The 55,743-nt window shown below is 64.2% G+C and carries 54 protein-coding genes and 1 pseudogene (2 of these 55 cut by a window edge); 15 read left to right on the forward strand and 40 right to left on the reverse strand.

The genetic code is table 11. The features are described 5' to 3' along the window. The 7 genes from DESUT3_RS20410 to DESUT3_RS20435 all read right to left on the reverse strand — a co-directional run. Positions 1-1,197, reverse strand: the 5' portion of a protein-coding gene (locus tag DESUT3_RS20410) for a methyl-accepting chemotaxis protein (protein WP_225911574.1). The gene continues 579 nt to the left of window position 1, outside the view; only the first 1,197 of its 1,776 coding nucleotides appear in the window; the start codon lies at positions 1,195-1,197; the stop codon falls past the left edge of the window. A gap of 76 nt (positions 1,198-1,273) precedes the next feature. Then, on the reverse strand, positions 1,274-1,840 hold the full coding sequence (locus DESUT3_RS21050) for a chemotaxis protein CheW (protein ID WP_225911575.1): 567 nt from the start codon (positions 1,838-1,840) through the stop codon (positions 1,274-1,276). Continuing rightward, on the reverse strand, positions 1,837-3,759 hold the full coding sequence (locus DESUT3_RS20415) for a CheR family methyltransferase (protein WP_221250341.1): 1,923 nt from the start codon (positions 3,757-3,759) through the stop codon (positions 1,837-1,839). Before DESUT3_RS20415 ends, DESUT3_RS21050 begins: the two co-directional genes overlap by 4 nt. A gap of 44 nt (positions 3,760-3,803) precedes the next feature. After that, complete coding sequence (locus tag DESUT3_RS20420; RefSeq protein ID WP_221250342.1) at positions 3,804-5,480, reverse strand: glutamine--tRNA ligase/YqeY domain fusion protein; 1,677 nt, start codon at positions 5,478-5,480, stop codon at positions 3,804-3,806. A gap of 67 nt (positions 5,481-5,547) precedes the next feature. Next, complete coding sequence (gene ispF, locus DESUT3_RS20425; RefSeq protein WP_221252610.1) at positions 5,548-6,045, reverse strand: 2-C-methyl-D-erythritol 2,4-cyclodiphosphate synthase; 498 nt, start codon at positions 6,043-6,045, stop codon at positions 5,548-5,550. Continuing rightward, positions 6,045-6,746: a 2-C-methyl-D-erythritol 4-phosphate cytidylyltransferase gene (gene ispD, locus DESUT3_RS20430; RefSeq protein WP_221250343.1), complete on the reverse strand. Its 702-nt coding sequence runs from the start codon at positions 6,744-6,746 to the stop codon at positions 6,045-6,047. The genes ispF and ispD overlap by 1 nt, the downstream gene beginning before the upstream one ends. A gap of 85 nt (positions 6,747-6,831) precedes the next feature. Continuing rightward, entirely contained in the window at positions 6,832-7,299 is a 468-nt protein-coding gene (locus DESUT3_RS20435) for a CarD family transcriptional regulator (protein WP_404827001.1), read from the reverse strand. A gap of 176 nt (positions 7,300-7,475) precedes the next feature. Here DESUT3_RS20435 and DESUT3_RS20440 point away from each other — a divergent pair, with 176 nt between their 5' ends. Continuing rightward, on the forward strand, positions 7,476-8,366 hold the full coding sequence (locus tag DESUT3_RS20440) for a tetratricopeptide repeat protein (RefSeq protein ID WP_221250345.1): 891 nt from the start codon (positions 7,476-7,478) through the stop codon (positions 8,364-8,366). 43 nt (positions 8,367-8,409) lie between these two features. Next, positions 8,410-9,324: a putative 2-dehydropantoate 2-reductase gene (locus DESUT3_RS20445; protein WP_221250346.1), complete on the forward strand. Its 915-nt coding sequence runs from the start codon at positions 8,410-8,412 to the stop codon at positions 9,322-9,324. A gap of 16 nt (positions 9,325-9,340) precedes the next feature. Here the strand turns inward: DESUT3_RS20445 and DESUT3_RS20450 are convergent, their stop codons facing one another. The 19 genes from DESUT3_RS20450 to DESUT3_RS20540 all read right to left on the reverse strand — a co-directional run bounded on the left by DESUT3_RS20450 (position 9,341) and on the right by DESUT3_RS20540 (position 26,419). Then, complete coding sequence (locus DESUT3_RS20450) at positions 9,341-10,129, reverse strand: carboxypeptidase-like regulatory domain-containing protein (RefSeq protein ID WP_221250347.1); 789 nt, start codon at positions 10,127-10,129, stop codon at positions 9,341-9,343. A 112-nt stretch (positions 10,130-10,241) separates the two neighbouring features. Beyond that, positions 10,242-12,128 (reverse strand): penicillin-binding protein activator, encoded by a 1,887-nt coding sequence (locus tag DESUT3_RS20455; protein ID WP_221250348.1) that lies wholly within the window; start codon positions 12,126-12,128, stop codon positions 10,242-10,244. An 85-nt stretch (positions 12,129-12,213) separates the two neighbouring features. Beyond that, positions 12,214-13,326, reverse strand: coding sequence for a molecular chaperone DnaJ (gene dnaJ, locus DESUT3_RS20460; protein WP_221250349.1), 1,113 nt, complete (start codon positions 13,324-13,326; stop codon positions 12,214-12,216). Between the two features lie 130 nt (positions 13,327-13,456). Continuing rightward, complete coding sequence (gene dnaK, locus DESUT3_RS20465; protein ID WP_221250350.1) at positions 13,457-15,367, reverse strand: molecular chaperone DnaK; 1,911 nt, start codon at positions 15,365-15,367, stop codon at positions 13,457-13,459. A gap of 60 nt (positions 15,368-15,427) precedes the next feature. Further along, positions 15,428-16,033 (reverse strand): nucleotide exchange factor GrpE, encoded by a 606-nt coding sequence (grpE, locus tag DESUT3_RS20470; protein WP_221250351.1) that lies wholly within the window; start codon positions 16,031-16,033, stop codon positions 15,428-15,430. A 12-nt stretch (positions 16,034-16,045) separates the two neighbouring features. Beyond that, positions 16,046-17,086 carry a heat-inducible transcriptional repressor HrcA gene (gene hrcA, locus DESUT3_RS20475; RefSeq protein ID WP_221250352.1) on the reverse strand — a complete coding sequence of 347 codons (1,041 nt, stop codon included), beginning with the start codon at positions 17,084-17,086 and terminating at the stop codon, positions 16,046-16,048. Positions 17,087-17,237: 151 nt separating this feature from the next. Beyond that, positions 17,238-18,368: a radical SAM family heme chaperone HemW gene (gene hemW / locus DESUT3_RS20480; protein ID WP_221250353.1), complete on the reverse strand. Its 1,131-nt coding sequence runs from the start codon at positions 18,366-18,368 to the stop codon at positions 17,238-17,240. Between the two features lie 17 nt (positions 18,369-18,385). Continuing rightward, complete coding sequence (locus DESUT3_RS20485; protein WP_221250354.1) at positions 18,386-18,850, reverse strand: universal stress protein; 465 nt, start codon at positions 18,848-18,850, stop codon at positions 18,386-18,388. A gap of 37 nt (positions 18,851-18,887) precedes the next feature. Beyond that, on the reverse strand, positions 18,888-20,654 hold the full coding sequence (locus DESUT3_RS20490) for a Na(+)/H(+) antiporter subunit D (protein ID WP_221250355.1): 1,767 nt from the start codon (positions 20,652-20,654) through the stop codon (positions 18,888-18,890). Then, on the reverse strand, positions 20,647-20,913 hold the full coding sequence (locus DESUT3_RS20495) for a hypothetical protein (protein WP_221250356.1): 267 nt from the start codon (positions 20,911-20,913) through the stop codon (positions 20,647-20,649). The genes DESUT3_RS20490 and DESUT3_RS20495 overlap by 8 nt, the downstream gene beginning before the upstream one ends. A gap of 16 nt (positions 20,914-20,929) precedes the next feature. Then, the gene (locus DESUT3_RS20500; protein ID WP_225911576.1) at positions 20,930-22,396 is read right to left on the reverse strand and encodes a monovalent cation/H+ antiporter subunit D family protein; all 1,467 of its coding nucleotides are present in this window, start codon (positions 22,394-22,396) and stop codon (positions 20,930-20,932) included. A 61-nt stretch (positions 22,397-22,457) separates the two neighbouring features. Continuing rightward, positions 22,458-23,936 (reverse strand): complex I subunit 5 family protein, encoded by a 1,479-nt coding sequence (locus DESUT3_RS20505; RefSeq protein WP_221250357.1) that lies wholly within the window; start codon positions 23,934-23,936, stop codon positions 22,458-22,460. Continuing rightward, positions 23,933-24,322, reverse strand: coding sequence for a cation:proton antiporter subunit C (locus DESUT3_RS20510; RefSeq protein WP_221250358.1), 390 nt, complete (start codon positions 24,320-24,322; stop codon positions 23,933-23,935). Before DESUT3_RS20510 ends, DESUT3_RS20505 begins: the two co-directional genes overlap by 4 nt. Position 24,323: 1 nt before the next feature. Then, positions 24,324-24,803, reverse strand: a complete 480-nt coding sequence (locus DESUT3_RS20515) for a Na(+)/H(+) antiporter subunit B (protein WP_221250359.1) — start codon at positions 24,801-24,803, stop codon at positions 24,324-24,326. After that, the gene (mbhE, locus tag DESUT3_RS20520) at positions 24,800-25,072 is read right to left on the reverse strand and encodes a hydrogen gas-evolving membrane-bound hydrogenase subunit E (protein WP_221250360.1); all 273 of its coding nucleotides are present in this window, start codon (positions 25,070-25,072) and stop codon (positions 24,800-24,802) included. The genes DESUT3_RS20515 and mbhE overlap by 4 nt, the downstream gene beginning before the upstream one ends. Next, complete coding sequence (locus tag DESUT3_RS20525) at positions 25,069-25,314, reverse strand: Na(+)/H(+) antiporter subunit B (RefSeq protein WP_221250361.1); 246 nt, start codon at positions 25,312-25,314, stop codon at positions 25,069-25,071. The genes mbhE and DESUT3_RS20525 overlap by 4 nt, the downstream gene beginning before the upstream one ends. Next, positions 25,311-25,634, reverse strand: a complete 324-nt coding sequence (mnhG, locus tag DESUT3_RS20530) for a monovalent cation/H(+) antiporter subunit G (RefSeq protein ID WP_221250362.1) — start codon at positions 25,632-25,634, stop codon at positions 25,311-25,313. The genes DESUT3_RS20525 and mnhG overlap by 4 nt, the downstream gene beginning before the upstream one ends. Before the next feature lie 3 nt (positions 25,635-25,637). Further along, the gene (locus DESUT3_RS20535; protein ID WP_221250363.1) at positions 25,638-25,937 is read right to left on the reverse strand and encodes a monovalent cation/H+ antiporter complex subunit F; all 300 of its coding nucleotides are present in this window, start codon (positions 25,935-25,937) and stop codon (positions 25,638-25,640) included. Next, positions 25,934-26,419, reverse strand: a complete 486-nt coding sequence (locus tag DESUT3_RS20540) for a Na+/H+ antiporter subunit E (protein ID WP_221250364.1) — start codon at positions 26,417-26,419, stop codon at positions 25,934-25,936. The genes DESUT3_RS20535 and DESUT3_RS20540 overlap by 4 nt, the downstream gene beginning before the upstream one ends. A 309-nt stretch (positions 26,420-26,728) precedes the next feature. On the opposite strand from DESUT3_RS20540, the gene DESUT3_RS20545 reads away from it, so the two are divergent. After that, a complete protein-coding gene (locus DESUT3_RS20545; protein ID WP_221250365.1) occupies positions 26,729-27,520 on the forward strand; it encodes a carbon-nitrogen family hydrolase in 792 nt (263 codons plus the stop codon). A gap of 82 nt (positions 27,521-27,602) precedes the next feature. Then, positions 27,603-27,860 (forward strand): hypothetical protein, encoded by a 258-nt coding sequence (locus DESUT3_RS20550; protein WP_221250366.1) that lies wholly within the window; start codon positions 27,603-27,605, stop codon positions 27,858-27,860. A gap of 72 nt (positions 27,861-27,932) precedes the next feature. Here the strand turns inward: DESUT3_RS20550 and DESUT3_RS20555 are convergent, their stop codons facing one another. Together DESUT3_RS20555 and DESUT3_RS20560 are read right to left on the reverse strand one after the other, a co-directional pair. Continuing rightward, entirely contained in the window at positions 27,933-28,367 is a 435-nt protein-coding gene (locus DESUT3_RS20555) for a hypothetical protein (RefSeq protein WP_221250367.1), read from the reverse strand. A gap of 21 nt (positions 28,368-28,388) precedes the next feature. Further along, entirely contained in the window at positions 28,389-29,354 is a 966-nt protein-coding gene (locus tag DESUT3_RS20560; protein ID WP_221250368.1) for a cation diffusion facilitator family transporter, read from the reverse strand. A gap of 156 nt (positions 29,355-29,510) precedes the next feature. Between DESUT3_RS20560 and trxB the strand changes: the two genes are divergently transcribed. The 3 genes and pseudogenes from trxB to DESUT3_RS21055 all read left to right on the forward strand — a co-directional run. Next, positions 29,511-30,440, forward strand: a complete 930-nt coding sequence (gene trxB / locus DESUT3_RS20565; RefSeq protein WP_221250369.1) for a thioredoxin-disulfide reductase — start codon at positions 29,511-29,513, stop codon at positions 30,438-30,440. Between the two features lie 128 nt (positions 30,441-30,568). Beyond that, complete coding sequence (locus DESUT3_RS20570) at positions 30,569-32,098, forward strand: YifB family Mg chelatase-like AAA ATPase (RefSeq protein ID WP_221250370.1); 1,530 nt, start codon at positions 30,569-30,571, stop codon at positions 32,096-32,098. Positions 32,099-32,192: 94 nt separating this feature from the next. After that, a pseudogene (locus tag DESUT3_RS21055) lies at positions 32,193-32,459 on the forward strand (transposase); the annotation flags it as partial. Between the two features lie 180 nt (positions 32,460-32,639). On the opposite strand, the gene DESUT3_RS20580 reads toward DESUT3_RS21055, so the two are convergent. The 3 genes from DESUT3_RS20580 to DESUT3_RS20590 form a co-directional block, all read right to left on the reverse strand. After that, entirely contained in the window at positions 32,640-33,629 is a 990-nt protein-coding gene (locus tag DESUT3_RS20580) for a transposase (RefSeq protein ID WP_221250372.1), read from the reverse strand. Positions 33,630-33,776: 147 nt separating this feature from the next. Beyond that, the gene (locus DESUT3_RS20585) at positions 33,777-34,457 is read right to left on the reverse strand and encodes a hypothetical protein (RefSeq protein WP_221250373.1); all 681 of its coding nucleotides are present in this window, start codon (positions 34,455-34,457) and stop codon (positions 33,777-33,779) included. Between the two features lie 94 nt (positions 34,458-34,551). Then, positions 34,552-35,133, reverse strand: coding sequence for an HPP family protein (locus tag DESUT3_RS20590; RefSeq protein ID WP_404827060.1), 582 nt, complete (start codon positions 35,131-35,133; stop codon positions 34,552-34,554). Between the two features lie 350 nt (positions 35,134-35,483). Between DESUT3_RS20590 and DESUT3_RS20595 the strand changes: the two genes are divergently transcribed. Then, a complete protein-coding gene (locus tag DESUT3_RS20595; RefSeq protein WP_221250374.1) occupies positions 35,484-36,836 on the forward strand; it encodes a sigma-54 interaction domain-containing protein in 1,353 nt (450 codons plus the stop codon). A gap of 226 nt (positions 36,837-37,062) precedes the next feature. Further along, the gene (locus tag DESUT3_RS20600; protein ID WP_221250375.1) at positions 37,063-38,535 is read left to right on the forward strand and encodes an ammonia-forming cytochrome c nitrite reductase subunit c552; all 1,473 of its coding nucleotides are present in this window, start codon (positions 37,063-37,065) and stop codon (positions 38,533-38,535) included. Positions 38,536-39,068: 533 nt separating this feature from the next. On the opposite strand, the gene DESUT3_RS20605 is transcribed toward DESUT3_RS20600, so the two are convergent. Further along, positions 39,069-39,353, reverse strand: a complete 285-nt coding sequence (locus DESUT3_RS20605; RefSeq protein ID WP_221250376.1) for a hypothetical protein — start codon at positions 39,351-39,353, stop codon at positions 39,069-39,071. 760 nt (positions 39,354-40,113) lie between these two features. Here DESUT3_RS20605 and DESUT3_RS20610 point away from each other — a divergent pair. Genes DESUT3_RS20610 through DESUT3_RS20625 form a run of 4 tightly spaced genes read left to right on the forward strand, consistent with a single transcriptional unit; the run spans position 40,114 to position 43,118 of the window. Continuing rightward, positions 40,114-40,632 (forward strand): GspH/FimT family pseudopilin, encoded by a 519-nt coding sequence (locus DESUT3_RS20610; protein ID WP_221250377.1) that lies wholly within the window; start codon positions 40,114-40,116, stop codon positions 40,630-40,632. An 11-nt stretch (positions 40,633-40,643) separates the two neighbouring features. Next, a complete protein-coding gene (locus DESUT3_RS20615; protein ID WP_221250378.1) occupies positions 40,644-41,366 on the forward strand; it encodes a prepilin-type N-terminal cleavage/methylation domain-containing protein in 723 nt (240 codons plus the stop codon). After that, positions 41,363-41,740, forward strand: a complete 378-nt coding sequence (locus tag DESUT3_RS20620) for a type IV pilus modification PilV family protein (protein WP_221250379.1) — start codon at positions 41,363-41,365, stop codon at positions 41,738-41,740. The genes DESUT3_RS20615 and DESUT3_RS20620 overlap by 4 nt, the downstream gene beginning before the upstream one ends. Positions 41,741-41,783: 43 nt before the next feature. Continuing rightward, complete coding sequence (locus DESUT3_RS20625) at positions 41,784-43,118, forward strand: pilus assembly PilX family protein (RefSeq protein WP_221250380.1); 1,335 nt, start codon at positions 41,784-41,786, stop codon at positions 43,116-43,118. Between the two features lie 404 nt (positions 43,119-43,522). On the opposite strand, the gene DESUT3_RS20630 is transcribed toward DESUT3_RS20625, so the two are convergent. After that, positions 43,523-44,050 carry a transposase gene (locus DESUT3_RS20630; RefSeq protein ID WP_221250381.1) on the reverse strand — a complete coding sequence of 176 codons (528 nt, stop codon included), beginning with the start codon at positions 44,048-44,050 and terminating at the stop codon, positions 43,523-43,525. Positions 44,051-44,136: 86 nt separating this feature from the next. Between DESUT3_RS20630 and DESUT3_RS20635 the strand changes: the two genes are divergently transcribed. Next, positions 44,137-44,334, forward strand: coding sequence for a hypothetical protein (locus tag DESUT3_RS20635; protein WP_221250382.1), 198 nt, complete (start codon positions 44,137-44,139; stop codon positions 44,332-44,334). Positions 44,335-44,531: 197 nt separating this feature from the next. Beyond that, positions 44,532-45,395 carry a YitT family protein gene (locus DESUT3_RS20640; protein ID WP_221250383.1) on the forward strand — a complete coding sequence of 288 codons (864 nt, stop codon included), beginning with the start codon at positions 44,532-44,534 and terminating at the stop codon, positions 45,393-45,395. A 152-nt stretch (positions 45,396-45,547) separates the two neighbouring features. On the opposite strand, the gene DESUT3_RS20645 is transcribed toward DESUT3_RS20640, so the two are convergent. The 7 genes from DESUT3_RS20645 to purE all read right to left on the reverse strand — a co-directional run. Continuing rightward, positions 45,548-46,585, reverse strand: a complete 1,038-nt coding sequence (locus DESUT3_RS20645; protein WP_221250384.1) for a type I glyceraldehyde-3-phosphate dehydrogenase — start codon at positions 46,583-46,585, stop codon at positions 45,548-45,550. A gap of 197 nt (positions 46,586-46,782) precedes the next feature. Next, entirely contained in the window at positions 46,783-47,520 is a 738-nt protein-coding gene (gene modA / locus DESUT3_RS20650) for a molybdate ABC transporter substrate-binding protein (protein WP_221250385.1), read from the reverse strand. A gap of 217 nt (positions 47,521-47,737) precedes the next feature. Beyond that, a complete protein-coding gene (locus DESUT3_RS20655; RefSeq protein ID WP_221250386.1) occupies positions 47,738-48,253 on the reverse strand; it encodes a TlpA family protein disulfide reductase in 516 nt (171 codons plus the stop codon). A gap of 191 nt (positions 48,254-48,444) precedes the next feature. Further along, positions 48,445-49,323 carry a transglutaminase family protein gene (locus DESUT3_RS20660; protein ID WP_221250387.1) on the reverse strand — a complete coding sequence of 293 codons (879 nt, stop codon included), beginning with the start codon at positions 49,321-49,323 and terminating at the stop codon, positions 48,445-48,447. Continuing rightward, entirely contained in the window at positions 49,320-51,890 is a 2,571-nt protein-coding gene (locus DESUT3_RS20665; protein WP_221250388.1) for a circularly permuted type 2 ATP-grasp protein, read from the reverse strand. The genes DESUT3_RS20660 and DESUT3_RS20665 overlap by 4 nt, the downstream gene beginning before the upstream one ends. 55 nt (positions 51,891-51,945) lie before the next feature. Continuing rightward, positions 51,946-55,317, reverse strand: coding sequence for a transglutaminase family protein (locus DESUT3_RS20670; RefSeq protein WP_221250389.1), 3,372 nt, complete (start codon positions 55,315-55,317; stop codon positions 51,946-51,948). Positions 55,318-55,477: 160 nt separating this feature from the next. After that, positions 55,478-55,743: the 3' portion of a 5-(carboxyamino)imidazole ribonucleotide mutase gene (gene purE, locus DESUT3_RS20675; RefSeq protein WP_221250390.1), read on the reverse strand. Its footprint extends 250 nt past the window's final position; only the last 266 of its 516 coding nucleotides appear in the window; the start codon falls outside the window, past its right edge; its stop codon occupies positions 55,478-55,480.

Consider the following 55,743-nt stretch of genomic DNA (forward strand, 5'->3'; position numbering starts at 1 on the left):
GCCCATGCCGCCGACCGCATCCTGTACCGACCGCAGCCCCCCGGAGGTGGCCTCGCTGGCCTTCTCGGCGAGGGCCTCGACGCTGCGGGCGTTCTCCGCCACCTGCTTGGCGGTCACCGCGATCTCCTCGGAGGTAGTGGTCGCCTCCTGGACGGCCGAGGCCTGCTGGTTGGCCCCCGAGGACTGCTGGGCGGAGATGGCCATGATCTCGTTGCTGCTGCTGGAGAGCTGCTGGATGGCCTCCTTGACGCTCGCCAGCAGGTGGCCGCTGCGCTCGATCTCCCCCTTGAGGCTGCGCACGATACCCTGGGTCATGCGGTTGAAGGATTCGGCCAGCTGGCCGATCTCGTCGGGATCGCCGACCTCGATGGTCTCCTCCAGCTTGCCCCCGGCGATCCGCTCGGCGACCTCCGTCACCTCCTTAAGCGGCCGGGTCACCCGGCGCACGATCAGGTAGATGGTCAGCGAGGCGGCCAGCAGCACCAGCAGCATGGCGATCAGCACCGTGTCACGCAGCTCGGCGATGGCCCGCTCGGTCTGCTCGATGGAGAAACCGATACGGAAGCCTCCCCAGTGATCTCCCCTGACGTAAACCGGGGCGACCAGGTCCCAGAGCTCCTCCCCGGTATCGCGCCGGTAGACCTGGCGCAGCACCCGGTTGCCGTCGCTGCCGTCGTAGCGGGCCGCGGCCAGTCCGACAGGATCGTCGAAGATCCGCTTGGTGCGGTTGTTGACCAGGTCGCGGGCCTGGTCGCCGGTCAGCGGCTGTGAATAGCGGGTGTTGTGGGTCGGCAGGTAGCCCTTGCGATCGACCAGCACGGCGAATTCCACCATGGGATCGGCGTCGAGAAAGACATCGAGTACCGCCTGGATTCTCTCATCGAGCAGCCGGTCATAGGCCGTATGGTACTTGGGGGCGCTCGCCCCGGCCAGCGGCCCTTCGGTGATGCGCTGGTAGTCGGTATCGAACAGTTCCGCCCGGCTCAAGGCGCCGCTGTCGAGGGTGTCTTCAAGGGCCCTCTCCATGCTGCTGGCCCCCACCAGCGCCATGGCACGCGCTTTGGAAAGCAGCGTTTCGCGCAGGGCCGCTCCCCGTTTCTGGACCAGCACAGTGGCAAAGGTCCCCAGAATCACGACCAAAACCAGGATCAACGGCACCACGATTTTTGCAGAAAGCCGGCTCCGGTACCAGTTCACGATAATCTCCCCCTGTCGGCCGGCGGGTGGCTCGGCCCGAAAATTGACGCATTGAACGCTGCGCCCCCGGCCGTGGTCAGCCCTTTTGCTGATCGACCACGAACTCCGGGCGACAAAGAATCTGCTTAAGATCGAGCAGCACCAGCAACTCGCCCTCGAGGCTGACCTGGCCCTCGACGGCTTCGCGCGGCAGTCCGGCCAGACCGTGGCTGAGAGGCTCCACGGCATCGGCGGCAACCCGCCGGATGCCTTCGACCCGGGCGACCAGCAGGGCCGTGGTTATCCCCGCGGCCCGGACTACCACCAGGCGCCCGGCGGGGTCCAATTCCTGGGCCGCCTGGCCGAGCAGACGGGCCAGATCGGTGACCGCGACGATCTCCCCGCGCAGGTTGATGATGCCGCGGATCGCCTCCTGCACCATCGGCACTCGGACCACCTGGGGCAGGCGCAGTACCTCGCGGGCCAAAACAGAGGGGACGGCGAAGCGTTCGCCGCCGATGCGAAAGACCAGGATTTCCCGCTGCTGCCGGTCTTCCGCGGCGGGTGGCTGGTCGATCCCCTGCCAGTACTCCTCGCGCATCTGCCGCAGGGTTTCCCGAAGCTCTTCGGCATTGGGCCTGTGGCGCCTTTTCTGCTCACTCATCGGCTGCTGCCCCTATTCTTCGCAGGGTTAACCGGGGGCGAGGCCCGCTCCGGCCCGGGGGCGGCAGCCAACTCTCGCCGGCAGATCTCCAGAAACACCTCCCGGGACACCCCCCCGGAGCAGGGGACCAGGGCCCCTGCCGGACTTTTCTCGAGCAGCCGGATGACATTGCGCAACTCGCGCCGCGCCTCGGCGGGCCTGCCGAGCCGGGCATGGATCCGGCTGAGGTTGTAATGGGGCAGGATGAACTTCATCTCCAGCCACAGAGCCCGCCGATAATCACCGGCGGCCGCCTCGGGGTCGTCGCGCCCTTCGGCCAGCAGGCCCCGCAGAAAGTACGCTTCAGGGCAGAGATCGTCCTCGGCCAGGGCCTGCTCGCAGAAGAGCTGCGCCTGCTCGTAGCGCCCCTGGTTGGCATGCACGAAACCCATCCCCAGCAGGGCGCCGACGTGGCCGGGCTCGGCCTCGAGGACCCGCGCGAATAGTCCCTGGGCGACCGCGAAGTCCTCTTTGTCGAAGGCCTCGCGAGCCTGCAGGTAATCCCTCTGCGGCTCTCCAGCTGCCGGCAGGGGGGTGGCAGGGGCGGCAGGCAGAGCCGGCGCGGGCCGGGAACCGGGTTCCGGCTGCCACCCCGGCAGCTCCTCCCGAACCGCCGCAGGCGGCCGGCTGAGTTGGGCTTCGGGTTGCAGGTGACGGCCCTCTTTCTCGCTGTCCAACTGGTAGAGAAAACCTCCTGCGGCGCTCACCCGGGAAAATCGCTCGGAAATGTTCATAAGGGTTTCCGAGTGGCCGAGAAACAGGTATCCCCGGGGCCGCAGGCAGGAGGCGAAACGCTCGACGATCTTGCGGGTGGTTTCGGGGCGGAAATAGATCATCACGTTGCGGCAGAAGATCATGTCGAGATCCGCCGTGCCGTTCTCCGCCGCGGGGTAACTGCCGGTCTGCAGGTTCAACGGTTCGAAGCGCACCCGCTCGCGAATCCCGGCTTCGAGCCGGAAATGACGTCCCTCGCGGCGAAAGTACTTCTCCAGCCAGCCAGGCTCGACCAAGCGCACCGAGCGGGGGCCGAAGAGCCCTTCTCGGGCGCCCTTCAGCGCCTGCTTGTTGACGTCGGTGGCAAGAATCTCCACCTGCCAGCCGGCCAACTGGGGAAAGTGTTCGGCCAGCACCAGGGCGATGCTGTAGGGCTCCTCGCCGGTGGAACAGCCCGCCGACCAGATACGCAGCCTGCGCGAGGCGTGGTTGCGCCTGAGGACCTCGGGCAGAACCGTCAGGACCAGCGCCTCGAAATGGGGCAAGTAGCGGAAAAAGTAGGTTTCGCCGACGGTCAGCAGACCGAGCAGCTTGCCCAGTTCGCGGCGGCTCTCGGCGTGGTTCTCCAGGTAGTCGAAATAGCGCCGGTAGCTTGCCAGGCCCAGCGCCCGCATGCGCCGCGCCAGCCCCCGCTCGAGCAGTTTGGCGTTGCGCCGGTCGAAGTGCAGCCCGCTGTGGCGGTGCAGGTAATCCTGGAACAGCTCGAGCTCCTGCCCCGGCAACTCTTCGGGGAGGACGTCCCGCTCCCCGCGATGCCCGGCAAGCAGGGCCAGGTCCTCCAGCAGGCGTCGCTCATCGACCGGGTGGACGAGGAAATCGAAGGCGTCGAGCAGCTCGTACTCCAGGGCCGCCTGGGCGGCGGTGACGATCACCGGGATATGGCGGGTGCTGCGATTGGTAAGGATGCGCCGCAGGGTGACCAGCCCTTCGCTCCCGCCTGCGCCCAGGTCGAGCACCACGACGTCGGGCTCTGCATGCCGCACCGCCGCCAGGGCGCTCTCATCGGCCGCGCAGCGCTCCACGGGGCACCCGAATCCGCTCAGAATCCGCGCCAGCCGCGGCTCCTCCCTCCCCTCGTCAACCAGCAGGATGCGAAAATCCTTCATCCCTCAAGCTTTCTGCCAGGGGCCCCTGGGCGGGGCGCGACGGATCAGCCCTGCTCCTGCTTGGCCCAGGAGTCGCGCAGGGTCACCGTCCGGTTGAAAACCAGGGCCTCCGGCGCCGAATCCCGGTCGGCGCAGAAGTAGCCGAGCCGCTCGAACTGCCGGGGCTCGCCGACTGCCGCCTCGGCAAGGCCAGGCTCCACCCGACAGCCGCTGAGTTTGACCAGCGACTCGGGGTTGAGCTGCTCGCGGTAGTCGCTCTGCTTGCTGCCCGGGTTGGGCACGGTGAACAGCCGGTCGTAGAGGCGCACCTCGGCGGGCAGGGCATGGGCGGCGGAGACCCAGTGGATGGTCCCCTTGACCTTGCGCCCGTCGGGGGCAGAGCCGCCGCGGGTCTCGGGGTCGTAGCTGCAGCGCAGTTCGACCACCTCGCCGTTGGCGTCCTTCACCACCTCGTCGCAGCGGACGAAGTAGGCGAAGCGCAGGCGCACCTCGCGCCCCGGCGCCAGGCGGAAGAACTTTTTCGGCGGATCCTCCATGAAGTCGTCGCGCTCGATGTAGATCTCGCGGGAGAAGGGGACCTGGCGGCTGCCCATCTCGGGTTTCTGCGGGTGGTTGGCCGCCTCGAAATACTCGACCTGGCCTTCGGGATAGTTCTCGATGACCACCTTGAGCGGCTGCAGCACCGCCAGGGCGCGGGGCGCCACCTCGTTGAGGTCCTCGCGCACGCAGTCCTCGAGCACGCTCATGTCGATCAGGCTGTCGCTCTTGCCGACCCCGATGCGCTCGCAGAAATTGCGGATCGCCGCGGGGGAGTAGCCGCGCCGACGCATCCCGGTGAGGGTCGGCATGCGCGGGTCGTCCCAACCCGAGACATGTTTTTCCCCCACCAGTTCGAGCAGCTTGCGCTTGCTCATCACCGTGTAGGTCAGGTTGAGGCGGGCGAATTCGATCTGCTGGGGGGCGTAGATGCCGAGTTCGCGGATGAACCAGTCGTAGAGCGGCCGGTGGTCTTCGAACTCCAGGGTGCAGATCGAGTGGGTGATCCGCTCGATGGAGTCGGACTGGCCGTGGGCGAAGTCGTACATGGGGTAGATGCACCACTTGTCCCCGGTACGGTGGTGGTGGGCCGTCAGGATGCGGTACATGACCGGGTCGCGCAGGTTCAGGTTGGGCGAGGCCATGTCGATCTTGGCCCGCAGCACGTGGGCGCCGTCGGCGAACTCGCCCCGGCGCATCTTTTCGAACAGCGCCAGGTTCTCCTCCACGCTGCGGTTGCGGTAGGGGCTGTCCTTGCCGGGCTCGGTGAGGGTGCCGCGGTGCTCGCGGATCTCTTCGGCGCTCAGGCTGCAGACATAGGCCTTGCCCTTGTTGATCAGCGCCACGGCGTACTGGTAGAGCTTTTCGAAGTAATCCGAGGCGTAGAACAGGTTGGCCCCCCAGTCGAAGCCGAGCCAGCGCACGTCGGCCTTGATGGCCTCGACGTACTCGTCCTCTTCCTTGATCGGGTTGGTATCGTCGAAGCGCAGGTGGCAGGCCCCGCCGTAGGCGGCGGCCAGGCCGAAATTGAGGCAGATGCTCTTGGCATGGCCGATGTGCAGATAGCCGTTGGGTTCGGGCGGAAACCGGGTGACCACCCGGCCCTCGTACTTGGCGGTCTCCAGGTCCTGATCGATGATGTGGCGGATGAAATTGACAGCGGGCGATACCTCGGGCGTCGACATGTTCAGAAAACCCTTATTCCCTTTCAGTGGATATTTGGTGGGTTGATTGGCCTGCGCGTCGGATCGTTCACACGTCCAGTTCGCGGCTGATCTCGATAGGGGCAAGCAGCACCACGGCGTGGGCCGAGATCCCCTCGGCCCGCCCCTCGAAGCCGAGCTCCTCGGTGGTGGTGGCCTTGACGTTGACCTGGCGGATGTCGGCGTGGCAGGCCTCGGCGATGTTGGCCACCATCTTGCGGATGTAGGGGGCCAGCTTGGGGCGCTGGGCGATGACCGTGGCGTCGAGGTTGCCGATGGCGTAGCCCTTGGCCTCGGCCAGGGCGATGACCTCGCGCAGCAGCTTGAGGCTGGAGATCCCCCGGTAGGCGGGATCGGTGTCGGGGAAGTGCCGGCCGATATCCCCCTCGGCGATGGCGCCGAGGATCGCGTCGCAGATGGCGTGCAGCAGCACGTCGGCATCGGAATGGCCGAGCAGCCCCAGGGCGTGGGGGACTTCCACCCCGCCGAGAATCAGCTTGCGCTCCGCCACCAGGCGGTGCACATCATAGCCGTGACCTATGCGCATCATGATTGGCCCTCTGCCGAATCGGCGTAAAAAGCCCGCGCCAGGACCAGGTCCTCTGGCGTGGTGATCTTGATGTTGCGATAACTCCCCTCGAGCATCGCCACCGGCAGCCCGAGCCGCTCGAACAGCGAGGCGTCATCGGTGCCGGAGAACCCCTCGGCGAGGGCCCGGCGATGGGCCTGGAGAATCAGCCCGAAGCGAAAGGCCTGCGGGGTCTGCGCCTGCCAGAGGCCACGCCGGTCGGGTGTCCCCTCGATGCGTCCGGCGGCCACCTGCTTGATGGTGTCCTTGACCGGCACGCCGACCACGCACCCCCCCACCGAAGCGGCGCTGGCCACCACCGGCTCGAGCAGCGCCGGCGGGAAGAACGGGCGCACCCCGTCATGGATCAGCACCACGTCGGTCTCCGCCGCGCCGCAGGCCTCCAGCCCGTTGCGCACCGAGTCCTGGCGCTCGGCGCCGCCGGCCACGACCTGGCGCACCTTGGCGAAGCCGTAGCGTGCTACGATCTCGCTGCGGCAGTAATCGATCTCGGCGGTCGGTGAAATGATGTAGATATGGTCGACGCGGGGATGGCGCTCGAACAGGGCCAGGGTGTGGGCCAGAATCGGTCGGCCGGCCAGGGCAAGATACTGCTTGTTGACAGCGGCGCCCATCCGGTTGCCCATGCCGGCGGCGGGGATCAGTACAGTGACGTTCATGTGCCTCCGGCGGACGGGAAGGGGCCTCGAAGTGCCGGTCTATCGAAAGGGGCATCACCCCTCTCCAGGCCAGCCGGCAACACGCTTAATGGAGAAAAATGCTCTCGACCCGCTCGACGACCTTCTCCTCGGCAGCTCCCTGGGCCAGGGCAATCTCCTTGACCAGCAGCTTGCGGGCCAGCTCAAGAACCTTCTTTTCCCCGTAGGAGAGTTCCTTGCCCTCCTTGATCTGGTAGAGTTCCCTGAGCACCTCGGCCACTTCGAAGAGGTCGCCGGATTTGATTTTTTCGTTGTACTCGCGCTGCCGCCTGCTCCAGGAGGCCACCACCAGGCCGTTATCAGGCTTCTCCTCGAGGATATCGAACACCGAGGAGATGCGCTCCTTGGTAATCAGGGCCCGCAGTCCGACCTGCTCGGCATTGCTGACCGGAACCATGATGGTCATGTCGCTATCGACGATCCGCAGGATATAGAAATTGTGCGTTTCTCCGGAGAACTCCTTCGATTCGATCGCTTCAATCACCCCCACCCCCTGGGTGGGATATACTGCCATATCGCCAACTTTATACATGGTCATTCCTCCCATCGCATTTTGTCAGGTTATCATATTGAACCCCAACCGTCAAGGCCAAGTCCCCATTTAACAAGTACTTAGCCAGCTCGTCCCTTTTTTGACCTGGTGCCGGGAGGCGCCCCGTGCTAGGATTCCGCCGGAAAGGTTTTCTCATCATGCCCATCGCCGGAATCCTCCTTTTGGCCCTGCTGTTCGCCCCCCTGCCCGTCGCTCATGCCGGGGAGGCGGCTCTCGAAAGCGGCCACTCCTTCGCCGACGCCCTGTTTGCCGAGGGGGACTACTACCGGGCCATCACCGAGTACAAGCGCTTTCTGCACCATCACCCGGCCTCGCCCCTGGCGCCCGGCGCGGCTTTGCGCATCGGCGAATGCTTTGTTGCCGGAGAGCGCTGGGAGCAGGCCGAGGCGGCCCTGCGCCAGGCGGCCCGGAAATACCCGGACACCCCCGAGGCCGGCAGCGCACTGGAGCTGCTTGCCGAGATCCCCTACCGCCGCGGCCAGTTCGAACTGGCCAGGCAGCGCTTCGCCGAGCTGGCCGAAGCCGCCCCCAACCCGGCGCGCCGGCAGGCCGCCCGCTACCGCGGGGCCTGGAGCCTGATCGAGCAGGACCGCTTCGCCCAGGCCCGCACCGAACTGCTCGGGACCGACCGCCCCGAGGCCACGGCCCTGGCCGGGGAACTGGCGCGGGCCGAGAGCCTGCCGCGCAAGTCCCCGCGCCTGGCCGGAGGGCTTTCGGCGTTGCTGCCGGGATCCGGCCAGCTCTACGTCGGCCGTCCACGCGACGCCGGCCTGGCCTTCGCCCTCAACGCCGCGTTTCTGCTGGGCGCCCTGGAAGCCTTCGACAACGGCAACGAAGTGGTGGGCGGCATCCTGCTGTTTTTCGAGGCCGGCTGGTACACGGGCAACATCTTCAACGCCGCCAACCATGCCCACCGCTTTAACCGCGACCGGCGCGAAGAGCTGAAGCAGGAGCTGCGCGGCGCCTACGGGGTATCCCTGGGCCGGATCGGCGAGGTCCCCGCCCTTGGCATCAGCCTGAAATTCTGACCCCGAAACCGTGGAACAAGCGAGCTATGGAGTGCATCCCAGGATGAAGATTGGAGTGATCGGTTCCGGGGCCCTCGGCCTCTACTATGGCGCCATGCTGCAGCGCGGCGGCCAGGACGTGCGTTTTTTGCTGCGCAGGGATTTCGCTGCCGTCAGGGCGCACGGCCTGAGGGTGCAATCGGTGGACGGGGATTTCCACCTGGAGTCGGTGGCGGGGGCCCGCGAGGCGAGCGAACTGGGTGAAGTGGACCTGGTGCTGGTCGGCCTGAAGACCTTTGCCAACCATCGGCTGGTGGAGCTGGTGCGGCCCCTGGTGGGGGAAAACACCGCCATCCTCACCCTGCAGAACGGCCTCGGCAACGAGCAATTGCTGGCCGGCGCCTTCGGAGCGCAGCGGGTGTTGGGCGGCATCGCCTTTCTCTGCGCCAACCGCGGTAAGCCGGGGACCGTGCTGCACCTGGGCCAGGGCAACATCCGCCTCGGCGAATTCGCCGGCGGGCTCTCGCCCCGCGCCGAGGCCATTGCCGAGATGTTCCGCGCCTGCGGCGTGGGCTGCGAGGCGGTGGCCGATCTGCTGCGGGCCCGGTGGGAGAAGCTGGTCTGGAACGTCCCCTTCAACGGCCTGTGCGCCCTGACCGGCAAGGACGTCACCGAGTTGCTGGAGCATCCGCCGACCCGCCAACAGGTCTGCGCCCTGATGCTGGAGGTGGTGGCCGGGGCCAACGCCCAGGGGCTGAGCAGCCCGGTGCCGGCGGAGTTCGTCGAGCGGATGCTCAGTTTCACCGACGGCATGGACCACTACCGGCCGAGCATGATGATCGACCGGCTGGAGGGACGCCCCCTGGAGCTCGAGGCGATCTACGGCATCCCCCTGCAGCAGGCCGCCGCCCGGGGCGTGGAAATGGTCCGGGTGCGGATGCTGCACGCCCTGCTGGCGCTGGGGGAACCGGGCCGCTGAGGCTTCGGTTACCGGCTCAGCGCCGGTAGGGGCGCACCACGATGGTGCCGACCTCGAGCAGCTCCCCCTCCCCTACGCGCCGGCAGCCCGCCTCCCCCTCGCCGAGCGTGCCGTAGAGTTCGCCGGCCATCGGCTGCCCCCGGGTGCGGGTGCGCACCGCCAGGCAGTAACGGCCCGGCTCGGGGACATAGAGGACGAAGCGGCCGTCCTCGCCCACCGCCGGGGAGGTGAAATCGGGCATGCGCCGGAAATCCGCATCCCGGTAGGCCATGGCGAAGGCGCCCGTCGCCGGTTTGCCCGAATCGTCCACCACGCGCCCGGCAAACCCCGTGGTCCCCGAGGTGAGGGTCCCCTCGCGCATCAGCATCGGCTGGCTGATCCCCTGCAGCACGAAATCGGCCCGGCTGGTCCGCCCCGGGCGGACCTCCACGGGGTTGTGCGCAAACAGCGCCCAGGCATCGCCGGGCCTCGGCGGGCCGACGATGGCCGCCCCGTGCCGCGAACGCGCCACCAGGTAGTAACGCCCCTCGACCAGGTCGAGAAAGTAGCGGCCGTCCTCATCCACGCTGGCCTCGAAATCGGCCGGCCCGCGCAAGCCCCCCCTGGCGCTTCGATAGGCGTAGACAAAGGCCCCGACGGCTGGCGCACCCTCGCGGTCGCTGACCGTTCCGGCGATGCCTGTGGCGCTACTCGCCTCCGGCAGGACCAGCTCGGGCGCCGAAATCCGGGCGCAGCCCCCAACCCACCAGAACCCCAGCACCAGCAGCAGTCCGCCCAGCCAATTTTTCCCAACCAGATTCCCCATAGTCGCCCCCGGAGCACGAAACCCCTGATGATAAAAAGCCCTGCCAGTTTCCCAAGGCAGGGCTTTATGTGTTTTACCAATCGCCAGTCACGATTCACCAATCACGGAACTATCAATTGATCTGCCGGAATTCCCCGTTCTGCACCTGGAGCAGAAACAGCCCCTTCTCGCATTCTCCCTGGCCATTGAAACCGGTGGTCCCGGTCACCCCGGGGTAATCCCGCAGCTGGGTCAGGGCCTGGAGCAGATCTTCGCGGCTGCGCACTTCGGGGCGATCGAGCACACTCAGCAGAATACCGGCCGCATCGAAGCCCTGGGCTTCGAGAATCGAGGGTTCTTCGCCGTACTTGGCGGTGTAGAGCGCGACGAACTCCCGCACCACGGGGTTGCTGCTGGCGAGGAAGAAACCGTCGGCGAAGACCGCCCCTTCCACATAGCGCCCAGCCACCCGCAGCAGGTCGGGCGAGTTCCAGCCGTTGATGCCCAGCAGGGGAAGCTTGTCGAGACCGTAAAAGGCCAATTGCGGTGCGACCAGGCCCACCTGGTCGGCGTAGTCGGGAATGAACAGGGCATCAAAGGGGGCTTCCGGCCTGGCGGGAGCCTGCCCCGGTTTGGCCTCCTTTTCCGGCGCGTCGGGGTTTTCCCCCTTGAGCAGCCTGACCTGGCGGCGAAAATCCGTGGCTTTCTCCGCATAACCCTCCCGGGCCACCACCCGGCCCCCGAAGGCCTCGACCTCCCGGCTGAACAGCTCGGCGAACTCGTAGCCCAGCTTGTTTTCGGGAAACAGGATGGCGAAGCGACGCAGCCCCTTTTCGCCCACCGCGTAGCGGACCAGGGTCTGGACCTGCTGGAGGTTGGTGAGAGAGTTGCGGAACACGTAGGGGCCAGTCTCGGGCAGCCCGTCGCGCTGGGAGAGGGTCAGCAGGGGCACCCGCTCCTGCTGAGCCCGCGTGGCGGCGGCCGCGGCGGCCCCGCCGGTCAGGGGCCCGGCGATGGCCATGACCCGTTGGCCGTTGGCCAGCTCGGCGACCTCCCGGGCACTGTCTTCGGGCTCGGCGCCGCTGTCCCGGAACAGCAGCTGCACGGCCGGGGCGCTCTGGTTGTGGATCTCCAGCGCCAGTTCCATGCCGCGGCGGACCAGCTGGCCGAAGGTGGCGTAACGCCCCGAGAGCGGCAGCAGCACGCCCACCGCACGCTGCAGGTAGGAACTGCCGCTGCTGCGGTCAAGCAGGCTGGCCGCCTCGGCCCGGTAGGGGAAGGCGGCGTTGCTGCGCACCGCCTCGTCGGCCAGCTGCTGGGCCCGCTGCCGGTCGCCGCCGGCCAGGGCCTGCTCGGCGAGTTTGAGGTTGACGTCGGCGCCGATCGGGGTCCCGCGGAACATGAAGGCGGCCTCCGCCAGCTCCGCGTCGCTCAGCTGGCCCTGCACCAGGCCATGGGCCTGGGCGAGCAGTTTTTCCGCTTCCGGGGCGGCGGTCGACAACAACCCCTGGTGAAGCAGGGCCAGGGATTCGAGGGGCCGTCCCTGGCGGCCTTTGGCCTCGGCCATGGCGCCGTAGAACAGGGCGCGGTCGCGGGAGGGCAGGCCATCGGGAGCAACCTGCTGCAGCAGGGACAAGCCGCGCTCGGCCTCCCCGGTGTGCACCAGGGCCGCCCCCTCCAGCAGGGTGAGCTCCTGGGTCCGCTGGGCCGCGGGAATGCGCTCCAGATAGAGCAGCGCCTCGTCGGGGCGCCCCTGATCGAAGAAAATCCGCCCCAGGTAGAGGTAGGCGGTGGGCAGCTGGGGCGAATTGTAGTTGCGCACCACGAAGCCGCGCAACAGGCCGAGGGCCTCTTCGCTGCGCCCGGCCTGGTACAGCTCGATCCCCTGCTGCAGGGAAGACTCGGTAGTGACCGGGCGCCGCTCCCCGAACAGGTCGACCCCGGCCGCCGTTGCACTGGCGGCAACTGCCCAGAAAGCGGCGGCCAGCACCAGCAGGCGAACCCCTCTGAACCCCGTCATGGCCCCTCCCTAAGAAAAAGCGGCGAGGCGGCAGCGATCCGGGCTGAAAATCCCCTTACGCCTTACGCCTTACCCCTTACGAAAATTAGCCGAAAAGCTCCTTGACCTTGTCGAAGAACCCCTTGCCCATGGGATGGACATCCTCGCCTCCCTCGCGGGCAAACTCCTCGAGAAGCTCGCGTTGACGCCCGGTGAGCTTGGTGGGGGTCTCGACCCGGATCACCACCAGTTGGTCGCCGCGCCCATACCCCTGGAGAACCGGAATGCCTTTGCCCGACAGGGTCAGCACCTTGCCCGACTGGGTTCCGGCGGGGATTTTAATCCGCACTTTCCCGTCCAGGGACGGCACGTCCAGTTCGCAGCCGAGGGCGGCCTGGGTGAAGGAGATGGGAACCTCGCAGATGACCGCCTGCCCCTCGCGCTTGAAGATCGGGTGCTCGCGCACCGAAATGACAACATACAGGTCACCCGGCGGGCCGCCGTGGCTGCCGAGATCACCCTCGCCGCTAAGCTTGAGCCGGCTGCCGGTTTCCACCCCGGCGGGGATTTTCAGCGAGATGGTGCGCTTGCCCTTGACCTTGCCGGCGCCGCGGCAGACCGGGCAGGGATTCTCGATGATCTTGCCCTCGCCCCCGCAGTCGGGGCAGGGCCGGGTCAGGGAAAAGAAGCCCTGCTGGTAGCGCACCTGGCCGGCGCCCTGGCAGGTGCCGCAGGTTTTCGGGCCGCTGCCCTGGCGGGCGCCGCTGCCGCCGCACTCCTCGCAGCTCTGGTGGCGGGGGATCTGGATTTTGGTGTCCAGACCGAAGGCCGCCTCCTCGAAGCTGATGGTGAGGTTGTAGCGCAGATCGTCGCCCCGGCGGCCGCGACCGCGACGCGCTCCACCGCCGAAGATGTCACCGAAGATGTCGCCGAAGATATCCTCGAAGGGGCTGCCGCCGAAGCCGAAGCCCTCGGAGGAGAAACCGCCGCCCCCGCCCAGGCCGGCATGGCCGAACTGGTCGTAGGTGGCGCGCTTCTGCCCGTCGGAAAGTACGGCATAGGCCTCGGAGAGTTCCTTGAACTGCTCCTCGGCCGCCTTGTCGCCGGGGTTCTTGTCCGGGTGGTATTGCAGGGCCAGACGCCGGTAAGCCTTTTTAATCTCGGTCTCGCTGGCGTTCCGATTGACCCCGAGCACCTCGTAATAGTCTCGCTTGGCCAAGCTTGTCCTTCCCTTGCAGGCGGCCGTCCAGGATGGCGCCTTGCAATGCTGCGAACGGCAACAGGAGCCGGATCGGGTCCGACTCCTGTTGCCGCAGGGTTATACACTATTCAACCGGGGGGGGGGGAAACTACTTCTTGCTGTCGTCGACTTCCTCGAACTCGGCGTCGACCACCCCTTCGTCCTTGGCGCCACCGGCCGGGCCGGCCTCCGGGGCCTCCTGGCCGCCCGCGGCCTGGGCTTTGGCGTACATCGCCTCGGCCAGCTTGTGCGAGGCCTGGGCCAGCGCCTCGGTCTTCTGCTGGATCTCTTCGGCGCTGTCGCCCTCCATGGCTTTCTTCAGCTCCTCGAGGGCGGACTTGATCTTGCCCTTGGTCTCCTCGTCCACCTGGTCGCCGTGCTCGGCGAGGGATTTCTCGGTGGTGTAGACCAGGCCATCGGCCTGATTGCGGGCCTCGATCAGCTCGCGCTTTTTCTTGTCCTCGGCGGAATGGGACTCGGCGTCCTTGACCATCTTTTCGATCTCGGCATCCGAGAGCCCCGAGGAGGCGGTGATGCGGATCGACTGCTCCTTGCCGGTGCCGAGATCCTTGGCCGAGACGTGCAGGATGCCGTTGGCGTCGATGTCGAAGGTCACCTCGATCTGGGGCACGCCGCGGGGCGCGGCGGGAATCCCCACCAGCTCGAAGCGGCCGATAGTCTTGTTGTCGGCGGCCATCTCGCGCTCGCCCTGCAGCACGTGCACCGATACGGCCGGCTGGTTGTCGGCGGCGGTGGAGAAGATCTGGCTCTTCTTGCAGGGGATGGTGGTGTTCTTCTCAATCAGCTTGGTCATCACGCCACCGAGGGTCTCGATGCCCAGCGACAGGGGGGTGACGTCGAGCAGCAGCACGTCCTTGACCTCGCCCTTGAGCACGCCGCCCTGGATGGCGGCGCCGATGGCCACCACCTCGTCGGGGTTGACCCCCTTGTTGGGGGTCTTGCCGAAGATTTCCTGGACCCGTTTCTGCACCGCGGGCATGCGGGTCATGCCGCCGACCAGGATCACCTCGTCGATCTCCGAGGCCGAGAGGCCGGCATCCTTGATGGCGATCTTGCAGGGCTCGACCAGCTTGTTGAGCAGGTCGCCGCAGATGCTCTCGAGCTTGGCGCGGGTCAGCTTGATGTTGAGGTGCTTGGGCCCGGAGGCGTCGGCGGTGATGAAGGGCAGGTTGATGTCGGTCTCCATGGAGCTGGAGAGCTCGCACTTGGCCTTCTCGGACGCCTCTTTCAGGCGCTGCAGGGCCATCTTGTCCTTGCGCAGGTCGATCCCCTGCTCCTTCTTGAACTCGTCGGCCACGTAGTCGATGATGCGCTGGTCGAAGTCCTCGCCGCCGAGGAAGGTGTCGCCGTTGGTCGACTTGACCTCGAAGACCCCGTCACCCAGCTCGAGGATGGAGATGTCGAAGGTGCCGCCGCCCAGGTCGAAGACCGCGATCTTCTCTTCCTTCTTCTTGTCCAGGCCGTAGGCCAGCGAGGCGGCGGTCGGCTCGTTGATGATGCGCAGCACGTTGAGGCCGGCGATCTTGCCGGCGTCCTTGGTGGCCTGGCGCTGGGAATCGTTGAAGTAGGCCGGCACGGTGATGACCGCGTCGGTCACCTCTTCGCCCAGATAATCCTCGGCGGTCTGCTTCATCTTCTGCAGCACCATGGCCGAGATCTCCGGCGGGCTGTAGTTCTTCCCGCGGGCCTCGACCCAGGCGTCGCCGTTGTCGGCCTTGAGAATCTTGAAGGGGCTGATCTCGATGTCCTTGCGCACCGCGTCGGAATCGAACTTGCGGCCGATCAGGCGCTTGATGGCGTACAGGGTATTTTCCGGGTTGGTGACCGCCTGGCGCTTGGCCTGCTGCCCCACCAGCCGCTCGCCGCTTTCGGCAAAGGCCACCATCGAGGGGGTGGTGCGGGAACCTTCCGAGTTGGCGATGACGACGGGCTCTCCCCCTTCCATGACGGCAACGCACGAATTGGTGGTGCCGAGGTCGATACCGATGACTTTACCCATGATCTATATCCTCCTTGTGATGTTCCTTGGCTGAATTGGTTGATTGGTCGGCGCCGCGCGTCAATCGTTGCCGGCGGCCTCTTCCTGGCCGGCCGCAGGGGCCTTGGCCAGCATGACCATGGCCGGGCGCAGCAGGCGGTCGTTGAGCAGGTAGCCCTTCTGCAGCTCCTGCACCACCGTGTTGGCCGGCTGGTCGGCGCTTTCGATCTGGCCAATGGCCTCGTGAACCGCCGGGTCGAAGGGCTGACCGAGGGCCTGTACCGGCTTGACGCCGAATTTTTCCAGGGCCTTCTGGAACTGGCTGACGGTCATCTCCACGCCCTGCAGCAGGCCGTTGCCGCTCGCCTCCTCCTGGCGGGCATGCTCCACGGCCCGCTCCAGGTTGTCGAGGACGGGGAGCATCTCCCGCAGGATCCCTTCGTTGGCGAAGCGTGCCGTATCTTCCTTGTCCCGCTGGGCGCGCTTGCGGAAATTTTCCAGGTCCGCCCGCTGGCGCAGGTAGAGATCCCAGTTTTTCTGCGCCTCCTCGCGGGCGGCGGCGAGCTGCTCTTCCAGGGCGGGCTCGGCGGGTGCCCCGGCTTCGGCGGCGGCCTCCGGCGCTGCCTGGGGGGCAGCCTCCTCGGCGGCCGGCGTCTCGGCGTGTTCCTTTTTGTGCTTTTTGCTCACGTTCGATTTCTCCTACTCTGACTCCAGCTCCAGAACCTGGCTGACCAGGCGGGCCGTGTAATCGACGATGGGGATCACCATGGAATATGGCATCCGGGTGGGGCCGATGACCCCGAGGGCACCGATGGCGCCCCGACTGCTTGAATAGGTGGCGGTGATCAGGCTGCAGCCTTCGATGATGCTGTTTTCCGTCTCGCTGCCGATGAAGATCTGCACCCCCTTGGCCCGCTGGGACCTGTCGAGCAGATCCATCAGCACTCCCTTCTGCTCGAAGGTGCGGAACAGCCGCTTCATCCGCTCGACGTCGGCGAATTCGGGCTGTTCGAGGATGTTGGTGGCCCCCTCGATGAACAGCTGCCCGCCCATCTCCTCGTTGAGCGCCTCCTGGGAGAGCTGCAGCGCCCGCTTGAGCAGCTTGTCGTAGAGGGCCTTCTCCTCGGCCATCTCCTTGAAGATGCGCGCCTTGACCTCCTGAATGCTCAGGCCGGTGAGGGTCCGGTTGAGATAATTGGTGATCTGCTCGAGTTCGGCCTGGGAGATCTCTTCGTGGTATTCGATGATCTTGTTCTGCACCAGGCCCGACTGGGAGACGAACACCACCAGGATCCGCCCCTGGGAGAGCTTGAGAAACTCGATATGCCGAAACACCGTGGAGGTGAAGCGCGGGGCCATGACCAGCCCGGTGTAGTGGGAGATGGCCGAGAGCACCTTGCCCGCCTCGCGCAGCCGCTCCTCCACCCGCAAGCCCTCGAGCCGGTAATACTTTTCGATCCGCTGCCGCTCCAGTTCGCTGAGCGGGCCGACCTGCAGCAGGGAATCGACATAGAACCGGTATCCCTTGTCGGTAGGCACCCGCCCCGCCGAGGTGTGCGGGGAGACCAGGTAGCCCATCTCCTCAAGGTCGGCCATGACGTTGCGCACCGTGGCCGGGGAAAGGCCGAAGGGGTGGCGCCGGGTCACCGCCCGCGAACCGACCGGTTCGGCGGAGATGATGTGGTCCTCGATGATCGCCTCCAGAATCCGGCGACCCCGCTCGTTGAGCTCCTCGCTCATCCCGTGCCCCGCTCCAAAAAACTCAAGCCGGAAAATCCGGCCTTCAGGTCAGACTTAGCACTCGGCAAGCGGGAGTGCTAACGAAACACAAAATAACAACGCCCCCCCCCCTTTGTCAAGGGCTAATGCGGCTGGAAAATTGCGGGTTTTTTCACAGAAAAGCGCTGATCAGGTGGTCGTAGACCAGCCACCCGGAAAGCCCCATTTGCCAGCGTCCCTGCTCCAGCCGCAGCTGTCCGGCCGTCCGGGCCAGAGCCTCGGGAAAGGCATCGGCGACCCCGCAGCCGAACCGCTCGCGGAAGCGCTTCTCGTCCACCCCCTGCGCGGTGCGCAGTCCCAGGTAGAGGGTTTCGGCCATGGCCCCGCGCTGGTCGAACTCCTCGAGCAGCCGCGCCGGATCACGCCCAGCGGCCAGCTGCCGGGCATAGCCCTGGAGATCGCCGGGCACCTCGCTGCGCCGGCCGAACCCCGCCGGGCAAAAGGAATGGGCGCCGGCGCCCACCCCCAGGTAGCCGCGCCGCTGCCAGTAGCGCAGGTTGTGGCGGCACTGGAATCCGGGCCGCGCGTAGTTGGAGATTTCGTAGTGCTCGAAGCCGGCGGCCTCAAGGCTCCGGTGCAGGGCCAGGAACAGCTCCGCGTAGGTCTCCTCGTCGGGCAGCTCGAGGCCTCCCTCGCGATGCAGGTGGTAAAAGGGGGTCTGCTCTTCGACGCTCAGACCGTAGCAGGAAAGATGCTCGGGGGAGAGTTCCAGCAGGGCCTCGAGCTGCCGGGCCAAACTGCCTGCCGTCTGCCCGGGAAGAGCGAACATGAGGTCAACAGAGAGGTTGGCAAAGCCGGCCTGCCGGGCCCAGGCCACGGCCTGGCGGGCCTGGGCCGCGCTGTGAATACGCCCCAGCCGGCGCAGCTCGCCATCCTCCAGGGACTGCACGCCCAGGGAGAGACGATTCACCCCGGCCTGGCGGTAACCCTCCAGCGACTCCAAGGAGAGGGTTCCCGGATTGGCCTCCATGGAAATTTCCGCCTGGGGAGCCAGGCCGAACAGCTCCCGCGCGGCGCCGAGCACCTCGGCGACTGCGGCGGGCGGCAGCAGCGAGGGGGTGCCGCCGCCGAAAAAAACCGTGTCAAGGGGCCCCCGCCAACCCGTGGCGGCGGCGATACGCAGATGGCGGATCAGCAGTTCGGGGTAGCCGGCGAGGGCCGCGGTAGCGACCGGCAGGGAATAGAAGTCGCAATAGGGGCACTTGCGACGGCAGAAAGGGACATGCAGATAGAGGGCGGGCATCAGAGGTTGCCGGAAGCTTACTCCACTACCCAGACGCTGAGTCCGGCGGCCTTGGTCACCACCTCGGCGGAGACGCTGCCGAGCAACAGCGCACGCAGCCGCGATTGCCCGCGGCGCCCCAGGATGATGGTGTCGCACCCCTGGGCCCGGGCCTCGTCGACGATATCCTGGGCCTTGCTGATGCGCAGGCCGAGGACCTTGGAGCTGATACGCTCCGGCCGCACTCCGGCGCTGACCAGCAGACCGGCGGAAGCCTCCAGCGCGGTGCTCAGCCGTTCGAACTCCCCGCGGTGATCCTCGTCGCCGTGAAGTTCGGGTTCGGCCACGGCCGGGTCGAGCTCGTCGCTCTGCTCGGCGATGGAGGGCGCCAGAGCGAGCAGGTAGGCCTCGCATTCTTCCAGCCGAGGCAAAATCTGCGCCGCATATTCAACGGCACGTTGCGCATTGGGGGATCCGTCGACGGCGATCAGGGCCTTTTTCACTGCACACCTCCCAGGCGGGTCGGGCCGGGGGCCCGGCTCAGGGAATCACCAAAACGGCAAGGGCGGTAAGAAACACCACCGCCAGCAGCACCCAGGTCCCCACCGGGTAGGCGCCCTGCCGGCTGCGGTGCTCGATTCGTTCCTCCTGCTGGCGCAGTTCCGATTCGTCGCCGGCGGCCTCGGCCAGCAACCGCAGGCCGTGCTTCTGCACGTTGCTCCCGGGCTCCTCGAAGAAGCGCGCCAGCAGGCCGGGAATCCGCTTGATGAACAGCTGGTCGCCCCAGCTGTTGAGACCGTTGAGCGCCTTGTCGGCGAGCCCGTAGAACAACCGGCCGCCCCGGCGGTAAAACCAGTCCGAATCGATGGAAATGGTCTCGGTGCGTTTGAGCAGCGGCAGCAGCAGAAAAAAGGCCAGGGCCGAGAACATCAGCAACTGAAACTGGTTGAGGGTGTGCTCGAAGGTGTAGGCGTGAAAATCCACCTCGAAGGGGAGGACCGCGTAGAGTGGCTGAGGGTAAACGCCGAGAAACAGGCAGAAAAAGGCCAGCAGGGCCATGGCGGCGAGCATGTGCCGGGGCGGCTCGCCCGGGCGCAGGCCGTTGTCCTTGGCGAAGAAAACGAAATAGGGGAACTTGATCCCGGCGTGCAGGAACACCCCCGCCGAAGCGATCTCCAGCACCAGCCAGACCCAGTAGAGCCCCTCGTGCACCCCGGCTTCGATGATCATCGGCTTGCTGGTGTAGCCTGAGAGCCCCGGGAAAGAGGAGATAGCCAGCGCGCCGATAGTGCCGAAGATCATGGTCAGCGGCATGGTCTTGTAGAGCCCGCCCAGGTCGGTGCATTTGCTCTTGCCGGTCATGTAAAGCACCGAGCCGGCGCTCATCCACAGCAGGGCCTTGTAGATGATGTGGCAGAAGGCATGGGCCACTACCCCGCTGATCGCCATGGCGGTGCCGATGCCGATGCCGCAGACCATGAAGCCGACCTGGTTGATGATCGAGTAGGCCAGAATGCGCCGCATGTCGTTTTCAAGGATGGCGTAGATGATGCCGTAGATGGCCATGACGCAGCCGACCACCATCAGGATCTCCCAGCCGGCGAAGCCGCGGATCAGGGTATAGACCGCCGTCTTGGTGGTGTAGGCGGTCATGATCACGCCGCCGGTGACCGTCGCCTCGGGATAGGCGTCGGAGAGCCAGGCCGAGAAAGGCGGTGCCGCGGCGTTGACCAGGAAGCCGAGCAGGATCAGGTAGGTCGGCAGGCTGCGCAGGTCGAAGCCGTCGAAGGCCACCGAGCCGCTGGCCTGCACCTGCAGCAGAATGCCGGCGAGCAGGCAGAGCCCGCCGAAGATATGCACCATCACGTAGCGAAAGGCCGCGCCGTTGGCCCGCTCGGTGTTGCGCGCCAGCACCAGGAAGGTCGAGGTCACCGCCATCACTTCCCAGAACAGGTAGAGGGAGATCAGGTCCCCGGCGAAGACCGCGCCGAGGCTGGCGCCGATGTAGGCCAGCGCCGCCGAGTGCTCGTGGCGGGTCTTCAGGTGCAGGGCGAACAGGAAGCAGGCGAAGGCGTTGATGGTAAAGACATAGCCGAAGGCCTTGCTGAGCTTGTCGACCCGCAGCAGGGCCAGGTCGAAGCCGAACATCCGGTAATGCCAGGCGCTGCCCGGTTCGAGCTGGGTGATCACCACAAAGGCCGCCGCCGGCACCAGCAGGATCAGGGCCCGGCGCCCGGCCAGGGGAAGCAGCCAGAGCAGCCCCGCCCCCAGGATGAACAGCAGCGCAGGGTGGAGGGTGTCAATCATAATAATCCTCTTTGCGCTTGAGCAGGTAACCGAGCAGCTTGGAAATCACGATGATGGCGACGCAGGAGACGAAGCCGAACAGGGCGTAGAAACCCGGCCAGCTCTCCACCCGGTAAAACAGGGTGTGTTTGTGCATGAAGAAATCCGGCACCACCAGCAGCCCCAGCACGATGTAAAAGCCGAGGCGCAGACGGCGCAGGTTCCGCGGATGGTCAAACCAGTCGGTGACGATTTTCGCTTCTTGCTTCTTTTCGTTCATGGCGAATCGAATCCCCTTACGGGAAAAGGGCCTGGCGGATCAGCTGCAGCAGCACGTCGGGGAAGAAGAACAGGGCCAGCGAACCCAGGGCGGTCACCGACAGCGGAATCAGGCACAGCAGCGGCGCCTCCTGGATTCCGGCCCCGCCCTCCTGCTTCGGCTTGGCGAAAAAGCCCCGGTAGACGATGGGCAGAAAGTAGGCGGCGTTGAGCAGCGAGCTGACCAGCAGCACCACGACCAGCACCAGCTGGTCAGCCTGCAGGGCGCCGACCAGCAGGTTCCACTTGCTCAGAAACCCGCCCAGGGGGGGCATGCCGATGATCGAGAGCGAGCCGAGGAAAAAGGCGCCGTAGGTGACCGGCATGCGCCGGCCGAGCCCGTCCATCTCGCTGATGTATTTCTTGTGGCTGGCCACGTAGATCGCCCCGGCGCAGAAGAACAGGGTGATCTTGCCGAAGGCGTGCATGGCGATGTGCAGCACCCCGCCGGTCATCCCCGCCGCCGAGAGCATGCCGGCGCCGAGCACCATGTAGGAGAGCTGGCCGATGGTGGAATAGGCGAGGCGCCGCTTGAGGTTGTCCTGGGTCAGGGCGACCAGCGAGGCGACCAGGATGGTCACCGAAACGAAATAGGTCAGCGCCACGCCCAGATCGAGGTTCTGCAGCAGCCCGGGGCCGAAAATGTCGAAGACCACCCGCAGGATGGAGAAGACCCCCACCTTGACCACGGCCACGCCGTGCAGAAAGCTGCTGACCGGGGTCGGCGCCACCATGGCCGCCGGCAGCCAACCGTGAAAGGGCATGATCCCCGCCTTGGCGAAGCCGAGCACGAACAGCACCAGCAGCAGGCTCAGAACCGCCGGCGAGCCGGTGCCGGCGAGGATTCCTCCCTGGGTGAAGTCGAGGGTGCCGGCCAGCTGATAGGTGATGAGCATGGCCGGCAACGCCAGGCCGATGGAGGTGCCGAGGATGTAGGTGAGGTACTTGCGCCCCGAGGCCCGCGCCTCGGCGTTCTGCTCGTGGGTCACCAGCGGGTAGGTGGAGAGCGAGAGCACCTCGTAGAACAGGTAGAGGGTCAGCAGGTTGCCGGCGAAAGCCACCCCGATGGTGGCGGAGATGGCCATGGCGAAAGAGGCGAAATAGCGGGTCTGGTCGTGTTCCCCCAGGGCGCGCATGTAGCCGATGGAATACAGGGAGGTGAAGATCCACAAGAAGGAGGCGACCAGGGCGAAGAACATCCCCATGGCGTCGACCCGCAGCTCGATGGGGACCCCCGGAACCACCTGGCACAGGGTGAAGACGAACTGCTCGCCGCGCAGCACCGCCGGCAGCATCGTGGCGACCAGGCAAAGTTTGCCCACCGCCACCAGCAGGGTCCAGGATTCGCGCAGGTTGGGGCTGCGCCCCGAGAGCATGATCGGGACGGTGCCGAGCAGGGAGATCAGCACGGCCGCCAGGGGCAGAATGGAGGATTGCATAGACATCGGTCAGTACCGCAAGAAAAAGGAGGCCGGAGACAGGCCCGGTTCAAGAACCACCGGCATCTCAGAAACCGCCGGGAATGCTCAGGCGGATGATGCCGGACACCAGCGGGCCGGTGCCTAGGCCGACCGCGATCAGGGCGATGGCGGTGAGCACCAGCGGCTTGAGGATCATCAGCGGCGCCTCGGCCAGCTGCGGCGCCTCTTGGCCGTGCCCGGTCCGGAAATAGGCGATCTCGATGATGCGGAAAAACAGCACCGCGTTGACCAGACTGCTGAACACCAACGCCGCCACGTAGCCCCACTGCCCCGCCTCGACCCCGCCGAGAATCAGGTACCACTTGCTGAAAAAGCCGCAGGTCGGCGGCACCCCGATCATCGAGAAGGCGCCGACGGTGAAGGCCGCCATGGTCACCGGCATCCGCCGATAGAGCCCCTGCAGGCTGTCGAAGCTCAGGCTGCCGGTGCGGTAGACGATCGCCGCGGCCACCAGGAACAGGCACAGGGTCATCAGCGCATCGTTGACGATATGCAGCATGGTGCCGGTCATCCCCTGCAGGTTGGCCAGCCAGAAGCCGCCCACCATGTAGCCGACCTCGGCGATCAGGATGTAGGTCAGCATCCGCCGCAGATCCCGCTGGGCCAGGGCCAGCGCCGAGGCGCAGACGATGGCCACGGCCGCCGCCCAGACCAGCAGCGAGCGGATCTCGAGCCGGGTGAAGAACTCGTATTCGGGCGGAAACATGAGAAAGCGCAGGCGGATCAGCAGAAACACCGTCACCTTGGTCATCAGCGGCGCCATCATCACCCCGGCACCGGTGGGCGCGTGGGAGTAGGCGTTGGGCAGCCAGCCGTGCAGCGGGAAGAAGGCCATCTTCACCAGCAGCCCCACCATCAGAAAGGCGAAGGCGGTGGAGAGCGCCGCGCCGGCCTGCAGCCCGGGAATGATCGAGGCGATGTCCGCCATGTTCAGCGAACCGGTCAGGATGTAGAAGTAGCCCACCCCGAGCAGGTAGAAGCAGGCGCCGATGGAGCCCATGATCACGTAATTGAAGCTGGAGAGCACCGCCCGGCCCCGGCCCATGGCGATTAGCCCGTAACTGGTGATGGAGGTGATCTCGAGCAGCACGTAGAGGTTGAAGGCGTCGGCGCTCATCGACAGCCCCATCAACCCGGCGATCAGGATCAGGTAGAGGGTGAAGAACAGGTGCTGGCGGCCGGGCAGTTCCTGGGCGGTGCTCTTGAGCGCCGCGCTGGCCGCGGCCAGGGCCACCAGGTTGATCAGCAGCAGCATCAGCGCGCACATGGGATCGATGTACAGCTCGATGCCGTAGGGGGGCTTCCAGTTGCCCACCGTGTAGCTGAAGGCGCCGCTCTGCAGCACCCGGACCAGCAGCGCCAGCGAGGTCAGGGCCGCCAACGACAGCGCCCCCAGCACCAGCGTCGTCACCACGCGGGCGGAGCGCCGGCCGAAGATGTTGACAAAAAAGGCCGTCAGCAGCGGCGCCGCCAGGGCATACATATGCAGGTTGGTGGTGCTCATCGGCCGATCTTCTCCAGAATCTCGTCTTCCTCGAGGGTTCCGTACTCGCGGTGAATGCGCTGCAGGATCGCCAGGGCGACTCCGGTGACGCTGACCGAAACGACGATGGCGGTAAGCATCAGCACATGGGGCAGGGGGTTGTCGACGGAGGCCACGCGCACCCCGTGCTCGAGCACCTCGTACTTGTCGAGGATGGGAATACCGCCGCCGCGCTTCACCCCGGTGGAGACAAAAAACAGGATGATTGCGGTCTGGAAGATGTTCATGCCGATCAGCTTCTTGACCAGGTTGCGTTTGCCGATCATGGCGTAGAACCCGATCATCATCAGCACCACGTAGACCCAGTAGTTGTACTTGGCCACGATCACGCTCAGCACCGATTCCATCTCAAAGCCCCTCGTCCAGTTCGCCGCCGCTGCCCAGGTCCCAGTACAGTGAGGCCATGATGCTCATGACCGCCAGTCCAACCCCGACCTCGACTATGAAGATCCCCATGGAGCGCCACTCGATGGGCCCCAGGGGGATGATGCGGTCGAGGGCGCTGTAATCGAGAAACAGCCCCCCCAGCAGGGCGCAGATAACCGCGGTGCCGGTAAAGATCAGCGCCCCGAGGTTGCCGAGGATGGCGTTGGCCCTCTCCGACATGTGCCGCAGCGAGGTCTTCAGGTCGAAGGCGAGGGCCAGCAGCACGAAGGAGGCGCCGAGCACCACCCCCCCCTGGAAGCCGCCGCCGGGGCTGTAATGGCCGTGAACGATGATGTAGAGGCCGAACAGCTGGATGAAGGGGACCAGCAGACGCACCGAAACCTGGATAATCGGGCTCTCGCCCAGCTGCCGGGTTTTCGCCAGCTCCTGGATGCGCTTCATGACTTGGACCTCCGCAGCACGCTGACCACGGCCGCGCCGGCGCAGAAGATGACCACGGTTTCGAACATGGTGTCGTAGCCGCGGTAATCACCCAGCACCGCGGTGACCAGGTTGGGGACGTGGGTCTCGGCCACGGCATTCTGGATATAATGCGGCGAGAGGTGAACGCTGGCCGGAGACTGAGGGTCGCCCCAGGCGGGAAAGTCCTTGGTGCCGTAGAGCAGCACTGCCCCGACGGCCAGCGAGGCCAGAAGCGCGAGCGTTTTCAATCCTTACTCCTGCGGCTGGTGCGCAAAATCGCGGCGATGAACAAAACAGTGCTGATCCCCGCGCCCACCGTGGCCTCGGTGAAGGCCACGTCCACCGCCCCCATCTCGGCCCACAGCAGACACATCAGGAAACTGTAGGCCCCGAACACCACCGTGGCCGAAAGCAGGTCCTTGAGGGTGATGGCGGCCAGGGCGCAGACCACCACCAGGGCGAGGATCAGCAGGTCCAGTTGCCAGATCATTTCGACCCCCTTTTCTTTTCCCAGGGTTCCACGCCGACGATCAGGGCCGATTCGGTCAGGGCGTGGGTGGCGGTGGGGCTGGCCACGAACACAAACCCGGCGATGGCCAGGATCTTGAGACTCACCAGCAGGTTGCCCGGGGTAAAATCCACCAGGTTGTACAGGGCGATGCCGAGGATCACCAGCTCGGCGGCCAGCGAATCGCATTTGCCCGCGGCATGCAGCCGGGTATAGAAATCGGGAAAGCGCAGGATGCCGAGGGTGCCCACGGCAAAGAAGAACAGACCGGCGATGATCAGAACGGCGGCGACCACGGTCATGGGTTATCCCTCCCCCTGTTTTTCGCTCTCCAGGTGCACGCCGCCCCGGCGCAGGAAATACTTGGCAGCCGCCAGGGTGGCGATGAAGTTGAGCAGGGCGTAGGCGATGGCGATATCGACAAACATGCCGACATCGTCATAGAGCACCCCGATGATCAGCAGCAGAACGGTGGTCTTGGTGCCGATGACGTTGCCGCCGAGAATCCGGTCGAGCACCGAGGGGCCGCCCACCACCCGTACCAGGGTGAACGCCATGAGCACCACCAGGGCGATGCCGGCATATAGAAAGACGTTTTCGATCACGATTGGCCCTCCAGGGCAACGGCAATCCGGCGCTCCATCTCGCCCGGCAGGGATTCGGCGGCGCTGCGGGTCAGCGCATAGACGGCGAACTCGTCGTCATGGACGCTGACCGTGATGGTCCCGGGGGTGAGGGTGATGGACTGGGCGAAGGTAACCTTGGAGAAAGGGCTCTTAAGGGTGGTCTTGAAACGAAACACGGTGGGATCGATCAAGTCCAGCATCCTGGGGTGCAGGACGATGTAGGTCACCTGCAGGTTGGCCACCAGAATCTGCCAGAACAGCCAGGGGACATACAGCAGCAGGCCCAGCACCTGGCGCAGGAACCCCGGGCCGGGCGGCCGGGGGAAGAGCAACTCATGGCTGAAGTGGGCCACGAGCAAACAGCAGACCACGCCGAGGCTCAGGTGAAAGCCGTCGAACATGCCGGACATGATCACCCAAAAGGCAAGCATGACCAGAAAAGTGGCAATCTTTGCCTTCATTGCATACCCTCGCTGATAAAACCGAATCTCAACGAACCCCCGGAAATCGCCTATCCCAGCAGCAGGGGGATCCGTCGCCGGGATGAATGGCCGGGGATACTGCAAGAAAAAGACCGTCTGGCCCACTTTCTAATAAAACATCGCATTTGTTTATCACGCTTTAAAGAGGGGGGTCAAGAAAATCCGGTGCCGTCACGGGGCCCTTGCGTACCTCCGGCACACTCTTTTATAATCGGAATCTGGCCAATATCGAAGCCGCCACCAGGGATCCGATAACGCTGTTCTACAATTTTCATGAAGGGGATTGAAATGGAGCGAAAAGTCTGCGCCGCCGCCGTGCAGTTCAACATCGAGCTGGGTGAAGTGGAGGCCAACCTGCAGAAGGCACTGGCGGGAATCCGCCGGGTTAGAGAAAAAGACGCCCGACTCGTGGTGCTGCCGGAGATGTGGAGCAGCGGCTATGCCTACAAACGCCTGGCGGCCCTGGCCGAGGAAACCCCCCGGGTCCTGGAGATCCTCAAAGGACTCACCGCGGAAAAAAACATGGTCACCGTCGGCAGTCTGCCGGAAAAGGTCGACGGGCGCATCTACAATACCGCCTTTGTCGTCGACAACGGGCGCATCGCCGGCAGATATCGCAAGCTGCACCTGTTCTCCACCATGGGCGAGGACCGCTTCCTGGCCGCCGGCGACGCCGCCCTGGTGGTATCGACCTCGGTGGGACGGCTCGGGGTGGCGATCTGCTACGACCTGCGTTTTCCCGAGCTGTTCCGCAAGCTGGCCCTGGAAGGGGCGGAAATCCTCTGCGTTCCGGCCGAATGGCCCAAGCCCCGGCAGGAGCACTGGCGAACCCTGCTGCGCGCCCGCGCCATCGAAAACCAGCTGTTCGTCGCCGCCGCCAATTGCTGCGGGATTCAAGGGAAGCTCGATTTCTTCGGCATGAGCCTGCTGATCTCGCCGCGCGGCGAGATCCTCGCCGAGGGGGGGGAAACCGAAACCGAGCTCAGCGCCCTGTTCAACTTCGAGGAGATGACCAGCTACCGCTCGCAGATCCGCTGCTACCAGGACCGGCGTCCGGAAATCTACGGCACCCTGCCCTGATTCGCCTGCCCCGGGGACGGCCGGACAGACCGCCGGCGGATGCTATACTGGTAGAAAACCGCAGATCATGGGGAGTAGCGACATGAAACGCAGCGATTTCAACAGGCTCTGCAGCGCGGTTCTGGCAGGGGAGGAGAAATTCGTGGAGAACCTGGAGACCCACGAGACCGGCAAGGTGCTCGCCTGCCGGGACGAGCGGCTCGAGGTGCTGTGCGAGGGCGCAAGGCGCAGCTGGGCCATGGCCAACAGCGAGGAGACCATGGGCAGCCGCTACGGGCACAAGGAACAGACCCTCGACACCCACCCCTGGGACACGGACCGCTTCAATCCCTACCGCTGAACCGGGGCGAAGCCCGCACCCGGTTCAACAAAAAAGCAGGCCCGCAAGGCCTGCTTTTTTCATCCCCCCCCCTTACTTCTGCAGGGGCTGGGCGTCCTTGCGAAACGCCGCCGGCACCTCCTCGAGCGAGTCGGCGAACTGCAAGTCGCCCTGGCCGTCGACATAGAGATAGCGCGGCCCGGTTACGGGGGCCTGAGGCGGCTGGCTGGAGCTGGGGGGGGCCGGCTGCGCCGCCGCTCGGGAGGCAGGCGGTTTGGCCTGCGCTGAGGAGCGGGGACGCTCCGGCTTCGGCGGCCGGGCGGGCGAAGATTCGGCCCGTTCGATGAGCGCCTCGATGGAGCGGTCCCCGCCCCCGTCCACCAGGCCAACCAGGCGCCGCCGGAAGTCCTGGTAAAAATCCCGTACCGCGGCCAGCGCCGGCGGCTCGGCCGGCAGTCGGATCAGCGCCTGGTCGGCGGCCAGCAGCAGGGCCAGAAACACCAGGGTCCAGAGTAGAAATCGCTTCATAGGGCTGAGATGACGATCCCGTCAGTGATGATGGCCGTGGTCGTGCCCGCCGTGGCCGTGGGAACAGAGACTGGAGCGCCGGGGTCGATGGCGGAGCTGCTGCACCACCGGTCCCGTGAGGCACTTGGAGCACTCCCCCTGCAGGGTGGAATGGGTGATGTGGTAGTCGTGGTCGAGCATTTCCTCGATCTCGCCGATGATCTCCCCCTGGCGCAGCCGGTAATCGGGCTCGATGTCGATGTGCGCCGACAGCGAGGTGATGTGCGAGCAGATCGACCAGCAGTGCAGGTGATGCACGTCGTTGACCCCCTCGACCGCCTTCATCTTGGCCACCACCTCGTCGACATCCACGTGGGCCGGCACCCCCTCGAGCAGGATATGCCCCGCCTCGCGGATGATGCGGACCGCCCCCCAGCCGATGATCGCGACGATCCCCACCGAGATCAGCGCATCGAGCACGTACCACTGGGTGTAGATCATGATCAGGCCGCCGATGATCACCCCCACCGAGGCGATGGCGTCGCCGATCACGTGCAGAAAGGCGCTGCGCACGTTGAGATCGTCGTGGGAGTGCTGGTGCAGGCGGCTGGCGGCGGCCAGGTTCATCACCAGGCCGATGGTGGCGATGATGAACATCTCCTTGCTCTTGACCGCCTCGGGGTGCAGCAGCCGCCCCCAGGCCTCGTGGAGGATGCCGAAGGCGATCAGGATCAGGGTCGAGCCGTTGATCAGCGAGGCGAAGATTTCGGCGCGGTGGAACCCGTAGGTACGCCGGTTGCTGGCGGGAAGGTTGGCCAGCTTGATGGCCGCCAGGGAGAGGACCAGGGCGAACAGGTCCATGAAGACGTGGGCGGCGTCGGAGAGCAGCGCCAGGGAGTTGGTCCACCAGCCGCCGAGGGCCTCGGCCACCAGGGTGACCGAAGTCAGGGCGATGGCAAAGCCGAAGCCGCGGGTGATGCTGCGATCGAGGTGTCCTCCGTCGCTCATGGGTGCCGTCCTTCCCGATGCTGAAGTCTCTGTCATTCTAGACAGAGGCTCCAATGAAAATCAAGGCGCTTGTCCCCCGGGCCGGCGCCGCTAAGCGGTTCACATTTGCCGCGCCCTGTGCTAAGGTTTCGGCATCCTAAATCTCAGGAGCGCCCCATGTCCGAACAACTCTACGACGTCGTCATCATCGGCGGCGGCCCCGCCGGGCTGACCGCCGGTCTCTATACCTCGCGCGCCAAACTCAAGACCCTGCTGGTGGAACGCATGATCATGGGCGGCCAGGTCATGACCACCACCAAGGTCGAGAACTACCCCGGCTTCCCCGGCGGCATCGACGGCCCGGACCTGATGGTCCGCTTCCAGGAGCACTGCCAGGAGTTCGGCCTGCAGATCGAATACGGCGAGGTGGAGAGCCTGGTCGATGAGGGCGAAGAGAAATCCGTGGTGGTGGACGGCAAACCGATCCGCACCCGGACCGTCATCATCACCACCGGCGCCGAGCCGCGCAAACTCGACATTCCCGGCGAGCAGGAGTTCACCGGCCGCGGCGTCAGCTACTGCGCCACCTGCGACGGCGCCTTTTTCCGCAACGTGCCGGTGGCCATCGTCGGCGGCGGCGACACCGCGGCCGAGGAGGCGCTGTTTCTGACCCGCTTCGCCAGCAAGGTCTACATCGTCCACCGCCGCGACGAGTTGCGCGCCACCAAAATTCTCCAGGAACGGCTCAAGGCCAACGAGAAGATCGAGATCCTCTGGAACAGCGCGGTGGAACGGGTCGAGGGGGACGCCTCGGGGATGCACGCCGTGGAACTCAAGGACCTCTCCAGCGGAGAAAAACGCTCCCTCGAGCTGCAGGGGCTGTTCGTCGCCATCGGCGTCACCCCCAAGGCGCATTTTCTCGCCGAGGTGCTGCAGCTCGACCCCGACGGGCACATCCTGACCGACGCCGAGTGCCGCACCTCGATGCCCGGGGTGTTCGCCGCCGGCGACGTGCGCAAGAAGATCCTCAAGCAGATCGCCACCGCCGTGGGCGACGGGGCGGTAGCCGCCATCATGGCCGAAAAGTACCTGATGGACCGGGAATAAAAGCCCCCTTCCCCTCTATAATCCCGCCAAAGCCCCGGCCGGCACCCGATAAAGGGTTGCCGTGCCGGGGCTTTTCTGTTAAAAATGAGCCCTCGTTGATTTAATCCGACTCATCGTCAGGAGGGAGCATGCTCGCCAAGGTATTGTCCGGGGCGCTGATCGGCATCGACGCCTACCCCGTCGAGGTCGAGGTCGACATCGCCCAGGGGCTGCCCCAGTTCGCCACCGTCGGCCTGCCCGAGGGAGCGGTCAAAGAGAGCAAGGACCGGGTCAAGTCGGCGATCAAGAACTCGGGCTACGAGTTTCCCGCCCGCCGCATCACCATCAACCTGGCGCCGGCCGATATCAAGAAGGACGGCGCCGCCTTCGACCTGCCCATGGCCCTCGGCCTGCTCACGGCCACCGGCGTGGTTCCTGCCGAGCGCGCCAGGCGTTTCGTGCTGATGGGTGAGCTCTCGCTGGACGGGCGCATCAAGCCGGTGCGCGGCTCCCTGCCGGTGGCGGTGGCCGCCCGCGGCTGGGACGTGGACGGGCTGATCCTCCCCGAGGAGAATGCCCGCGAGGGGGCGATCGTCGACTCGGTGCCGACCTACGGGGTGCGCGACCTGGGCGAGGTGGTCGATTTTCTCAACGGCGCGCGGCAACTCGAACCCTGCGCCGTGGACATCGATGACATGTTCCGCCGCGCCGCCCGCCACGCCGAAGACTTCGCCGAGGTGCGCGGCCAGGAGCACGTCAAGCGCGCCCTCGAGGTCGCCGCGGCGGGCTCGCACAATTTACTGATGGTCGGTCCACCCGGCAGCGGCAAGACCATGCTTGCCCGGCGCATCGCCACCATCCTGCCGGCGCAGAGCTTCGCCGAGGCCCTGGAGACCACCAAGATCCACTCCATCACCGGCCTGCTCCCCCAGCAGGACGCGGTGGTCGCGGTGCGCCCTTTTCGCAGCCCCCACCACACCATCTCCGATGCCGGGCTGATCGGCGGCGGCCCCCACCCCAAGCCGGGCGAGGTCAGCCTGGCCCACAACGGGGTGCTGTTTCTCGACGAGCTGCCCGAGTTCAAGAAGAACGTGCTGGAGATGCTGCGCCAGCCCCTCGAGGACGGCCAGGTCACCATCAGCCGCGCCGCGCAGACCCTCACCTACCCGGCCAGCTTCATGCTGGTCGCCGCCATGAACCCCTGCCCCTGCGGCTACCAGGGCGACCCCCAGCACGACTGCACCTGCACCCCGCTGATGGTGCAGCGCTACCGCACCCGCATCTCGGGCCCGCTGCTCGACCGCATCGACCTGCACGTCGAGGTGCCGCGGGTCCCGCACAAGGATCTCGCCGACCCCGTCGACGCCGAGCCGAGCGAACAGGTCCGTGGGCGGGTCGACGCGGCCCGCGAGGTGCAGCTCGGGCGCCTGAAGCAGTACGGCCTGCACGCCAACGCCCAGATGCAGGCCCGGCACATCCGCAAGTTCTGCGCGGTGGACCAGGCCGGCCAGCAGCTGCTGGAGATGGTCACCGACCGGCTGGGCCTCTCGGCGCGCACCTACACCCGCGTCCTCAAGGTCGCGCGCACCATCGCCGATCTGGCCGGCAGCGAACAGATCCAGCAGCCCCATCTGGCCGAGGCGATCCAGTACCGCTCGCTGGATCGGCGGACCAACTAGGAGCAGAAGAAAGGGCTTTTAACATCAAGGCTTTGGGGTAAGTTGAAAAAATCGGACACCAATGTTAATTACCCCATTTAACGGAGGTGTCGAAATGACGAGAGGTCCTAACGGCCGCTACTCGAAGGAGTTTCGGAGAGAGGCCGTGAAATTGGTTGTTGAAGGCGGCATGTCTGCCTACGAGGCATCCCGCCAGCTTTCCCTGCCGAAATCCACCCTCGAAAACTGGGTGAGAGCCTTCAAGGCCGGGAAGCTCGGTGGCATTGGAGGGCAGCAGCGCCCGTTGACAGAGGTCGAGCAGGAGCTCGACCGGGTCAAGCGAGAGTTGGCCCAAGTCAAGCAGGAGCGCGATATCCTAAAAAACCATCCTGGAGCAGAGCTCTCATTTGTAAGAGCAGAAACTTTTATTGGCGCCATGCTACCATGCACTGCCGAGAGGAGAGGCCGTCCGCTTTTTGGTGTTGTATTTCCCCGTTAAAAAACATGGCCCATGGGGTATTGCGTACTTGATAGTGGCGACGCTTAGACAGGAACTACGGGGTCAAATCTTTATTGTTGACAAGGCGTCTTCCAACCTGCATACCAGGTCTTCAAGCTTACGGTCATGGGTAACCCGTTCCCGCAACCGCTTCCGTTCCTGACTCACCGCGCTGTAGTCGACGTCAAACAGCGCGCCTATCTCTGGCCCCTTGAGCCCCCCGTGGCGATACAACAGATCCATCGTCAATCGCCGAAGGTTGCCCTTCTCGGATTTCAATGTTTCAAGGTTTTTTCCCGTTTCCTCCTCGATCAGCACGAGTATCGCTTCTTTTTGTCGATAGTGTTTGATTTTGCCTGCGGAAGGCTGCTCGCGCGATTCGCCGCTCTCAAGAAATGACTCTTTCACCCAGTTTATGAAGTCTCCGCCGCCGATAATGCTCTGGCCGAAAACATCGCTCTTTATATCGAGTTTTTCATCAATATCGGCAACGAGCTGCTTCCCGTACGCGGCTCTTCCCTTTGGCGTATCGCCCCCATAATCGGCCAAGACAAACGTGTAGTCCACCATCACTTCCCGCTTACCCGTGTCGAGATATCCGGGAAGACTGCTCCATGGATAGTGGTAGAGGTGCTCTACTTTTTTTATAGGATCTCCCTTTTCAAACTGATGAACTCTGATCGGATTCAAATGAATGTAACGGGAAAGGGTGGACAGGTAGGATTCTTTTTCTACCAGAATGCTTTTGTATCTTCCTTGGTAAAGGTGCCCCACGCGTCGGTGGCGACGATTGAAGAAACTGGTGTAACTGATGTTGAAGTGCCGCATGAATTCGGCCAGATTGCCAAGGGGCGTCTCCACCAGCAGATGAAAATGGTTGTCCATGAGGACATAGGCATGGAGTTTGACGGCGTAGATGTTCAGGGATTGGGAAAGGATGCGCAGGAAGCCTTTGCGGTCGTCATCCCCCTGGAAGATGTTTCTTCGCTCATTTCCGCGGCATGTCACATTATATACCGCGCCTGGATACTGGATGCGTAACGGTCTGGCCATACCTTCTTCTACAGGCCGTCTCCGGAATTGTCAACAATAAAGATTTGACCCCTTCCGTAATCCCCACTGGATAAGCGAAAGCCAGAAACCGGGTTTGGTCATATCGATTCCCAATTGCATAGTTTCTCTCCCCTTGGCCATCGGTTGTTAGCCTGCGGTCAATTTCAGAAGGGCTGAAACCTCCTTTTGCATTTCAACCAGATCGATCTTCGCTCCATCGAGGAGTTCTCCCCAAGTCGTGTTCCCGACCTTCACCTCCTGGTAGATCCGTTCAACCGCTTGTCCTGTCCTGGTGGAAATCAGGGTGGCAATGATCAACTCCGGGTTCGAGGCGCCGCTTTGGCGGACAGCTTCCAGTTCAGCCGGCTCCAGCAACTGGTATCTGGCGAACAGCTCGTCGACCACCGCCCGGTCAAGGAAGGGATCGGAATTTGCGGAGGCCAAGATCCTGAAGAAGGGAGCCCCCAAGGATTCCGCGCTGAGGCCGGAGGTGTCGAGGACTTCCCGCCAGTTGTTTTTTTCCTGCCGGGCTTGAAGCAGAACTTCCGGTGATAAGCCTGACTTGTCGGCGACCCAATAGGCGACCCAGAGGTCTTCCATGGCGGTCCCCTTTTGCTTTTTCTTCACGATCGATTTCTTGTCGATATCAAAGACGGCGGCAAAGAAGGTGTTTTGGATCGAGGCCAGAAAATACGGGTCAGCGGCCGCAGGGCGCGAGGGGTCGTATGATCGATCGGTGAAGCAATGACAGGTGATTGTCGGCAACGCCATGGCCGGGAGGGGGAAAAGCAAAACGAGGGTGAGGCCGAGCAACGTTTTTTTAAGCATGGTCATCCGTTCCTTGCGAGGTGTTAATACGCGACGAAGTCCTTCCGGGATATCTCAGGGTACAACGAGGGGATTTTCTCTCCCTTGATGTAGGTCATACTTTTCCTTCCCTGGTCGACGTATTGTCATCAAGCTCAAGCCAGTGGGTGGGGTATCTGCGATGATAAACCACATTGTTGGTAAAAAGTGCTGTCGCCAGCAGGATCAAGGCCCCGCCAAGCACCGGGACGAGGATGTATTCCGGGCCGGCGGCCCCCTGCACGCCGATCAGGGCAGTGGCTCCGCCTGGAGGATGGGTGGTGTGGGTCAGGTTCATCGCGAAAATGGCCAGCCCCACCCCGACGGTTATGCTCAGTTGATTGGAGCCGAACAGGGCGACCACGAGCACCGCAACCAGGGCGGAGACGAGATGACCGGCGACCAGATTGCGGGGTTGGGCCAGGGGGGAGTCGGTGGCGCCGAAAAGCAGGACGGCCGAGGCCCCAAAAGAGCCGATCAGCAGGGGATGTCCGACGAGGCTGGTTATCCAGTGAATGGCCAGGAGCCCGAGAGTTCCGCTGAGAAAACTCCAGCAAGCGTACCGCACCGACATCGGCGGACGAGAGCCCAGGAGCGGGGCCTTGCAGCGCTTTGGAAGGCGCCGCAAGCGCCGCCGGACCGGAAGATTTCGTCGCATCAGGATGGATAGGCGTCTTCTTGTCAAATCTTGGGCTCCCATTTTCAGGGGGTAGAGCAAAAAACCGCAAGGGCATCGCACCACCCAGCACGGTGCGGGATTTCCCGGGTACTGGCAAGAGCTATACCCGGTTAGGCATTGACGCATTGATTACAGGGTCCTGCGGCGGCGGCAAAAGACGACTTCTTCCTTTAAAACAGAGGGTTGCCTTGAGCTCCGGCCCGACGGAAAAATTCGGGGGGTAGAAACCTTAGGCAGGTTGGGGCAATAGCCGGGAGGGGTGAACCCAGGGCAATGACGTTACGCCTTTGTAACGCGGGCAGGAGGCTCCATTGAATTCAGAGGATCTGATGGATCACACCGTTTTTCGAACCATCCTCGCCAGCATGGGCGAAGGGATCGTCTTTGCCGATCACAAGGACCGGATCAGGTTCGTCAACGCCGCCGCCGAGGCGATCCGCAACATCCGCGCCTGCAACTATGTGGGACGACACCTGTTGAAGACCCACTCCCCGCGGGCGGCAAATCGGATAGAAAAGCTTCTCGAGGGGCTCAAAAGCCGCGAGATCCCCTTTGCGACCCGCACCATACAGGTCAAGGGCAAGTCTTTTGAGAACAGCTACTACCCGATCCGCACCGGCCATGGCCATTACGTCGGTACCCTGATGGTCAGCCGCGACATAACCGAGAAGAACCGGCTCAGGGAAGAAAACCTGCGGCTGCGCGAACAGGTGCAGGCCGGGCAGGAGTTCGCCGGCATGGTCGGCAAAAGTGCGGCCATGCAGCCGGTTTTCCAGACCATCATGGCCGCCGCCGGGCTCGATTCAACGGTACTGATCACCGGCGAGAACGGCACCGGCAAGGAACTGGTGGCGCGTGCTCTGCATCGGCAAAGCGGGCGCAAGAAAGCCCCCCTGGTAAACATCAACTGCGCGGCCCTGCCGGAAAATCTGCTCGAAGCCGAACTCTTCGGCCACGAAAAGGGGGCCTTCACCGGAGCCTCCCAGGCGCGCCCGGGCAAGTTCGAGCAGGCCAGCGGCGGCACGCTCTTTCTCGATGAAATCGGCGAGATGTCCCTGCCGGCCCAGACCAAGCTGCTGCGGGTGCTGCAGGAAAAGAAGGTCGAGCGCATCGGCGGGGCCCGGGAAATCCCGGTCGATGTCAGGATCGTGGCCGCTACCAACAGGGATCTGCGCCGGGAAATGGAGGCGGGGCGGTTTCGCCAGGACCTCTTCTACCGGCTGAACGTCATCCCCGTTCACCTGCCCCCCTTGCGGGAAAGGCGCGAGGATATCCTGGCGCTCGCCGAACTGTTTCTCGCCCAATTTTCGGCGGCGATGAACAAGCCGCTCAAGCGGATGACCAAGGAGGCGACCCAGACCCTGTTGCGCTACCCCTATCCCGGCAATGTCAGGGAGTTAAAGAACGCCCTGGAGCGCTCCGTCGCCCTGGGGCAAGGGGATGAACTCACCACGGCAGACCTGCCGGAAGAGATGACCGGCTCCGCCCTGAGCTCTCAGGCGGCTTGGCCCCCTCTGTCGCAAAACGCCGAAGGGCTGGCCGAGCGGATGCAAGCGGTGGAAAAACAGCTGGTTGCTGAGGCGCTGAGCCTTAGCGGCGGCAAAAAGGCCGAGGCCGCCAAAATTCTTGGGATTTCCAGAAAAACCCTGTGGGAAAAACTGAGAAAGTGGGAGATGCCGTAACCCTTTCCTCCCGGCGCGTTACGACCCCGTAACCTGGTCGAGTTCGCGCGTCGCCCTCCTTCCTGGATGCTTTTCTCCAAAAAACTCGTTCAAATCAGCAGGCTAAGGCTTTTCTCCGCCCTTGGCACGGGCTGTGCTGAAAGGCAGGAGCGCCGGCCGGTGCCTGTGGGAGGTTCCGTTGCGTGGCATGCAGGTTCCACCAACGCTCCAGAGAGGTTAGAAGCCAATGAGAAAAACGTGGTATTTCAAGTCAGCTCCAATCTTTATTTTGGCCCTGTTCATCCTGGTCGGGACCCGGGCAGTGGGAGGCCATGCCGCAGCCGGGGTCGAGAGCGAAAACGGTCCCGCAAAGATCGCCGAAGGGACCATCGACCCCGAGGTTTGGGGTGCCGCCTATCCGGCCCAGTACGAGTCGTGGAAGAGTACCGCCGAGCCGACCCCGGTGGGCAAGAGCCGGTACAAGAGAGGGTTTGATACCGACGGCATCATCTACAACAAAATCGACGAATACCCCTACCTCGCACTGCTGCTCAAGGGGTGGGGTTACGGGGTCGAGTTCACCGAACCGCGCGGCCACGTCTACATGGTCCGCGACCAGCTCGAGGTCGAGCCGGCGCGGCTTAAGGCGGGCGGTTCCTGCCTGAGCTGTAAGACCCCCTACGCGCCGGCGCTGTACGGTAAAATGGGGAGCGATTATTTCAGCAAGCCGTTTGAGGAGGTGCGCTCCAAAATCCCCGCCAAGGACCAGTTGCTCGGCGTCGCCTGTGCCGACTGCCACCAAAGCGGCGACCTGTCGCTGAAGATCTCCCGCGGTTTCACCCTGGGCAAGGCCCTGCAGGCACTCGGCAAGGACCAGGCCGCTTTCTCCGAGCAGGACAAGCGCTCCCTGGTCTGCGCCCAGTGTCATGTGACCTACAGCATCCCCAAGGACCAGGCGATGAAATCGACGGATGTGGTCTTCCCCTGGAGCGGCGGCAAATGGGGAGATGTCAGCATCGAGAACATCATCGAGAATATCCGCAGCAACCCTGCTTACGGCGAGTGGACCCAGAGCGTGACCGGCTTCAAGCTCGGTTTTGTGCGCCATCCCGAATTCGAGCTCTTCTCCCGAAACAGCCCGCACTGGCAGCAGGGGCTCTCCTGCGCCGACTGTCACATGCCCGCGTCCGAAAGCAACGGGGAGACGATCTCCGACCATCGGATCATGAGCCCGCTGAAAAACGACCTCAAGGCTTGCGCCCAGTGCCACGAGGAGGATGCGGAAACGCTGCGGGAGAAGGTATTCGCCATCCAGGACGAGGTCGCCTCCCTGCTGATCCGCAATGGTTATGCGACCGCCCGGGTGGCGAAGCTCTTCGAGCTGACCCATGGTGCCCAGGCTGAAGGAATTATCATAGACAACGCCCTTTACGACCAGGCCAAAGACGCCTACGAAGAGGCGTTTTACCGGATCATGTTCATCCAGAACGAGAACTCGACCGGATTCCACAACCCTCCGGAAACCCTCAGGGTTCTGGGGGATGCAAAACGCTATGCAGCCCAAGCCGACAGTTTCCTGCGCCAGGCACTTGCCGCAGCCAAGGTGGAGGTGCCTGAAACCGTCGACCTGGAGCTGGAAAAGTACCTGAACAACCGGGGGGAGAAAAAACTGCAGTTCGCTCCGGAAATGGAAATCAAAGCCCCCAAGGGTTCTCGTTAAGCTCAGCAAAACAGCATCGGTGCGGATCGCAGCTGTTCATTCTACTTGACCAGAAAGCCTTCCAACAAGACGCATCCATTGCCAAAAACAGGGCCACCCGATCACCAGATCGGGTGGCCCGCCAAAGGGGACCGGCTCCGAAGGTGCCTGTCCCCGCCCATGCACGTTATACCTTTGACCTTTGGGGTCGGGTCTTGTCAAAAATTATTTCCTGCGTCCCCAGTTGCTTCTTAATACTATCCAAAGCCTGACTCAGAGCCCGGTCCTTCCCCATGCGCTCCTTCAGCCGCCGTACGCCCACCGGGATGCTGGCATAGTGCCCTAAGCCAAAGGCCTCCGCGATGGTCTGGTGGGAATGGCCGCCCACGATCCGGCTCACCGCGATGGCCACCGCACGTGGGACGCGGCTCCTCCCGCGCCCGTTCACGACCCGGTAACGGCTATCGGGGCAGCCGTCGAACCGTGATGCGGCCACCTGCACGATCCGCTCTATCGGCGGAGCGCAACAATGCGGCCGGTATCGGGCACCTCTTTCAGACAAGCCCGGGGCCGCTCATCTCATCGGTATTATGGCGAAATTCTTCACCGCCCAAAACCGGTTCAAGCCGCCCCTTTCGATAAAAAACGTCGATCTCCTCGTCGAGCCCCCATTCGGCAAAGGCCTGGTATCTTCGCTGCTGACCTTCTTTCGCAACCAGGTGAAGTGTCGGGTGCAGGCGAACCCAACTCGGCACTTTCTCTCTTCCCAGGTAGCTGCGATAGCTCGACCACGGGTAGCCCACAGGGTCGCGAACCATGCCTGCCGTTACGGGATTCAAGTGGATATAGCGGCTCGTTTGGGCAAGGTAATTGTCCCCATCGACCGATCTGGCCCTGCAACGGCCACGGAACAGCGGGTCGCCAGATCCCTCGAGCAGGTTGAAACGCTGAGTGTACAGCCCGTTTAGAGCCGCATGGCACGGCTGAGATGGCCGCAGGGGGTATGGACTATCAGGGGGTAATGATGGCCCAGGAGACAGTAGCCATGGGTTTCGTGGAGAGCGTCGAGAAGTGCGAGCAAGAGCCGATCATGCTCCCCGCATTCGCCCACCTGCCTTCTCCCGGCGCCGCGATTCATCACAGGACACCAGGCGCCGTCATATTCAATGCGTAGGGGCCGAGCCATGGCGCAAACCTGCCGCCCAAATCTTTTTTGTCAAAACCCGACCCCTTCGCTGGGGACTGAGGTCGAAGCCAGAGGGGAGGCGGCCAAATTGTTAAGCGAGAACTACTGCCCCTTTTCCACCAGCATGTTTTCACATTTCCTCCTTATTCGAGCGCTACTCTGCAGACCTATGGGAAACCTTCAACACAGAGATTCACAATGAAGAAGCAGCTACTCAGGGCAACGCCCATCTTGCAGCAGGAAAGAGGTGGCCCCGGAATTGGGAGCGGGACCGGCGGAAAGTAGCGCAGTGAAACAAGGCTCCATTCCCCTTCGGCCGAGATTGATGACCTTTTTTGTTATGGCATTTCAGGTGCTTACTGGGCTGCGAGGGTTGAAGGGGGCGACGCAGCGGATTAAGGGAAAGGGGCGTCATGGGAGCATTCGGATCAAGGGCGAGCCAGCGGGGGTTCACCCTCCTCGAGATGCTGGTTGCACTGGGGCTGATCGCCATCTGTCTGGCCTTCGCCACACCGTATTTCAGGGGGATGATGGAGAATTCCCGGGTGCGCACCACGGCCCAGTCGATCTTCTCGGCTTTCCAGAAAGCCCGGTCGGAGGCGGTGCGTCTCAACAGCGATGTGGTCATCAGCTTCGTCAAGACCGCAGAGGGGACCACCGGCGGCTACGAGGTGTTCCTCGATGACGGCGCAGGTACGGGAACCGCGGGTAATTTAAGCCGGGACGGGTCCGAGGGGAGTTTTACCGGCGTCGTGACTGTCGAGCAGGGCGTCGATCTGTACGAAGCGGATTTCGACGGCAACACCGCCACGGGGTTCACTTCCAGGGGACTTCCCCTCGACGGTCGCAGCGGACAGGTTGCGGTGAAAAACGACCGCGGACGTAACCTGACCATCGTTTTGAGCCCGGCAGGCGCCGTCAGGATACGGTAGGGAGGGTGTTGATGGAAAAAGTCTCTGCAGCATCTCCCCGTGGGTTCACGCTGATCGAGATCCTGGTCAGCCTTGCCCTGGCAGGCATCGTGGTTTCGGCGATGCTCGGCGTCTATATCACCAGCAGCCGGCAGAGCGTCGTTCAGGACCAGGCCATTGTCATGGAGCAGAACCTGCGGGCCGGCATGCGCTTTCTCACCAGCGAACTGAAGATGGCGGGGTACAATCCCGCCGCCATAGAGGCGGGTCTCTCCGCCCCGAATGAACAGCCCGCCATCATGGCTGCCGATGCCACGGGAATTTACTACATCAAAGATGATAACGGCAACGGAGCCACCGACGACCTGGGCGACCACGTTGTTTTCCGTTTCTACGATGGGAGCAGCCTCGGTTACCAGGAGGGAACCGACTCCGCCGACGGTGACGGCGACGGGTTTCCCGATTTCGCCGACACCCTGGATGCCGTGGCCGAGCAGCTCGAGGGGGTGGAGTTCTTCTATCAGCTCGATGACGGGACCCAGGTGCTCAATCCCGCGGCGGCTCAAAGGGCGGAGATTGTGGCGGTGCAGGTCACGCTGGTCGCCCGAACCGCCTGGGAGGATCCCCGTTTCGTCAACGAGACGACATTCACCGGGCCGGGGGGGACGGTCTTTTACGATCCGACCACGGCGACGGACGGGTTTCGCAGGCGGATGTTGAGCACTCTGGTCAAACTGAGGAACCTGGCAATATGAAGAGACAGGATTGCGACAACGGCGGTTTCACCCTGGTCGAACTTCTCATTTCCCTGGTGATCTTCTCCATCGGGATCCTCGCGGTGGGGTCCATGCAGCTCACCTCCATGAAGGGGAACACCCAGGCCGTCATGATGACCGAAGGACTGGCCGTGGCGGAAGACAAGATGGAGGAGCTGCTCACCCTCGCCTACGACGGTCCGGAGCTCGACGTGGGGGATCATGAAGAGACCGTCGACAACAACACCATCAACTGGTCGGTCACGGAGGATACTTCGAGGACCTATTCACTCAAGGATATCCTTCTGTCGGTGACCTGGAGTGAAAAGGGGCAGCAGAAATCCGTTGAGCTGCGCAGCCTCAGGGCCGAGTAGCCGTCACGATAACCGGGCATCGCGGGAAAGGGGGCAGCAGGCCATGGGCGCGAAGATGACAGTCACGGGGAACCAGAGGGGGGCGGCGATGCTCACCGCGCTGCTGATGATGGCGATGCTCACCGCCAGCGGGGTCGCCGCAACCCGCACGACCCTCACGGAACTGCAGATTGCCGGAAACGAAAAGGTCAATTCCACAGCCTTCTACCAGGCGGAGGCGGGGATCGAGTACGGCCGCTGGATGGTTCAGAACGGTCTCGACAAGGAAGCGCTGACAGCACCGGACGAAACGCTGATCGATCTGGAGTCGATCGATGCCGATGACGAGGAGACCTACGTGCGCCTGAGCTTCGATCCACCGGACGAGTACAATTTCCGTGTCAATCTGGTCATCAGCGGCGACTATCCCGATAACGTCTTCGCGTTCAGCAGCACCGGTGAAGGCGCCCACGCTGCCAGCAGTACGGTATCCGCCTCGTTCGGGCGGGATGTGGCCAATGTTCTGACCTACGCCGCTTTCGGAAACAGCGGGGTCGATCTCAAGTCGAACGCGGCGGTCTACAGTTACACCTCCAGCTGCGGGGACACCCCCGTCTCCGATCCGAGCCCCACCGACTCCACCGGAGCCGGGGATATCGGGTCGAACGCTGAGGTCAGCATCAAGAACAACACCTTTATCGACGGCGATGTCGTCCTCGGGGCCTCGGATGACGGAACGACCGCCACCCTGAGTTCGACGGGGACCCCGACGGTCACCGGGGAAACCGGCGTGACCGTCGACCAGGTCGATCCCGACCCTCTCGGCGCCGCGGAGGGGGATCTGGCCGATACCTTTACAGCCGTGGCCGCCGACAATGACAACGCCGCGGCGGGGATTACCGGGACGGAACTCAGCCTCGCTTCGGCTTCCAGTTCCGCCAGTAAAAACAAATACTCCGACAGCTCGACCGCGTCCACCACCACATCCACCCTCACCCTCACTGCCGGCGATTACTATTTCACCGATATCACCCTGAACAACGGAGCGGAGCTGATTATCGACACCTCGGCGGGGGCGGTGAACATTTATCTGTCGGGGGGGCTCGAGGCCAAGAACGGCTCAGAGATCAACATCCAGGGGGATCCCTCCGATTTCACCATCTTCTCTGACAGTACCGATGCCCTCGTCTTCAAGCACGGCAGCGATTTCAAGGGGGTAATCTACGCTCCCTACGCCAAGGTCGAGATGAAGAACTCCGCCGATTTCTACGGGGCGATTTTCGCCGATGAGGTTCAGCTGCACTCCTCGGGCGAGATCTGGTACGACGAGTGCCTCGCAGCCGTGTACCAGAAGGTGAATTCGGAAATCACTCCGCTATCCTGGCGGCAGGACCAGTAATCGACATTACCTGCACCGGTTTTAACCAGAGTGGCAATTCAGGCGACCCCAAAATCGGGACCGAAGGGAAAGGCTGTTACGTATGATGTCCCGGTATTCTCCGCATCACATGACACCAGGCACCGTCATATTCAATGCGCAGTGGCCGAGCCATGGCTCAAACATACCGGACAAATCTTTCATGTCAAAACCCGACCTCTTCGCTGCCCTAAAGTAGACCCTTAACAGGTCGCTGAAGTACTCTTCCACTCCTCTGGGTTTCCTTCCAGGATGAGGTTTCAGGACGCTTTCAGCGGGTCAATTTAGGTATTTGGGCAATCTCGTTCTTTGGTTCTTGGTTTCTCGACCTCCGATTTCGGAGTTTTGCCCATTTTTTCGGGTTCCTGGGCAAACCCGTCCCCTTCTCATGCCGGGGAGGCCCTCAGAATGTTTCGCATTCGGACCAAGTTGTAGGCGGCGGCGACCAGGGTGAAGTGCCATCCTTCCCGGTCAGCCCCTCGGTACTTGGGTGAGCGGTAGTTGCCCACCGTTTTCATCCATCCGAAGATCTCTTCCACTCGCTTGCGGATGCGCTGGCTTACTTTGGATCCCTCATGCCGGGTGGTGCGGCCATCCATGGCGGAGGAGGCGCGGCTGGTATTATTCTGGGCAACATGGGGTGTCACCTTGCGCCCCTGCAGCGCTCCGAGGAACTCTTGGGTGTCGTAATTTTTATCGGCCCCCAAGGTGATGCGCTGCCTCTTGCCCTTTCCCCGGGCCACCTTCTTGACCATGGCCAGGGCGGCCTCGCGTTCGGCAGTCCCGTTGGCCGGGGTTACTGTCGCTTCGATAACCAAGGCTTTGCAATTCTCCATCAGCGCGGGGCCGATGTAATAAAGATCGGCTCCCTGGTGGCTACTTTTGCGGTAGAGCTTGGCCTCCGGATCGGTCACCGAGGCATGGGTTGCATTGGAGAGTTTCTCACCCTTGAAATCGCGCTCTTCGTTGCGACCGACCGGACCATCGGGCGGGCCGCATCATGAATATCGCCGATCAGTACGATGCCCTGCGGAGCAAAAGGCCCTACAAGCCCGCATTCGATCACCACAAAGCGCTGTCAATCATTACCCAGGGTGATGGTCGAACTTTGCCGCAACCTTTTTACCCAGAGGTTTTAACTGCCTTTGCCAGGGCGGAGGCGGCCTTTGCCGATATTTACGAGAGCCAAAAAGATTAGCCGGAGGGAGAAAGAGATTGGGGGCAAACAGCGAATACTCATCGGCGATGACCGCCAGGGAAACATCCAGATACTCGAAAATCGGGGGACACAATAGAATGGCGCTAGTTTAAGGGGTATTGACATGGGTGGCAGGGTGTCGCAGGATGCCCACGACACCGGCGCAGGGGCCGGTCGTATTCCCAAGGGGGCCGGTCATGAGCAAGAAAAGGGGCACGTACGTCTATTCGATGTTCTGGAACTGCGGGCTGATCGCCATCGGCTCGCTGATTCAGGCTATCGCCCTGAAATCGCTGGGCATCCCGTACAATTTCGTCCCCGGCGGCCTGTTCGGCGTCGGCTCGCTGATCTACTACAAGACCGGCTGGCTCGACCCGGGCTTGCTTTACCTGCTGCTGAACATTCCAATGTTCATCCTCGGCTACATCTTCATCTCCCGCCGTTTCCTGGGGTTCAGCGCCCTGGCCATGGGGTTGATCACCCTGTTCTACCAGCTGATCGATTTTCGTATAGCGATCGGCACCCAGCTCTACGCAGCACTGGTCTTCGGGGCGCTGCTCGGCACCGGGGCCGGGATGGTGCTACGCTCGCTGGGGTCCAATGGCGGGCTGGATGTGGCGGCGGTAATCCTCAACCAAAAGTTCAACATCGGCGTCGGCAAGGTCTACTTCGTCTTCAACCTGCTGCTGTTCTCCCTGAGCTTCGCCAGCCTCGACAACGACCTGGTTATCGCTTCGATGATTGCGGTCTTCGTCTGCTCGGTGGCGGTGGACTATGTCCTCAGCCTGTTCAACCAGCGCAAGATGGCCTTCATCATCTCGGAGAAGCCGGAGGAAATCGCCGGACAGGTGATGAACCACCTGAAGATCGGCACCACCATGCTGCCGGCCGTAGGGGCCTTTCGCAGGGAGCAGAAGACCGTGCTGATGGTGGTCATCAACAACATTCAGCTCAAAAGGCTCGAGGAGATCGTCTTCACCGCCGACAACTACGCTCTGTTCATCGTGGGAAATACCTTCAGCGTGCTCGGCTCGACCTTCTCACGGCGCAAGATCTACTGAGCGCCCCCTCCACCCCCCAGTCTTCCATTGCAAAACAGGGGGACATAAAACCAATTTCACCGCGAAAATAAGAATTATATCCCCCTATTCGGGGCGTTCTGGTTCAAGGGCCTTTCAGGTTCACTTCCATTACCGGGATTGCTCCCCCCAGCCTATTCCCCCGCCAGGTTCAGCCAGACCTGCGCCACGTCGAGCATGCGATTGGCGTAGCTCCACTCGTTGTCGAACCAGGCCATGAGCTTGAGCAGCCTGCCGACACTCACCCGGGTCTGGGTGCCGTCGACGATCGCCGAGCGCGGGTCGGTGTTGAAATCGACCGAGGCGTGGGGCTCTTCGGTGTAGCCCAGCAGCCCCTGCAGGGGCCCGGCCGCAGCTTCGCGGAACAGGGTGTTGACCGAGGCGGCATCGGTGGGCCGGCGCAGGTTGATGGCCAGATCCATCAGCGAGACATTGATGGTCGGCACACGCAGGTGCAGGCATTCGAAGCGCCCGCTCAGGGCCGGCATCATCTTGCCGATGCCCTGGTGCAGGCCGGTGTCGACGGGGACCATGGAGTGCATGGCGCTGCGGGTCAGACGCAGGTCCGTGTGGTGATAGCTGTCGATCACCGGCTGGTCGTTCATCGCCGAATGGATGGTGGTGGTGACGCCATTCTCGATGCCGTAATGCCGCTCGAGCAGGTCGAGGATGGGCACGATGCAGTTGGTGGTGCAGGAGGCGCTGGAGACGATCCGGTGCCCGGGCTGCAGGTCCCCGCTGTTGAACCCGTGGACGATGGTCGCGTCCACCTCGGCATCGGCAGGCTGGGAAAACAGCAGGCGGCGCGCGCCGCTGGCCAGGTGGCGTTCGGCGGTGGCGCGATCGGTGAAGGTGCCGGTGCATTCCAGAACCAGGTCGACGTCCAGCTCTTTCCAGGGCAGATTCTCGGGGTCCTGCTCGTTCAGGGCCCGGATGCGGTCGCCGTTGATCAGCAGGTGACTGCCGTCGTTGGCCACGGCCACCGGGAAGCGGCCATGAGTGGTGTCGTAACGGGTCAGGTAGGTCAGGGTGTCGAGGTCGGAGAGTTCGTTGATCGCCACCACCTGCAGCTCGCTGTGGCGGGGGTCGACATAGAGTGCCCGCAGGACGCTTTGCCCGATGCGGCCATAGCCGTTGATGGCGATCCGGTGTTTCTTCGGGAGTCTGGACATGGCAGTTCCGGAGGATGGGGGATAAACATTCTGCACCGAGGCAGGCGAATCACCTGAGCGCTCGATTGTCTCCCTCTCCGGCAGGATTGTCAACCGGGGCGGTGTGCCTGCAGGCGAGGAAAATCCACCGCGCCTGCAGGTGGGTGGTGAGGTGTGCCGGCCAGGCCCTATCGATCCGGCAACCGGGGGTGAACTCTTCAGCGAACGACGAAACCGTACTTGGTAAGAATTTTGGCAGCCTCGTCGGCGGCGAGATATTCCAGGAAGGCGACCGCTTCGGGGTTCTTCGCCCCCGCCTGGGTGAGACCGACGGGATAAGTGACCTCGTCGTAAAGCCCCTGGGGAACCTCCAGCAGGATCACCGCCTCCTTGGCCAGCAGCGCATCGGTCCGGTAGACGAACGCCCCGTCGGTCTCCCCGCGGTCGGCGTAGACCAGCGCCTGGCGAACATCCTGGGCCATCACCAGTCTGTCCCCCAGCCGATCATAAAGGCCGGCCGCCTTGAGTGCCTGCTCGGCATACTGCCCCGCCGGCACGCTCCTGGGGCTGCCGATGGCGATACGCCCGAGCCTGGCGAGATCCTCAAGGCTGGCGACGGCGAGCCCCTTTCTGCCGACAAAGACCAGGGAATTAAAGGCCAGATTCCTGACCTGCCCCGGGGCAATGCTCCCCTGCTCCACCAGGTAGCTCATCCACTTGGGATTGGCGGATATGAAGATGTCCGCCGGCGCCCCCTGGGCGATCTGTTTGGCGAGCGCCCCCGATGAGCCGAAATTGGGGAGAAAAGAGGCCCCGGCGGCCTTAATCCGATAGCTGGCGATGAGTTCATTGACCGCGTCGGTCATGCTCGCCGCCACCGAAAGGCGGACCTCGGCGGCGCAGACGGGGGTCGTCAGGACCAGGCAGAGCAGCAGCGCAGGAAGGAGAGAACGCATGACCCGTTTCCTTTCTCTGAAGGATGGAGAGACCGTGGCACGGCTGCCGTAGCCTGAAACGGGGTGTTGCCGGCGTCTTTGGCGGAAAGCATCCCTTGGCAACAGCACCATGCTGCCATGGGTTCGCCAACTTTTCCAAGGAAATTATCGCGGATCGGCCCTGCCCGGCAATCTCCGGGAAGGGCCCGAGGGGCTGCGCATCCCGGCCTGTGGCCGGTCAGTTCACCCCTTCGGCAGCGACCTCGTCCCTGGCCAGCTGGAGATATTCGATCAGCTCGGGAGCCCGCAGCGGGCCGCCGTCGTAGACCACCTGGAAGTCGCGATCGAGGATCAGAATTCGGGGGATCATGAACACGTTGTAGCTCTTGCGTACCTGGCCGTCATCGAGAATGGCTTCGGGCACGGCCAGATGGTCGGGGTTGGCCAGAACCTCGCGGACCGCCTCTTCGGTATCCTGGTGGAAGACTTCAATGTAGCCGATGTTGTTCTCTGCGAGATAGTCATGGATCTTGTTGATCTGGATCGATTGCCCCATGCACCCGGGACACCAAGTGGCACCGAGGTTAAGCAAAAAGGCGTCACCTTGCTGCTCGTAGAGCCGAAAAGGCTCGCCGTCGATATTTTCCACCAGGATGTCCGGGGCCGGGTCTCCCTGCTGGAACCCCAGCGCCCCCAGCGGCAGCAGCGTTACCATCAGCCACCCCATCATCGCCGCCTGAATCAACTGTTTCATTGCGCCATCCCCTTCCCTGCTGGTGCACCGAGGCCAGCAACCCCTTACCCTCCCTATTCAATTCTGGTGCCAGGATTTTCTGCCGAACTTTTGACAGGGGATTTTCGGACCGCTTGGAAACCCAAACAGCCCAAGCCCCCGGCTGCGCGCGGGAACTTGGGCTGTCGGTGGTTGAGCTGGCCGCCAGGGCGCTAGTCGATGGGCGCGACGTCTACCGATACCTGCAGTTTGTGCTGGCCGCCGCCGAAGGCGACCCCCTTGAGCGGGGTGACGTCGGCAAAATCGCGTCCCCAGGCGACGGTAATATGCTGCTCGCGGGGGATCTGGTTGTTGGTGGGATCGAAATCGAGCCAGCCGAGATCCGGCAGATAGACCGAGAACCAGGCATGGGAGGCGTCGGCACCGACCAGCCGCGGAGCCCCGGGCGGCGGCAGGGTTTCGATATAGCCGCTGACGTAGCGGGCGGCCAGCCCCACGGAGCGCAGGCAGCCGATGGCGAAATGGGCAAAATCCTGGCAGACGCCGCGGCGATGGGCGATGACCTCGGAGAGCGGGGTGGCGATGGTGGTGAAGCCGGGGGAGTAGGTGAAATCCCGATGGATGCGTTGCATCAGGTTGCTGACCGCCTCGACCAGCGGCCGCCCCGCGGTGAAAGAATCCTGGGCGTAATCCAGCATCTCCCCGTCGGCGATGACCACGGGCGAGTCGAGGGTGTACTGCAGGGCATCGAAAGATTCGGGGGTGTGATCGCTGCGCAGGCGCTCGCGGACCGTTTCCCAGGCCATCTCATTACCGAAGGCGAACAGATTCTGCTCGGCGGTGATCGCAACCTCGCTGGTGGCGGTCACCACCATCCGCTCATGGGAAGACTGGATGGCGAAATAGGCCACCCGGTTGCCGAAAAAATCGAGGCGTTCGCGGTAGTCGACGGGGGGCGGATCGATGCGCAGCACGCTCGACAGGCACTTCTGGCCCGGCAGCTGCCGCGGCTGCAGCCGTGCTTCGTTGTGACAGAGGCCCGCCCAATCGCTGTAGAGGTATTCGGTTGTATGCACCACGCGGTAGTTCACAGCTCCTCCTCCAGCCGCACCGGAGCCAGCAGGTGCGGGCCCTGGGCGTGGCTGAAATAGGTCTGGGTGAGGGCGTTGGAGAGGTCGCAGAGCAACTCCGACACTGCGGAGAGCAGCTGGTCCAGTTCGCTGTAGATACCGGTTGGATCGTCCGCCGGGGCCAGCCTGGCGGGCTCGGCGAGGCGCACCCGGGTATAGGCTTCGAGGATCAGCCGCTGATCCCGGCCGATCTGCGAGCGGCCCTTTTCCCGAGGCAGCCGGTTGATATGATAGTGCAGCTTGCGCAGCTGATAGCTCAGGGCGCGCGGGTGCTTTTCGTCGAGCAGCAGCAGTTCGAGCACCCTGGGCGTCTGGGCATAGGAGCGGTAGCGGCGCCGGAAGGTCATCAGGCTTTCGGTGGTGGCCAGCACCGCCTCCAGGATCTTGCTGGCCACCGCCCCCCGCTGCTGCGGTACCAGGGTGGCGCGCAGCAGGGCGATCGACTGCAGCGAGCGCTCCAGGCGGCGGCCGATGTCGAGCAGCAGCCAGCCGGGATCGTGGGCCATGCTCTCGGTGGTCAGGCCGCTAAAGGCAACCAGCTTCATGATCAGCTGGTCGAGACAGTCCTGCAGCAATCCGTTGCTGTCGGCCTGGAGGGTGGCGACGGCCTGTTTCCACTCCTGCTGAATGTCATCGACCACATGCCAGGCGTCGGTGGACCAGAGATCCCTGGCGGTGTAAGCGGCGCGCCCGAAGGAGTGCAGGGTGGCCGGCAGGCTGCCGGCGCGCTGGGCATTGAAGAGCAGGGACTGGAGCTCCGGCAGGGGGTTTTTCAGCTTGGCCTCGGCCTCCTTGCCGACGAAGCCCGGATAGCTGGAGGTCACGTGGGTCAGCCCCCGCAGCAGGTGCCCCAGGCACACGGCGTCATTGGGGTCTTCGTATTCCAGCGAGGCATCGAGCCGGGCCAGCACTGTGCGCAGCAGGCGCGCGGTGCTCTCCGCCCGTTCGGCGTAGCGCCCCACCCAGAACAGGTTGTCGGCCGAGCGGCTCGGCAGCGGGCCGGTAAGCGGTTCGAAGGAGGAGGCGCCTTCGGTCAGCTGGCCGGGGTCCACCTGCGGTTCGGGTTCGGCGGCAAGCACCCAGGTGTCCTTGCTGACCCCGCCGGCGCGGCCGGAGACGGCGAGGGTCCCCTTCTGCAGGGCGATGCGGGTCAGCCCCCCGGGCATCACATGGTAGCCCTGCTCACCTGCCACCAGGAAGCTGCGCAGAATGGCATGGCGGGGCTCGATGCCGCCATCGACCAGGGTCGGCGCCGTGGAAAAGGTCACCCGCTCCTGGCCGACGTACATGTGCGGCTTGGCCAGGATGCGCTCGCGCCACAGCGCGCGACCGGCCTGGTCGAGCCTGGCCCCAAAGACCGCGTAGCGGCCGGCTGTGCGGTGGATCATCTTGATCACCAGCTTGTCGATGTTCTCTAGGACGAAGTCGCGCTCCCGCGGCTGCCCGCACCACCAGGTGGCGACGGAGGGAAGCCGCAGATCCTGGCCGAAAAAATACCGGGCGATAGCAGGCAGAAACGGCAGCAGGCCGGGGTTCTCGAGGATGCTGCTGCCGATCGGGTTGGCGATAGCCACATGGCCGCGGCGGGCGGCTTCGACCAGGCCGGGAATCCCCAGCAGCGAATCGGTGCGCAGCTCCAGCGGATCGCAGTACGAATCGTTGACGCGGCGCAGAATAACGTCGACCTGCTGCAGCCCCTCGAGCGACTTCAGCCAGACGCGGCCGTCGCGCACCGTGAGATCATCCCCCTGGGCCAGCGGGTAACCCAGATAGGCCGCCAGATAGGCGTGCTCGAAGTAGGTTTCGTTGAGCGGCCCCGGGGTCAGCACCACCACCCGCGGGTCGTCCTTGTGGTGAGGAGCGATGCGCGCCAGCCCCGCCCGCAGCTCCTGGAAAAAGGCCGCGAGCCGGTGCACCTGACAGTCGCGGAACAGGCTGGGCAGGATGCGGGTCATCACGGTGCGGTTTTCCAGGGCATAGCCGGCCCCGCTGGGCGCCTGGGTGCTGTCCTCGAGCACCCACATGCGTCCGTCGGGGCCCCGCGCGAGGTTGGCCGCATAGACGATGAGATTGCGCTGCTCGGGGCTCAGCATGCCGACGCCGGCACGCTGGAAGCCGGGATGGCCGTAGACCAGCTCCATGGGCAGCAAGCCGCTTTTGATCAGCTGCTGAGGACCGTAGAGATCGGCCAGCACCAGGTTGAGCAGCTGCGCCCGCTGGTTGAGGCCGGCCTCGATCTCGGTCCATTCGTCGCTGCTGATCAGCAGCGGCACCGGGTCGAGCTGCCAGGGGCGCGAGATCCCCTGGGATTCGTCGAAGACGTTGTAGGTGACGCCGTTTTCCCGCAGCAGCCGCTGGGCCTCCTGGCGGCGGCGCTCCAGCCCTTTGCTGCCGAGAGCCTCGATCCCCCGCAGCAGCTGCTCCCAGTGGGGCAGCAACTGCCCCCGGGCGGCGTGCATTTCATCGTAGGTGCCCAGCCGGGTGGCGTAGAATTGGTCGCCGGTTTTTCTTTCGATCAGATTCGGCATCTTGCGTGCGTGAGGTCCTGTCGCGATCAAGAGGCTGGGTGAGGCAGCAGATGCATTATCGGCTGGGGCCGCGCCGTAAATCAAGGGTATAAGGAAACTCTTCGCCGGGCTCCTCAGGCGGCGGCGCCATCGGCCCCGGGGGGCTGCCCTGGGGAACAAATTTGCCGAGTTCGGCCAGAGCGGGCGGCGGCTGGATCGGGCCCGGGGTGTGGCCATACTCCCAGAAGCGTGAAATACGCCGGGATTCGGCCTCGTAGGCGTTGACCGGAAAGACATCGTAGCTGCGGCCTCCGGGGTGGGAGACGTGGTAGGTGCAGCCGCCGATGGAACGGCCGTTCCAGGTGTCGACGACATCGAACACCACCGGCGAGTGGGGCTTGATCGTCGGGTGCAGCGCCGAAGGCGGCTGCCAGGCCCGGTAGCGGATGCCGGCCACATATTCGCCCCTGCGCCCGGTGCTGCGCAGCGGCAGGCGCCGGCCGTTGCAGGTGATGAGGTGGCGGCTCTCGGTGAGGCCGGTCACCCGCAGCTGCAGGCGCTCCACCGAGGAATCGACGAAGCGGGCGGTGCCGAGGTTGGAGACCTCCTCGCCCAGCACGTGCCAGGGCTCGATGGCAAAACGCAGCTCGAGCTCCAGGTTGTCGACCCGCACCGTGCCGTAGTGGGGAAAGCGGAATTCGAAAAACGGCTCGAGCCACTCGAGCTGGAAGGGGTAGCCGGCGCGCTGCAGGTCGGCGGCCACCTCCTGCAGGTCCTCGCGCACGTAGTGGGGCAGCAGAAAGCGGTCATGCAGTTCGGTCCCCCAGCGCACCAGGGGATGCTTGTAGGGCTGCTTCCAGAACCAGGCGATCAGCGTGCGCAGCAGCAGCGTCTGCACCAGGCTCATGCGGGCGTGGGGGGGCATCTCGAAGGCCCGCAGCTCGACCAGGCCGAGCCGCCCGGTGGTGCTGTCGGGGGAATAGAGCTTGTCGATGCAGAATTCGGCGCGGTGGGTGTTGCCGGTGATGTCGACCAGCAGGTTGCGCAGCAGCCGGTCGACCAGCCAGGGTGCCGGCACCTCTCCCTCGGGCATCTGCTGGAAGGCGATCTCCAGCTCGTAGAGGATGTCGTCGCGCCCCTCGTCGACCCGCGGGGCCTGGCTGGTGGGGCCGATGAACATTCCGGAGAACAGGTAGGAGAGCCCCGGATGATGCTGCCAGTAGGTGATCAGGCTGCGCAGCAGGTCGGGGCGGCGCAGCACCGGGCTGTCCGCCGGGGTGGCGGCGCCGATGGTGATGTGGTTGCCGCCGCCGGTGCCGGTGTGGCGGCCGTCGAGCATGAACTTCTCCGTGCCCAGGCGGCTGAGCCGGGCCTGTTCGTAGAGAGTGGTGGTGGTGCGCTCCAGCTCACGCCAGCTGGCTGCCGGGTGGATGTTGACCTCGATGACCCCAGGGTCGGGGGTGACCAGCAACCGCTCGATGCGCCAGTCGCGGGGCGCCTCGTACCCCTCGATGACCACCGGCAGGTCGAGCTCTTCGGCGCTCGCCTCGATGCTGGCGACCAGGTCGAGATAGTGCTCGAGCATCCCCAGCGGCGGCAAAAAGACATGCAGCCGGCCCTCGCGGGCCTCGATGCAGACCGCGGTATGGGGCACCTCGACCGGGTCGCCCGAGGCCGGCTCATCGGCCCGCGGCGGCTCCTGGTCGACCGGCTCGGGCGGCTCGATATGGCTGTAGCGCCGGGCCACTTCGCCGTGGGCGTCGCCGAGCTCGGGCAGCGGCCCGAACAGGTCGTGCTGCGCCTGGGTTTCGCGCTTCTCCGGGGCCACCCAGGGAAGCGAGTCGAGGGGCAGGCGCATTCCCATGGCCGAGTTGCCCGGGATCAGGAACATCTGGCCGCGGCGAAACTCCCAGGGTCCGCTCTGCCACCGTTGGCGGTTGAAATCCCATTTCAGCGGCAGGGCGAAGCCGGTCGGCTCGCCCATCCCCTTGTCCAGCAGCTGGGCGAGATAACGCCGCTCCAGCGGGTCCTTCAGGTCGGCCTTGAGCGGGTCGACATTGTGCGGCAGCGTCCCTTCCTTCCACAGGTAGTAGAAAAGATCCTCGTAGCCGGCGGTCAGGTGGCGGGGGTTGACGCCGAGGCGCCGCGCCAGTTGGCCGGCGAAGCGCCGGGCCTGCTCGCCGCCAACCCCGTAATCGCGGGTGATGTCGGCCAGCAGCCTGGGGTTGCGCCACAGCGGGGCGCCGTCCTTGCGCCAGAAGCAGGCGTAGGACCAGCGCGGCAGGGGCTCGCCCGGGTACCATTTGCCCTGGCCGAAGTGCAGCAGGCCACCGGGGCCGAACACCTCGCGCAGCCGCAGGATCAGATCGTAGGCCAGCTTGCGCTTGTGGGGGCCGTCGGCGCGGGTGGTCCATTCGGGCCCTTCCATGTCGTCGATGGAGACGAAGGTCGGCTCGCCCCCCATGGTCAGGCGCACGTCGCCGGCGGCCAGGTCCTCGTCCACCTGCTGGCCAAGGGCATCGATCAGCGCCCACTGGTCATCGCTGTAGGGCTTGGTGACCCGCGGGTCCTCGTGAATCCGCTGCACGCTATTGGAAAACTCGAAGCGGACCTCGGTTTTTTCCGTCGCCCCGCTCACCGGGGCGGCACTCGCCGGATGGGGGGTGCAGGCCAGGGGAATATGCCCCTCGCCGGCGAACAGTCCCGAGGTCGGATCGAGCCCGACCCAGCCGGCCCCGGGGACGAAGACCTCGGCCCAGGCATGCAGGTCGGTGAAATCGGCCTCCGGGCCTGAGGGGCCGTCGAGGGATTTTTCATCCGCCGTCAGCTGCACCAGGTAGCCGGAGACGAAGCGGGCGGCAAGCCCCAGGTGGCGCAGGATCTGCACCAGCAGCCACCCCGAATCCCGGCAGGAGCCGACGGCCCGCCCGAGAGTCTCCTCGCAGCTCTGCACCCCCGGCTCGAGGCGCACCGAATACTGCACGTGTTTCCACACCTCGCGGTTGATCTCGACCAGAAAGTCGACCGTCCCTTTTTCCGAGCGATCGACCTTGGCCAGCCACTGGCGCAGCAGCGGGCCCTCCTCCTCGATCTCGAAGTAGGGCGCGAGTTCTTTGCGCAGCTGCGGGTCGTAGGCAAAGGGAAATTTCTCGGCCGACTCTTCGATGAAAAAGTCAAAGGGGTTGATGACGGTCATGTCCGCCACCACCTCTACCTCGATGCGCAGCTCCCGGGTCTTCTCCGGAAAGACCACCCGGGCCAGGTAGTTGCCGAATGGGTCCTGCTGCCAGTTGAGAAAATGTTGCTCCGGGTGAATCCGCAGGGAGTAGCCCTTGATCGGGGTCCGCGAGTGCGGCGCCGGCCGCAGCCGAAACACGTGGGGCGAGAGTCCGACGGGGCGGTCAAACTTGTAGCAGGTGAGATGGTTGCAGGCGATGCGGATGGTCATGTCTTCTCTCTCCCCGGGCGGCCGCCCTGGCTGGATGATGCGGATCATGAAGGGCCGGTTTCGAAAAGCAGATTTTTAATTATAACGTGAAAAACGCCGGCCATCAGAGCGACGGCCGGCGTTTTCGCATTTTTCACCCAGGCGGTTGACCGCGCCGGGGTTACTTCTTCAGAGCGGCCAGGGCCTCGTCGGCGCTCTGGTCGTAGCGTTTGCGCTCGGCCTCGGCCAGATCCTTCAGCCCCTGGTCGATCTGGGGGTATTTCAGGGCGAGGATGCGCGCCGCCATGATCGCGGCGTTGCGCGAGCCGTCGATGGCCACGGTGGCCACCGGCACCCCGGGGGGCATCTGCACCGTGGAAAGCAGGCTGTCCCAGCCGCTCAGGGGGCCGTTGCCGAGCGGCAGGCCGATGACCGGCAGGCGGGTGT

The organism is Desulfuromonas versatilis (assembly GCF_019704135.1).
Taxonomy (GTDB): domain Bacteria; phylum Desulfobacterota; class Desulfuromonadia; order Desulfuromonadales; family NIT-T3; genus Desulfuromonas_A; species Desulfuromonas_A versatilis.

Bases quoted from the DNA above. Each gene is read 5' to 3' on its own strand.
- ispF (WP_221252610.1), bottom strand. From the start codon at position 6,045: ATGCGCATAGGTCACGGCTATGATGTGCACCGCCTGGTGGCGGAGCGC.
- DESUT3_RS20555 (WP_221250367.1), bottom strand. From the start codon at position 28,367: ATGAAGCGATTTCTACTCTGGACCCTGGTGTTTCTGGCCCTGCTGCTG.
- modA (WP_221250385.1), bottom strand. From the start codon at position 47,520: ATGCGTTCTCTCCTTCCTGCGCTGCTGCTCTGCCTGGTCCTGACGACC.
- DESUT3_RS20500 (WP_225911576.1), bottom strand. From the start codon at position 22,396: ATGTCTATGCAATCCTCCATTCTGCCCCTGGCGGCCGTGCTGATCTCC.
- DESUT3_RS20595 (WP_221250374.1), top strand. From the start codon at position 35,484: ATGGATCACACCGTTTTTCGAACCATCCTCGCCAGCATGGGCGAAGGG.
- DESUT3_RS20515 (WP_221250359.1), bottom strand. From the start codon at position 24,803: ATGAAGCGCATCCAGGAGCTGGCGAAAACCCGGCAGCTGGGCGAGAGC.
- DESUT3_RS20665 (WP_221250388.1), bottom strand. From the start codon at position 51,890: ATGCCGAATCTGATCGAAAGAAAAACCGGCGACCAATTCTACGCCACC.
- DESUT3_RS20525 (WP_221250361.1), bottom strand. From the start codon at position 25,314: ATGATCTGGCAACTGGACCTGCTGATCCTCGCCCTGGTGGTGGTCTGC.
- DESUT3_RS20645 (WP_221250384.1), bottom strand. From the start codon at position 46,585: ATGTCCAGACTCCCGAAGAAACACCGGATCGCCATCAACGGCTATGGC.
- hemW (WP_221250353.1), bottom strand. From the start codon at position 18,368: ATGCCCGCCCTCTATCTGCATGTCCCTTTCTGCCGTCGCAAGTGCCCC.
- DESUT3_RS20455 (WP_221250348.1), bottom strand. From the start codon at position 12,128: ATGACGGGGTTCAGAGGGGTTCGCCTGCTGGTGCTGGCCGCCGCTTTC.
- mnhG (WP_221250362.1), bottom strand. From the start codon at position 25,634: ATGACCGTGGTCGCCGCCGTTCTGATCATCGCCGGTCTGTTCTTCTTT.
- DESUT3_RS20420 (WP_221250342.1), bottom strand. From the start codon at position 5,480: ATGTCGACGCCCGAGGTATCGCCCGCTGTCAATTTCATCCGCCACATC.
- ispD (WP_221250343.1), bottom strand. From the start codon at position 6,746: ATGAACGTCACTGTACTGATCCCCGCCGCCGGCATGGGCAACCGGATG.
- DESUT3_RS20590 (WP_404827060.1), bottom strand. From the start codon at position 35,133: ATGCGACGAAATCTTCCGGTCCGGCGGCGCTTGCGGCGCCTTCCAAAG.
- DESUT3_RS20570 (WP_221250370.1), top strand. From the start codon at position 30,569: ATGCTCGCCAAGGTATTGTCCGGGGCGCTGATCGGCATCGACGCCTAC.
- DESUT3_RS20560 (WP_221250368.1), bottom strand. From the start codon at position 29,354: ATGAGCGACGGAGGACACCTCGATCGCAGCATCACCCGCGGCTTCGGC.
- DESUT3_RS20655 (WP_221250386.1), bottom strand. From the start codon at position 48,253: ATGAAACAGTTGATTCAGGCGGCGATGATGGGGTGGCTGATGGTAACG.
- DESUT3_RS20640 (WP_221250383.1), top strand. From the start codon at position 44,532: ATGAGCAAGAAAAGGGGCACGTACGTCTATTCGATGTTCTGGAACTGC.
- DESUT3_RS20625 (WP_221250380.1), top strand. From the start codon at position 41,784: ATGGGCGCGAAGATGACAGTCACGGGGAACCAGAGGGGGGCGGCGATG.
- DESUT3_RS20415 (WP_221250341.1), bottom strand. From the start codon at position 3,759: ATGAAGGATTTTCGCATCCTGCTGGTTGACGAGGGGAGGGAGGAGCCG.
- DESUT3_RS20585 (WP_221250373.1), bottom strand. From the start codon at position 34,457: ATGCTTAAAAAAACGTTGCTCGGCCTCACCCTCGTTTTGCTTTTCCCC.
- DESUT3_RS20545 (WP_221250365.1), top strand. From the start codon at position 26,729: ATGGAGCGAAAAGTCTGCGCCGCCGCCGTGCAGTTCAACATCGAGCTG.
- DESUT3_RS20620 (WP_221250379.1), top strand. From the start codon at position 41,363: ATGAAGAGACAGGATTGCGACAACGGCGGTTTCACCCTGGTCGAACTT.
- dnaK (WP_221250350.1), bottom strand. From the start codon at position 15,367: ATGGGTAAAGTCATCGGTATCGACCTCGGCACCACCAATTCGTGCGTT.
- DESUT3_RS20445 (WP_221250346.1), top strand. From the start codon at position 8,410: ATGAAGATTGGAGTGATCGGTTCCGGGGCCCTCGGCCTCTACTATGGC.
- DESUT3_RS20510 (WP_221250358.1), bottom strand. From the start codon at position 24,322: ATGGAATCGGTGCTGAGCGTGATCGTGGCCAAGTACAACTACTGGGTC.
- DESUT3_RS20615 (WP_221250378.1), top strand. From the start codon at position 40,644: ATGGAAAAAGTCTCTGCAGCATCTCCCCGTGGGTTCACGCTGATCGAG.
- DESUT3_RS20540 (WP_221250364.1), bottom strand. From the start codon at position 26,419: ATGAAGGCAAAGATTGCCACTTTTCTGGTCATGCTTGCCTTTTGGGTG.
- DESUT3_RS20490 (WP_221250355.1), bottom strand. From the start codon at position 20,654: ATGATTGACACCCTCCACCCTGCGCTGCTGTTCATCCTGGGGGCGGGG.
- DESUT3_RS20495 (WP_221250356.1), bottom strand. From the start codon at position 20,913: ATGAACGAAAAGAAGCAAGAAGCGAAAATCGTCACCGACTGGTTTGAC.
- DESUT3_RS21050 (WP_225911575.1), bottom strand. From the start codon at position 1,840: ATGAGTGAGCAGAAAAGGCGCCACAGGCCCAATGCCGAAGAGCTTCGG.
- DESUT3_RS20505 (WP_221250357.1), bottom strand. From the start codon at position 23,936: ATGAGCACCACCAACCTGCATATGTATGCCCTGGCGGCGCCGCTGCTG.
- DESUT3_RS20580 (WP_221250372.1), bottom strand. From the start codon at position 33,629: ATGGCCAGACCGTTACGCATCCAGTATCCAGGCGCGGTATATAATGTG.
- DESUT3_RS20440 (WP_221250345.1), top strand. From the start codon at position 7,476: ATGCCCATCGCCGGAATCCTCCTTTTGGCCCTGCTGTTCGCCCCCCTG.
- DESUT3_RS20600 (WP_221250375.1), top strand. From the start codon at position 37,063: ATGAGAAAAACGTGGTATTTCAAGTCAGCTCCAATCTTTATTTTGGCC.
- DESUT3_RS20635 (WP_221250382.1), top strand. From the start codon at position 44,137: ATGAATATCGCCGATCAGTACGATGCCCTGCGGAGCAAAAGGCCCTAC.
- trxB (WP_221250369.1), top strand. From the start codon at position 29,511: ATGTCCGAACAACTCTACGACGTCGTCATCATCGGCGGCGGCCCCGCC.
- DESUT3_RS20450 (WP_221250347.1), bottom strand. From the start codon at position 10,129: ATGGGGAATCTGGTTGGGAAAAATTGGCTGGGCGGACTGCTGCTGGTG.
- hrcA (WP_221250352.1), bottom strand. From the start codon at position 17,086: ATGAGCGAGGAGCTCAACGAGCGGGGTCGCCGGATTCTGGAGGCGATC.
- DESUT3_RS20610 (WP_221250377.1), top strand. From the start codon at position 40,114: ATGGGAGCATTCGGATCAAGGGCGAGCCAGCGGGGGTTCACCCTCCTC.
- DESUT3_RS20435 (WP_404827001.1), bottom strand. From the start codon at position 7,299: ATGGCAGTATATCCCACCCAGGGGGTGGGGGTGATTGAAGCGATCGAA.
- DESUT3_RS20550 (WP_221250366.1), top strand. From the start codon at position 27,603: ATGAAACGCAGCGATTTCAACAGGCTCTGCAGCGCGGTTCTGGCAGGG.
- DESUT3_RS20670 (WP_221250389.1), bottom strand. From the start codon at position 55,317: ATGACCATCCGCATCGCCTGCAACCATCTCACCTGCTACAAGTTTGAC.